General features: G+C 57.1%; 56 protein-coding genes (1 of these 56 only partly in view). 16 read left to right on the top strand and 40 right to left on the bottom strand.

From position 1 onward, the window contains the following. Nucleotides 1-701 carry the 5' end (the start) of a heavy metal translocating P-type ATPase gene (locus tag ACYASS_RS13745; RefSeq protein ID WP_463586532.1) on the bottom strand. Its footprint begins 1,561 nt before the window's first position, so the window shows 701 of its 2,262 coding nt (coding positions 1-701); the start codon lies at nt 699-701; the stop codon falls past the left edge of the window. Nucleotides 702-785: 84 nt separating this feature from the next. On the opposite strand from ACYASS_RS13745, the gene cadR reads away from it, so the two are divergent. Then, complete coding sequence (gene cadR / locus ACYASS_RS13740; RefSeq protein ID WP_463586531.1) at nt 786-1,232, top strand: Cd(II)/Pb(II)-responsive transcriptional regulator; 447 nt, start codon at nt 786-788, stop codon at nt 1,230-1,232. Nucleotides 1,233-1,383: 151 nt separating this feature from the next. On the opposite strand, the gene ACYASS_RS13735 is transcribed toward cadR, so the two are convergent. Both ACYASS_RS13735 and lgt read right to left on the bottom strand, forming a co-directional pair. After that, nucleotides 1,384-2,355 (bottom strand): thymidylate synthase, encoded by a 972-nt coding sequence (locus tag ACYASS_RS13735; RefSeq protein ID WP_463586530.1) that lies wholly within the window; start codon nt 2,353-2,355, stop codon nt 1,384-1,386. Nucleotides 2,356-2,407: 52 nt separating this feature from the next. Next, a complete protein-coding gene (gene lgt, locus ACYASS_RS13730; RefSeq protein ID WP_463586529.1) occupies nt 2,408-3,220 on the bottom strand; it encodes a prolipoprotein diacylglyceryl transferase in 813 nt (270 codons plus the stop codon). A gap of 202 nt (nt 3,221-3,422) precedes the next feature. Here lgt and ACYASS_RS13725 point away from each other — a divergent pair, with 202 nt between their 5' ends. After that, nucleotides 3,423-4,169 (top strand): NRDE family protein, encoded by a 747-nt coding sequence (locus ACYASS_RS13725; protein WP_463586528.1) that lies wholly within the window; start codon nt 3,423-3,425, stop codon nt 4,167-4,169. 365 nt (nt 4,170-4,534) lie between these two features. On the opposite strand, the gene ptsP is transcribed toward ACYASS_RS13725, so the two are convergent. Both ptsP and ACYASS_RS13715 read right to left on the bottom strand, forming a co-directional pair. Further along, nucleotides 4,535-6,814 carry a phosphoenolpyruvate--protein phosphotransferase gene (gene ptsP, locus ACYASS_RS13720; protein ID WP_243244170.1) on the bottom strand — a complete coding sequence of 760 codons (2,280 nt, stop codon included), beginning with the start codon at nt 6,812-6,814 and terminating at the stop codon, nt 4,535-4,537. Between the two features lie 21 nt (nt 6,815-6,835). Further along, on the bottom strand, nt 6,836-7,315 hold the full coding sequence (locus ACYASS_RS13715) for an RNA pyrophosphohydrolase (protein ID WP_027898512.1): 480 nt from the start codon (nt 7,313-7,315) through the stop codon (nt 6,836-6,838). A 142-nt stretch (nt 7,316-7,457) separates the two neighbouring features. On the opposite strand from ACYASS_RS13715, the gene ACYASS_RS13710 reads away from it, so the two are divergent. Beyond that, on the top strand, nt 7,458-8,114 hold the full coding sequence (locus ACYASS_RS13710) for a histidinol-phosphatase (protein ID WP_463586527.1): 657 nt from the start codon (nt 7,458-7,460) through the stop codon (nt 8,112-8,114). Nucleotides 8,115-8,221: 107 nt separating this feature from the next. On the opposite strand, the gene ACYASS_RS13705 is transcribed toward ACYASS_RS13710, so the two are convergent. Next, nucleotides 8,222-8,650: a DUF2269 family protein gene (locus tag ACYASS_RS13705; RefSeq protein ID WP_463586526.1), complete on the bottom strand. Its 429-nt coding sequence runs from the start codon at nt 8,648-8,650 to the stop codon at nt 8,222-8,224. Between the two features lie 114 nt (nt 8,651-8,764). Next, a complete protein-coding gene (gene ilvA, locus ACYASS_RS13700; protein WP_463586541.1) occupies nt 8,765-10,279 on the bottom strand; it encodes a threonine ammonia-lyase, biosynthetic in 1,515 nt (504 codons plus the stop codon). Nucleotides 10,280-10,517: 238 nt separating this feature from the next. Between ilvA and rpiA the strand changes: the two genes are divergently transcribed. After that, nucleotides 10,518-11,189 carry a ribose-5-phosphate isomerase RpiA gene (rpiA, locus tag ACYASS_RS13695; RefSeq protein WP_027900679.1) on the top strand — a complete coding sequence of 224 codons (672 nt, stop codon included), beginning with the start codon at nt 10,518-10,520 and terminating at the stop codon, nt 11,187-11,189. Nucleotides 11,190-11,322: 133 nt separating this feature from the next. On the opposite strand, the gene ACYASS_RS13690 is transcribed toward rpiA, so the two are convergent. From ACYASS_RS13690 to ACYASS_RS13675, 4 genes are all read right to left on the bottom strand, one after another. Further along, nucleotides 11,323-12,231, bottom strand: a complete 909-nt coding sequence (locus ACYASS_RS13690) for an SdiA-regulated domain-containing protein (RefSeq protein WP_243244166.1) — start codon at nt 12,229-12,231, stop codon at nt 11,323-11,325. Between the two features lie 186 nt (nt 12,232-12,417). After that, the gene (locus ACYASS_RS13685) at nt 12,418-13,338 is read right to left on the bottom strand and encodes an SdiA-regulated domain-containing protein (protein WP_463586525.1); all 921 of its coding nucleotides are present in this window, start codon (nt 13,336-13,338) and stop codon (nt 12,418-12,420) included. A gap of 175 nt (nt 13,339-13,513) precedes the next feature. Further along, the gene (locus tag ACYASS_RS13680) at nt 13,514-14,179 is read right to left on the bottom strand and encodes a fumarylacetoacetate hydrolase family protein (RefSeq protein ID WP_463586524.1); all 666 of its coding nucleotides are present in this window, start codon (nt 14,177-14,179) and stop codon (nt 13,514-13,516) included. A 50-nt stretch (nt 14,180-14,229) separates the two neighbouring features. Next, the gene (locus ACYASS_RS13675; protein WP_463586523.1) at nt 14,230-15,624 is read right to left on the bottom strand and encodes an FAD-binding oxidoreductase; all 1,395 of its coding nucleotides are present in this window, start codon (nt 15,622-15,624) and stop codon (nt 14,230-14,232) included. A 169-nt stretch (nt 15,625-15,793) separates the two neighbouring features. Here ACYASS_RS13675 and serA point away from each other — a divergent pair, with 169 nt between their 5' ends. Further along, nucleotides 15,794-17,023, top strand: a complete 1,230-nt coding sequence (gene serA / locus ACYASS_RS13670) for a phosphoglycerate dehydrogenase (protein WP_463586522.1) — start codon at nt 15,794-15,796, stop codon at nt 17,021-17,023. Nucleotides 17,024-17,264: 241 nt separating this feature from the next. On the opposite strand, the gene ACYASS_RS13665 is transcribed toward serA, so the two are convergent. Both ACYASS_RS13665 and ACYASS_RS13660 read right to left on the bottom strand, forming a co-directional pair. Beyond that, nucleotides 17,265-17,702, bottom strand: coding sequence for a DUF4399 domain-containing protein (locus tag ACYASS_RS13665; RefSeq protein WP_463586521.1), 438 nt, complete (start codon nt 17,700-17,702; stop codon nt 17,265-17,267). Nucleotides 17,703-17,949: 247 nt separating this feature from the next. Next, nucleotides 17,950-18,573, bottom strand: a complete 624-nt coding sequence (locus ACYASS_RS13660; protein ID WP_243244161.1) for a 2OG-Fe(II) oxygenase — start codon at nt 18,571-18,573, stop codon at nt 17,950-17,952. 149 nt (nt 18,574-18,722) lie between these two features. Here ACYASS_RS13660 and ACYASS_RS13655 point away from each other — a divergent pair, with 149 nt between their 5' ends. Beyond that, the gene (locus tag ACYASS_RS13655; protein WP_463586520.1) at nt 18,723-19,481 is read left to right on the top strand and encodes a DUF2059 domain-containing protein; all 759 of its coding nucleotides are present in this window, start codon (nt 18,723-18,725) and stop codon (nt 19,479-19,481) included. A gap of 3 nt (nt 19,482-19,484) precedes the next feature. Here ACYASS_RS13655 and bipL read toward each other — a convergent pair whose 3' ends face one another. Beyond that, nucleotides 19,485-20,441 carry a phospholipase BipL gene (gene bipL / locus ACYASS_RS13650; RefSeq protein WP_463586519.1) on the bottom strand — a complete coding sequence of 319 codons (957 nt, stop codon included), beginning with the start codon at nt 20,439-20,441 and terminating at the stop codon, nt 19,485-19,487. 92 nt (nt 20,442-20,533) lie between these two features. Between bipL and ACYASS_RS13645 the strand changes: the two genes are divergently transcribed. Both ACYASS_RS13645 and ACYASS_RS13640 read left to right on the top strand, forming a co-directional pair. Beyond that, on the top strand, nt 20,534-21,115 hold the full coding sequence (locus ACYASS_RS13645) for a DUF6436 domain-containing protein (protein WP_463586518.1): 582 nt from the start codon (nt 20,534-20,536) through the stop codon (nt 21,113-21,115). A 316-nt stretch (nt 21,116-21,431) separates the two neighbouring features. After that, entirely contained in the window at nt 21,432-23,819 is a 2,388-nt protein-coding gene (locus ACYASS_RS13640) for a penicillin acylase family protein (protein WP_463586517.1), read from the top strand. Nucleotides 23,820-24,095: 276 nt separating this feature from the next. On the opposite strand, the gene ACYASS_RS13635 is transcribed toward ACYASS_RS13640, so the two are convergent. The 8 genes from ACYASS_RS13635 to ACYASS_RS13600 form a co-directional block, all read right to left on the bottom strand. Next, on the bottom strand, nt 24,096-24,980 hold the full coding sequence (locus ACYASS_RS13635) for an ABC transporter permease subunit (protein WP_027900691.1): 885 nt from the start codon (nt 24,978-24,980) through the stop codon (nt 24,096-24,098). Continuing rightward, the gene (locus ACYASS_RS13630) at nt 24,977-25,858 is read right to left on the bottom strand and encodes an ABC transporter permease subunit (protein ID WP_162874644.1); all 882 of its coding nucleotides are present in this window, start codon (nt 25,856-25,858) and stop codon (nt 24,977-24,979) included. The genes ACYASS_RS13635 and ACYASS_RS13630 overlap by 4 nt, the downstream gene beginning before the upstream one ends. 35 nt (nt 25,859-25,893) lie before the next feature. Then, entirely contained in the window at nt 25,894-27,036 is a 1,143-nt protein-coding gene (potA, locus tag ACYASS_RS13625; protein ID WP_463586516.1) for a polyamine ABC transporter ATP-binding protein, read from the bottom strand. Between the two features lie 56 nt (nt 27,037-27,092). After that, entirely contained in the window at nt 27,093-28,187 is a 1,095-nt protein-coding gene (locus tag ACYASS_RS13620) for a polyamine ABC transporter substrate-binding protein (protein WP_463586515.1), read from the bottom strand. A gap of 251 nt (nt 28,188-28,438) precedes the next feature. Then, complete coding sequence (locus ACYASS_RS13615) at nt 28,439-29,533, bottom strand: polyamine ABC transporter substrate-binding protein (protein WP_463586514.1); 1,095 nt, start codon at nt 29,531-29,533, stop codon at nt 28,439-28,441. Between the two features lie 179 nt (nt 29,534-29,712). Next, the gene (locus ACYASS_RS13610; protein WP_463586513.1) at nt 29,713-31,077 is read right to left on the bottom strand and encodes an aspartate aminotransferase family protein; all 1,365 of its coding nucleotides are present in this window, start codon (nt 31,075-31,077) and stop codon (nt 29,713-29,715) included. A 193-nt stretch (nt 31,078-31,270) separates the two neighbouring features. Continuing rightward, a complete protein-coding gene (locus tag ACYASS_RS13605; protein ID WP_027900697.1) occupies nt 31,271-32,629 on the bottom strand; it encodes a glutamine synthetase family protein in 1,359 nt (452 codons plus the stop codon). Nucleotides 32,630-32,663: 34 nt separating this feature from the next. After that, on the bottom strand, nt 32,664-33,440 hold the full coding sequence (locus ACYASS_RS13600) for a gamma-glutamyl-gamma-aminobutyrate hydrolase family protein (protein WP_463586540.1): 777 nt from the start codon (nt 33,438-33,440) through the stop codon (nt 32,664-32,666). 278 nt (nt 33,441-33,718) lie between these two features. Between ACYASS_RS13600 and ACYASS_RS13595 the strand changes: the two genes are divergently transcribed. Together ACYASS_RS13595 and ACYASS_RS13590 are read left to right on the top strand one after the other, a co-directional pair. Next, complete coding sequence (locus tag ACYASS_RS13595; protein WP_463586512.1) at nt 33,719-35,095, top strand: glutamine synthetase family protein; 1,377 nt, start codon at nt 33,719-33,721, stop codon at nt 35,093-35,095. Between the two features lie 202 nt (nt 35,096-35,297). After that, entirely contained in the window at nt 35,298-35,942 is a 645-nt protein-coding gene (locus tag ACYASS_RS13590) for a TetR/AcrR family transcriptional regulator (RefSeq protein ID WP_463586511.1), read from the top strand. A 3-nt stretch (nt 35,943-35,945) separates the two neighbouring features. Here the strand turns inward: ACYASS_RS13590 and ACYASS_RS13585 are convergent, their stop codons facing one another. Continuing rightward, nucleotides 35,946-36,833 carry a LysR family transcriptional regulator gene (locus ACYASS_RS13585; protein ID WP_463586510.1) on the bottom strand — a complete coding sequence of 296 codons (888 nt, stop codon included), beginning with the start codon at nt 36,831-36,833 and terminating at the stop codon, nt 35,946-35,948. 230 nt (nt 36,834-37,063) lie between these two features. Here ACYASS_RS13585 and ACYASS_RS13580 point away from each other — a divergent pair, with 230 nt between their 5' ends. After that, nucleotides 37,064-37,909 (top strand): alpha/beta fold hydrolase, encoded by an 846-nt coding sequence (locus ACYASS_RS13580; protein ID WP_463586509.1) that lies wholly within the window; start codon nt 37,064-37,066, stop codon nt 37,907-37,909. Nucleotides 37,910-38,165: 256 nt separating this feature from the next. On the opposite strand, the gene ACYASS_RS13575 is transcribed toward ACYASS_RS13580, so the two are convergent. From ACYASS_RS13575 to ACYASS_RS13540, 8 genes are all read right to left on the bottom strand, one after another. Continuing rightward, the gene (locus ACYASS_RS13575) at nt 38,166-38,381 is read right to left on the bottom strand and encodes a TOBE domain-containing protein (RefSeq protein WP_020291765.1); all 216 of its coding nucleotides are present in this window, start codon (nt 38,379-38,381) and stop codon (nt 38,166-38,168) included. A 39-nt stretch (nt 38,382-38,420) separates the two neighbouring features. After that, entirely contained in the window at nt 38,421-39,236 is an 816-nt protein-coding gene (ssuB, locus tag ACYASS_RS13570) for an aliphatic sulfonates ABC transporter ATP-binding protein (RefSeq protein ID WP_027902266.1), read from the bottom strand. Further along, nucleotides 39,233-40,030 carry an aliphatic sulfonate ABC transporter permease SsuC gene (gene ssuC, locus ACYASS_RS13565; protein ID WP_463586508.1) on the bottom strand — a complete coding sequence of 266 codons (798 nt, stop codon included), beginning with the start codon at nt 40,028-40,030 and terminating at the stop codon, nt 39,233-39,235. Before ssuC ends, ssuB begins: the two co-directional genes overlap by 4 nt. Nucleotides 40,031-40,057: 27 nt before the next feature. Beyond that, nucleotides 40,058-41,023: a sulfonate ABC transporter substrate-binding protein gene (locus ACYASS_RS13560; protein WP_243244147.1), complete on the bottom strand. Its 966-nt coding sequence runs from the start codon at nt 41,021-41,023 to the stop codon at nt 40,058-40,060. Nucleotides 41,024-41,343: 320 nt separating this feature from the next. Next, nucleotides 41,344-41,982, bottom strand: a complete 639-nt coding sequence (locus ACYASS_RS13555; RefSeq protein ID WP_122664027.1) for a peroxiredoxin — start codon at nt 41,980-41,982, stop codon at nt 41,344-41,346. 168 nt (nt 41,983-42,150) lie between these two features. Next, the gene (locus ACYASS_RS13550; RefSeq protein ID WP_463586507.1) at nt 42,151-43,509 is read right to left on the bottom strand and encodes an OprD family porin; all 1,359 of its coding nucleotides are present in this window, start codon (nt 43,507-43,509) and stop codon (nt 42,151-42,153) included. A gap of 395 nt (nt 43,510-43,904) precedes the next feature. Further along, entirely contained in the window at nt 43,905-44,360 is a 456-nt protein-coding gene (locus ACYASS_RS13545) for a hypothetical protein (RefSeq protein WP_463586506.1), read from the bottom strand. Nucleotides 44,361-44,410: 50 nt separating this feature from the next. Continuing rightward, complete coding sequence (locus ACYASS_RS13540; protein WP_463586505.1) at nt 44,411-44,851, bottom strand: hypothetical protein; 441 nt, start codon at nt 44,849-44,851, stop codon at nt 44,411-44,413. Here ACYASS_RS13540 and trmL point away from each other — a divergent pair. After that, entirely contained in the window at nt 44,850-45,305 is a 456-nt protein-coding gene (trmL, locus tag ACYASS_RS13535; RefSeq protein ID WP_463586504.1) for a tRNA (uridine(34)/cytosine(34)/5-carboxymethylaminomethyluridine(34)-2'-O)-methyltransferase TrmL, read from the top strand. The two genes, ACYASS_RS13540 and trmL, sit on opposite strands and share 2 nt — an antisense overlap. A 130-nt stretch (nt 45,306-45,435) precedes the next feature. Here the strand turns inward: trmL and secB are convergent, their stop codons facing one another. Genes secB through ACYASS_RS13520 form a run of 3 tightly spaced genes read right to left on the bottom strand, consistent with a single transcriptional unit; the run spans nt 45,436 to nt 46,636 of the window. Continuing rightward, complete coding sequence (gene secB / locus ACYASS_RS13530; RefSeq protein ID WP_027898930.1) at nt 45,436-45,924, bottom strand: protein-export chaperone SecB; 489 nt, start codon at nt 45,922-45,924, stop codon at nt 45,436-45,438. Nucleotides 45,925-45,972: 48 nt separating this feature from the next. Beyond that, nucleotides 45,973-46,221 (bottom strand): glutaredoxin 3, encoded by a 249-nt coding sequence (gene grxC / locus ACYASS_RS13525; RefSeq protein WP_087265842.1) that lies wholly within the window; start codon nt 46,219-46,221, stop codon nt 45,973-45,975. A 1-nt stretch (nt 46,222) separates the two neighbouring features. Then, the gene (locus tag ACYASS_RS13520) at nt 46,223-46,636 is read right to left on the bottom strand and encodes a rhodanese-like domain-containing protein (RefSeq protein WP_243244141.1); all 414 of its coding nucleotides are present in this window, start codon (nt 46,634-46,636) and stop codon (nt 46,223-46,225) included. Nucleotides 46,637-46,842: 206 nt separating this feature from the next. Between ACYASS_RS13520 and gpmI the strand changes: the two genes are divergently transcribed. From gpmI to ACYASS_RS13500, 4 genes are all read left to right on the top strand, one after another. Next, complete coding sequence (gene gpmI / locus ACYASS_RS13515; RefSeq protein ID WP_463586503.1) at nt 46,843-48,375, top strand: 2,3-bisphosphoglycerate-independent phosphoglycerate mutase; 1,533 nt, start codon at nt 46,843-46,845, stop codon at nt 48,373-48,375. A gap of 142 nt (nt 48,376-48,517) precedes the next feature. After that, nucleotides 48,518-49,840, top strand: a complete 1,323-nt coding sequence (locus ACYASS_RS13510) for a murein hydrolase activator EnvC family protein (RefSeq protein ID WP_463586502.1) — start codon at nt 48,518-48,520, stop codon at nt 49,838-49,840. Nucleotides 49,841-49,870: 30 nt separating this feature from the next. Further along, nucleotides 49,871-51,193 (top strand): S41 family peptidase, encoded by a 1,323-nt coding sequence (locus ACYASS_RS13505; RefSeq protein ID WP_122664021.1) that lies wholly within the window; start codon nt 49,871-49,873, stop codon nt 51,191-51,193. A gap of 4 nt (nt 51,194-51,197) precedes the next feature. Beyond that, nucleotides 51,198-51,989, top strand: a complete 792-nt coding sequence (locus ACYASS_RS13500; protein WP_463586501.1) for a divergent polysaccharide deacetylase family protein — start codon at nt 51,198-51,200, stop codon at nt 51,987-51,989. A 162-nt stretch (nt 51,990-52,151) separates the two neighbouring features. On the opposite strand, the gene ACYASS_RS13495 is transcribed toward ACYASS_RS13500, so the two are convergent. The 6 genes from ACYASS_RS13495 to hisB all read right to left on the bottom strand — a co-directional run bounded on the left by ACYASS_RS13495 (nt 52,152) and on the right by hisB (nt 56,391). Then, nucleotides 52,152-52,928, bottom strand: coding sequence for a substrate-binding periplasmic protein (locus ACYASS_RS13495; RefSeq protein ID WP_463586500.1), 777 nt, complete (start codon nt 52,926-52,928; stop codon nt 52,152-52,154). Between the two features lie 218 nt (nt 52,929-53,146). Further along, nucleotides 53,147-53,917: an imidazole glycerol phosphate synthase subunit HisF gene (gene hisF / locus ACYASS_RS13490; protein WP_087265831.1), complete on the bottom strand. Its 771-nt coding sequence runs from the start codon at nt 53,915-53,917 to the stop codon at nt 53,147-53,149. A gap of 132 nt (nt 53,918-54,049) precedes the next feature. Beyond that, entirely contained in the window at nt 54,050-54,787 is a 738-nt protein-coding gene (gene hisA, locus ACYASS_RS13485; RefSeq protein ID WP_027898921.1) for a 1-(5-phosphoribosyl)-5-[(5-phosphoribosylamino)methylideneamino]imidazole-4-carboxamide isomerase, read from the bottom strand. Nucleotides 54,788-54,893: 106 nt separating this feature from the next. After that, a complete protein-coding gene (locus ACYASS_RS13480) occupies nt 54,894-55,154 on the bottom strand; it encodes a DUF2164 domain-containing protein (protein ID WP_463586499.1) in 261 nt (86 codons plus the stop codon). Nucleotides 55,155-55,159: 5 nt separating this feature from the next. Then, the gene (hisH, locus tag ACYASS_RS13475; RefSeq protein WP_027898919.1) at nt 55,160-55,798 is read right to left on the bottom strand and encodes an imidazole glycerol phosphate synthase subunit HisH; all 639 of its coding nucleotides are present in this window, start codon (nt 55,796-55,798) and stop codon (nt 55,160-55,162) included. Next, nucleotides 55,798-56,391: an imidazoleglycerol-phosphate dehydratase HisB gene (gene hisB / locus ACYASS_RS13470; protein WP_243244135.1), complete on the bottom strand. Its 594-nt coding sequence runs from the start codon at nt 56,389-56,391 to the stop codon at nt 55,798-55,800. The genes hisH and hisB overlap by 1 nt, the downstream gene beginning before the upstream one ends. Between the last annotated feature and the right edge of the window lie 249 nt (nt 56,392-56,640).

Here is a 56,640-nt window from a genome sequence, read left to right as displayed (position 1 = left end):
GATTTGGCTTCAATCAGCTCAGCCACGGTGAACAGGAACATCACCATCGCAGCTTCAGGCCACTGCCCAATCAGCACCGCACCGGTCACGGCAATGCTCATCAAGGCGTTGATGTTCAGGTTGAGGTTCTTGAGCGCGATCCAGCCTTTTTTGTAAGTACCCAGCCCGCCGCTGAGGATGGAAACCAGCGCCACGAAAGCCACAACCCAATCAGAGGCGAAGGAACCGAAATGGATAACTTCAGCGGCCAGCGCGGTGACGCCAGACAGCGCCAGTGGCCACCAGGCTTTTTTCACGACTGGAGCAGGTGTTGCCTCCGCGCCCTCTTCAACCGGCTCGGCCTGCATGCCCAGTGAGGCAATGGCGTCCCGAATGGGATCGGTGGACGGCAGTTCATGCCAGACGCCCAGCAGACGGTTGATCAGGTTGAATTCAAGCTTCTGCACGCCCGCCAGTTTGCCCAGCTTGTTCTGGATGAGCGTCTGCTCCGTAGGGCAATCCATCTGCTCGATACGGAAAGTGCTCAGTTGAGCGCCGGATGCAGGCGCATCGGTGAATGAAACCACCGCAGGCGCAGCCTTCGACGAACAGCAGCTGTGCGCGTGAGCGACATGATCATGGCTTTTGGCCTGATGATCGTGCTGTGAATGATCGTGCTCGGTGTGTTCGTGCTTGCCGTGAACGGGGGTCAACTGGCTCATGGTCCGGTCCTTTAACGTGCTTGTTGCCAAGTGAACACCCTGTAGCCACTATAGGGTCAAGCACTGAAAACAGGATCGACGACGATGAAGATTGGCGAGCTGGCAAAACTGACTGACGCGCAGGTGGAAACCATCCGTTATTACGAGCGCGAGGGGCTGCTGCCGGCACCGGCGCGCAGTGATAGCAATTATCGGCTGTACACCCAGGCCCATGTAGAGCGGCTGACGTTCATCCGCAATTGCCGCAGCCTGGACATGACCCTCGAAGAAATCCGCAGCCTGCTCAACTTGCGCGACAGCCCGCAAGATCAGTGCGTGAGTGTCAATGCGCTGATTGATGAGCATATCCAGCACGTCAATGACCGCATCGCCAGCCTGCAAGCCTTGCAGACGCAGCTACTGGACTTGCGCCAACGCTGCAGCGACGGTGCTCCGGATCATTGCGGGATTCTGGATCGACTGGAAGTCAGCGGCAGCGTGGTGACTGCAGATGTGGAGCACTCCCATGTGGGCAGGAGTCATGGGCATTGAGGCGATTGAACGGCCTCGCACATTCCCTGTGGGAGCAGAGCTTGGTCCGGGCGGCATTCCGACGATAAACGATAACGCGGTGTTTCTTCTGGCCACGTCTCATACATCGCGGGCAAGCCCGGCTCCCACATAAAAGCATCAAAGCAATGTTCTAAACCGCCATCGGCGCGGTCATCGCCGGGTGATGCTCGTAACCTTCCAGCGAGAAGTCTGAAGGTTCGATCTGCTCTAACCATTCCGGCTGATACTCACCAGTCTTGGCAAACTCGGGCACACGATCAGAAATCACCAGTTTGGGCATCGGATACGGCTCGCGCTTGAGCTGTTCGTTGAGCATGTCCAGATGGTTTTCGTAGACGTGGGCATCGCCGATGAAATACGTGAACCAGCGAGGCGTGTAGCCCGTCAGACGGCCGATCAGGCTCAGCAGCGCCGCACCTTCAGTCAGATTGAACGGCGTGCCGAGGCCCAGATCGTTGGAGCGGATGTACAGCGTCAGGGAAATTTCTTTGGTTTCTTGATTCGGGTGGAACTGATACAGCAGGTGGCAAGGCGGCAAAGCCATCTCGTCCAGCTGCGCGCAGTTCCAGCCGTGGAACAGAATACGGCGGCTGCCCGGGTCTTTGATGATGGTGTCCACGCACTGGCGAATCTGGTCGATGGCCTTGTACAGGACAACGTAAGCCTGACCGTCTTCCTCGGACTGGGCGATCTGCTGATAGCCCTGGCTGATCGCCAGTTCGATGGCTTTCGGATTGCTCAGGTCAATGCGCTTGTAGGCAGGCCACTTGCGCCATTGCACGCCGTAGATTTCGCCCAGATCGTCTTCACCCTTACGGAACGGATTGTCCAGCCATTGGGCGTTTTCGTTGGCGTTCTGGTCCCAGACCTTGCAGCCCAGTTCGCGAAACTCAGCCGCGTTGTTCACGCCGCGCAGGAAGCCAACCATTTCGCCAATGGCCGACTTGAAGGCCATACGCCGGGTTGTAATCGCCGGGAAGCCTTCCTTGAGGTCATAGCGCAGCATAGCGCCGGGAAAACTGATGGTTTTCACACCGGTGCGGTTGGCCTGCAAGGTGCCGTTCTTGATGACGTGGGCAACTAGATCCAGATATTGCTTCATAAATTACCTGCTTCGGTGAATCCGCCGGGCAGGCTCGCCCGGCGTTTCGGTGTTAAACCGCCGCGTTCTTGCCGGCGGGGGCGCGGTTGTAAGCCAGCCAGATCAGTACAGCACCCGCGATGATCATCGGCAGGCTGAGAATCTGCCCCATGGTGACCCAACCCCACGCCAGGTAACCCAATTGCGCGTCGGGCATGCGCACGAACTCGACAATGAACCGGAACAGCCCGTAGAACAGTGCGAACATGCCGGAAATAGCCATCGTCGGGCGGGGCTTGCGAGAAAACAGCCAGAGGATGATGAACAGCGCGACACCTTCGAGGGCGAACTGATACAGCTGCGAAGGATGACGCGGCAATTGCGCCGGATCGCTGAACGGAGGGAAGACCATTGCCCACGGCAAATCGGTCGGCTTGCCCCACAGCTCGGCATTGATGAAATTGCCGATACGGCCCGCACCCAGACCAATCGGCACCATTGGCGCGACGAAATCCATAAGTTCGAAGAACGACTTGCCATTGCGTCGGCCGAACCACCACGCAGCGACCATCACTCCGACGAAACCGCCGTGGAACGCCATGCCGCCCTTCCAGACCTCGAAGATCAACAGTGGATTGGCGATGTACGCAGGCAGATCGTAGAACAACACGTAACCCAGCCGCCCACCGACGATCACGCCCATGGCCAGCCAGAAAATCATGTCGGAGAGCTTTTCCTTGGTCCAGGTCGGATCAAAGCTGTTCAGGCGCCGCGATGCCAGCAGCCACGCGCCACCGATACCGACCAGGTACATCAAACCGTACCAGTGTATTTGCAGCGGGCCGATGGCCACCGCCACCGGGTCAATCTGCGGGTAAGGCAGCATTGCAACTCCTTAAATGGGAACGCTCTTGCGAGCACTTAACCAGACACACTAAAGCAGGAAATATAAACCCACGCTGAACAGCTATTTGGCGGGCATGACGAAAAGAGACCGGCATGTTACCGGAGCAACGCCCGACGCTCTAGCGGCGTGCGATGGATGCAAGCCTCTTGTGTGGGTAGAGTGACTGAAAAAGGAGTACTGCATGTGTCTGATCGTTTTCGCCTGGCGCCCTTCTCACGCACAGCCGCTGATCGTTGCCGCCAATCGTGACGAGTTCTACGCTCGCCCGACTCAACCCCTCACGCAATGGACCGATGCCCCACAAGTCTATGCAGGCCGCGATCTTGAAGCGGGCGGAACCTGGCTTGGCGTCACCGCAGACGGGCGTTTCGCTGCACTGACCAATATTCGCGACCCTGACTTGCCACTGGGACATCGATCACGAGGCGAACTGGTTGCTCAATTTTTGACCAGCGATATTTCGATTGAAGATTATCTTGCCGAGGTAGCCAACAGATCGGATGAATACGGCGGTTTCAATCTGCTGGTGGGCGATCGTCTGCAGTTGTACTACCTCAATGGCTCCAACCCTGAGCCGCGTCGGCTCAATGAGGGTGTTTATGGGCTTTCAAACGCGTCGCTGGATACGCCGTGGCCAAAAGTCGAGAAGGCCAAGGCTGCGTTGAGTACTCATCTGGATGAGCCGAACCCACTGGCGCTTATGGCCTTATTGAGCGACCCGACCGTTGCACCGACCGCAGACTTACCGGACACCGGCGTGAGCCTGGCCACCGAGAGCCTGCTGTCGAGCCTGTTCATCGCCAGCCCCAATTACGGGACCCGCGCCAGCACTGTGCTGATCGTCAATGCTGACGGCAGTCGACACTTCGTTGAACACAGTTTCGGGCCGTATGGCGGGAGATTGGGTGAGGTGGAGTTAAGGATCTGACACAGCTCAACAGATGGAATGCGATCTCCTGTGGGAGCCGGGCTTGCCCGCGATACAGATCACTCGGTATGCCTGATACACCAAGGTGCCTGAATCGCGGGCAAGCCCGGCTCCCACAGGGGATAAGCATTTCAAGCCAAGAACTGATGCACTCACTGCTCTCCGCTTGATCATCAATGCTGACGGCAGCCAACACTTCGTCGAACACAGTTTTGGGCCGTATGGCGGGAGATTGGGTGAGGTGGAGCTAACCGTTTGATGCCTGTTGGAGCGAGGCTTGCCCGCGAATCAAACACCTCGGTTTACCAGGCCTACCGTGTCATCGTTCTTCGCGGGCAAGCCACGCTCCAACAAATTGACCGCGATTAATGCCCTTTCACTGACCCCGGATTGATCATCCGCGACAGCCCCAGGTTTTTCAGCGCCAGTTGCAGCGAGCTGCTGATGACTTGCGGGTTGTCGTTGGTCATCAGTTGCGCGAGCAATTCCTTGGCCTTGCTCAGATGGATCTGACGCAGCATCCACTTCACTTTCGGCAAGTTAGTGGCGTTCATCGACAGGCTGTCGAAGCCCATCGCCATCAACAGCACCGCAGCAGCAGGATCACCGGCCATTTCGCCACAGATACTGACTGGCTTGCCTTCAGCATGAGCATCACGCACTACGTTCTGCAGGGCTTGCAGTACCGCCGGGTGCAAATAATCGTAAAGATCAGCAACCCGTGGGTTATTTCGATCCACGGCCAGCAGATATTGAGTCAAGTCGTTGGAGCCCACCGACAGGAAGTCCACCTGACGCGCCAGATCACGAGTCTGATACACCGCAGCCGGTACTTCGATCATCACGCCAACAGGCGGCATCGGTACATCGGTACCTTCGTCGCGCACTTCGCCCCACGCCCGGTGGATCAGGTGCAGCGCTTCTTCCACCTCGTGGGTGCTGGAAATCATCGGCAGCAGAATCCGCAGGTTGTTCAAGCCTTCGCTGGCCTTGAGCATGGCGCGGGTCTGCACCAGGAAGATTTCCGGGTGGTCGAGGGTGACGCGAATACCGCGCCAGCCCAGAAACGGGTTTTCTTCCTTGATCGGGAAGTAGGACAGCGCCTTGTCACCGCCGATATCAAGGCTGCGCATGGTGACCGGTAGCGGGTGGAAAGCCGCCAGTTGCTCGCGATAAATCGCCAGTTGTTCTTTCTCGCTCGGAAAGCGTTGCTGGATCATGAACGGTACTTCAGTACGGTACAGACCCACACCTTCCGCGCCGCGCTGTTGGGCGCGAGCCACGTCAGCCAGCAAACCGGTGTTGACCCACAGCGGCATGCGATGGCCATCCAGTGTTACGCAAGGCAGCTCGCGCAGCGCGTCCAGCCCTTGAGACAGCTGGCGCTCTTCTTCAACGACCTTGGCGAACTGCTTGCGCATGGCATCGCTGGGGTTGGTGAAGACTTCGCCGTGGTAGCCGTCGACAATCAGCTCGATGCCGTCAACCTTGGAATAGGGCAGGTCAACCACGCCCATGACCGTGGGAATACCCATGGCCCGGGCCAGGATCGCAACGTGGGAGTTGCCGGAGCCGAGTACAGAAATCAGACCCGCCAGCTTGCCTTCCGGAACTTCGCCCAGCATGGCGGCCGTCAGTTCTTCACTGACAAGGATCGTATTGTCCGGATACACCAGCGTCTGTTGCCGCGCCTCTTGCAAGTACGCGAGCAAGCGACGGCCGAGGTCTTTAACGTCAGAGGCACGCTCGCGCAGATAGGCGTCGTCCATCAATTCGAAACGTTTGACGTGCTCGTTGACCACCGAGCGCAATGCGCCCTGAGCCCACTGACCGGCCTTGATGACGTTGGTCACTTCGCTGCCCAGCGAGGCGTCGTCGAGCATCATCAGATAGACGTCAAACAGCGCTCTCTCTTCGGGGCGCAGCTGGTTTGCGAGCTTGGCAGACAGTGCGCGCATGTCGCTGCGCACGCCTTCCAGAGCCGTCTGGAACAACGCCAGCTCAGCCGCAATGTCTGTGACCGTCTTGTCAGGCACCACTTCAAGATCGGCGGGCGGCAGCATGACCACCGCAAAGCCCACCGCAGCACCGGGTGAACCGGCTACGCCTACGAATTTGGCTTCCTGAATACCTTTGCCCTGACGACCCAGACCACGGATTGAGCCAGTGGCTTCAGCGTGGGCGATAACCCCGGCGAGCTGCGCGCTCATGGTCACAAGGAAGGCTTCTTCACCTTCATCGAACTGACGACGCTCCTTCTGCTGGATAACCAGTACGCCCACCACACGACGATGGTGAATGATCGGCGCGCCCAAAAACGACGCATAGCGCTCTTCGCCGGTTTCGGCAAAGTAGCGATAACGCGGGTGATCAGCGGCGTTTTCGAGGTTCAGCGGTTCTTCACGGGTACCGACGAGGCCAACCAGACCTTCGTTCGGCGCCATGCTGACTTTGCCAATGGAGCGCTTGTTCAAGCCCTCGGTGGCCATCAGCACGAAGCGATTACTTTCGGGATCGAGCAAATAGACCGAGCAGACTTGGCTGCCCATGGCCTCTTTGACGCGTAACACAATAATCCCCAACGCCGCCTTGAGATCCTTGGCGGAGTTAACTTCCTGGACGATCTTGCGCAGCGTATTGAGCATGGCTCGGGGTCGAACTCCGTGTCAGTCGCGCGATAAAAGGCGCGGGGCAAGCTCTTTGAGTGCGCGTCGATACACCTCGCGCTTGAATGTCACCACCTGACCCAGCGGATACCAATAGCTGACCCAGCGCCAGCCATCGAACTCCGGTTTCCCGGTCAAATCCATCCGCACCCGCTGCTCGTTGGAGACCAGGCGCAGGAGAAACCATTTTTGCTTCTGGCCGATACACAGCGGTTGGCTGTGCGTCCTGACCAGTCGTTGCGGCAAACGATAGCGCAACCAACCCCGAGTACAGGCAAGAATCTGCACATCCTCAGGTTCAAGCCCGACTTCTTCGTTCAATTCACGATAAAGCGCGTCTTCCGGCGTCTCCTGAGGGTTGATACCACCCTGTGGAAACTGCCAGGCATCTTGGTTGATTCGCCGAGCCCATAGGACCTGGCCGGAGTCGTTTGTCAGAATTATCCCGACATTAGGACGGAAACCATCGGGGTCGATCACGGCAACAACCTCGCAAACGCATGTCACCGCATTGTTCCACAAAGCCGATCAAAGCAGCAACGAGGCTTAGCAGGTTATGTGAAGAGTTGTGAAAACCTCGTATTCTGGTGCTCTTTTTTCAGCAATTTCAGCGAGTAACCACATGCGCCTGGCTTTATTCGACCTCGACAACACACTTCTGGGTGGCGACAGCGACCACGCCTGGGGTGATTACCTGTGCGAACGCGGCATCCTGGATACCGCAACTTACAAAACTCGTAATGACGAGTTCTATCAGGATTACCTGGCTGGCACCCTGGACCTGACGGCGTATCTGAATTTCACACTGGAAATCCTCGGCCGTACCGAAATGGCCCAGCTAGACGAGTGGCATCGCGATTTCATGCGTGATTGCATTGAACCGATCATGCTGCCCAAAGCGCTGGAGCTGATTGCCAAGCATCGCGAAGCAGGCGACAAGCTGGTCGTCATCACCGCGACCAATCGCTTCGTTACCGCACCTATCGTGGCAAAACTGGGTATCGAAACGCTGCTGGCCACTGAGTGTGAGATCGTCGACGGTCGCTACACCGGACGCACCACCGATGTGCCGTGCTTCCGCGAAGGCAAAGTGACACGTCTGAACCGTTGGCTGGAAGAGAACCAGCTCGGCCTGGAAGACAGCTACTTTTACAGCGACTCGCTCAACGACCTGCCGCTGCTGGAAAAGGTTGCCAACCCGGTGGCCGTGGACCCGGACCCGAAATTGCGCGCCGAAGCTGAAAAGCGCGGCTGGCCGGTGATTACGCTGCGCAGTTGACGGAATTTGTTGGAGCGAGGCTTGCCCGCGAATCAGGCGCCTCGTTCCAACAGTTACTCCGCGTTATCGTTCTTCGCGGGCAAGCCTCGCTCCAACAAGCCTGAAACTCAAACCGGTTTGGCCCCCATCAACCCGGCAATGGCGATGAAACAGACGGCCGCAAAAATCGCCAACGCCAAGGTGAACTTCACACCACCTCTGGCAGGATCAATTCGCAGCTTGTTCAGGCGCACCACCAGCCACAGCCAGCTCAACGCGCCCAACGTGTAGAGCACGCTGCTTCCCAGCACCCAGATTTGTCCCAGCGGCCAGCCAACCAGGTGCGCCAGCCACCAGCCGCTAATCGGCATGGTCAGCAGGCAGAGCCCCATCAGAATCCACGCAAACAGGCGCGGCCGAAGCAACAGGCGGGTGTGGTTGGTGGTAAACCCTGCCCTGCGGCCCTTGATCAGCCAGATAGTCAAACCGAGGGCGCTGAGCAAAAACAGCACCGTCGCCGAGATGTGCAGGGTTTTCAGGGCGGTGAGGTGATCCATGTTCTATTCGCTCCGCAGTTGAATCGGTAGGAGCGAACTTGTTCGCGAGACGATGCACCTGTGTACGCAGGCTTATCCTCTCGCGAACAAGTTCGCTCCTACCGGATCATTGTATTAGCCCAGAAACAATTTATACGCCGGGTTCTTGCTTTCATCCCAATACGGATAGCCAATCTCGGCCAGTGCCGCCGGGACCAAATGCCTTTCGTCCTCTGGCACGACCAAACCCGCCACGACCCGACCATCCGCCGCGCCATGGTTGCGGTAGTGGAACATCGAAATCGTCCACTGCCCGCCCAGCTTGTTGAGGAAGTTGAACAGCGCGCCCGGACGTTCCGGGAATTCGAAGCGAAACACCACTTCGTCGCTGACCCGCTCGGCATGCCCGCCGACCATGTGCCGAATGTGCAGCTTGGCCAGCTCGTTGTCGGTCAGGTCAATCACCGGGAAACCCTGCTCGGTGAGGCTTGTGATCAGACCTTTACGTGGATCAGTGTCCGGATGCGTCTGCACACCGACGAAAATGTGCGCTTCACGGTCGGTGTGATAACGGTAGTTGAATTCGGTGATCTGGCGCTTGCCAATCGCTTCGCAGAAGGCCTTGAAGCTGCCCGGCTGCTCCGGGATGGTCACGGCGATGATCGCTTCGCGGCCCTCACCCAGCTCGGCACGCTCGGCAACGTGACGCAAGCGGTCGAAGTTGACGTTGGCACCTGAGTCGATGGCGACAAATGTCTGGCCGCTGACTGCTTCCTGCTCGACATACCTTTTGATCCCGGCCACAGCCAAAGCTCCTGCTGGCTCGGTGATCGAACGAGTGTCGTCGTAAATGTCCTTGATCGCCGCGCAGATTTCATCGGTGCTCACCGTGATCACTTCGTCGACGTAATGCCTGCAGATGTCGAAGGTGTACTCACCAATTTGCGCCACAGCCACGCCGTCGGCAAACAGACCGACCTGTTGCAGCACGACGCGCTCGCCGTAGGCCATGGCTTGTTGCAGGCAATTTGAATCATCCGGCTCGACACCGATGACCTTGATGTCCGGGCGCAGGTACTTCACGTAGGCCGCAATACCGGCAATCAAACCACCGCCACCCACCGGTACAAAAATCGCGTCCAGCGGGCCCTGATGCTGACGAAGAATTTCCATCGCCACGGTGCCTTGCCCGGCAATCGTGTCTGGATCGTCATAGGGATGGATGTAAACGAAGCCCATTTCATCCACCAGCTTTAGCGAATGCGCCAGCGCTTCAGGGAAGGAGTCGCCGTGCAGCACCACTTTGCCGCCCCGGGAACGCACGCCTTCCACCTTGATTTCCGGCGTAGTCTTGGGCATCACGATAGTGGCTTCGACGCCCAGGGTTTTCGCCGCCAGGGCCAGACCTTGCGCGTGGTTGCCTGCTGAGGCAGTGACGACGCCCCGGGCCAGCTCTTCCGGGCTTAGCTGCGCCAGCTTGTTGTACGCGCCACGAATCTTGAACGAGAACACCGGTTGCAAGTCTTCGCGCTTGAGCAGCACCTGATTGCCCAGCCGTTCGGACAACTGACGAGCGCCCTGCAACGGGGTTTCCACGGCCACGTCGTAGACGCGGGAGGTGAGGATTTTTTTGACGTACTGTTCAAGCATCACGGCGACATCACTGGCAAAAGGGCAAGGACAGGAAGTCTAACCCGCACTCCGATGCACGACCACACGAATCACGGGGCTTTGGCGCTGGCATGTCGCTATAATGCGCGCCCTTTTACACATTACCGGTAGGAGCGAACTTGTTCGCGAGACGTCGTGCCTGTGTACGCAGACCTGGCCCCTCGCGAACAAGTTCGCTCCTACCGTACGTGAACAACCCGGCACCCGTGGAGCCCGCATGAACCAGGATCAACTCAAACAAGCCGTGGCGCAGGCCGCCGTGGATTTCATCCTTCCGAAACTGGACGACAAAAGCATTGTCGGCGTCGGGACCGGCTCCACAGCCAACTGCTTCATTGATGCACTGGCCCAGCATAAAGGCGCATTCGACGGCGCAGTTGCCAGCTCCGAAGCCACTGCCGCACGTCTCAAGGGCCACGGCATTCCGGTTTACGAGCTCAATACCGTCAGCGATCTGGAGTTCTATATCGATGGCGCCGACGAAAGCGATGAGCACCTGAACCTGATCAAGGGCGGCGGCGCAGCTTTGACCCGCGAGAAAATCGTTGCGGCCGTGGCCAAGACTTTTATCTGCATCGCCGACGCCAGCAAGCTTGTACCCGTGCTGGGCGCGTTCCCGTTACCTGTTGAAGTGATCCCGATGGCGCGCAGTCACGTTGCCCGCCAACTGGTAAAACTGGGCGGCGACCCGGTTTACCGTGAAGGCGTGTTGACTGACAACGGCAACATCATTCTTGATGTACACAACATGAACATCACTAATCCTGCCGAACTGGAAAGCCAGATCAACGCAATCGTTGGCGTTGTGACCAATGGCCTGTTCGCGGCGCGTCCTGCGGATTTGCTGCTACTGGGAACTAGTGAAGGGGTTAAAACGCTGACGCGTTGATTGCCTGCGCCGCAGTGAATGGAGGACTGTAAGGGCGAGCTTGCTCGCGATTGCGGTCCTTTATTCAAACAAGTAATGCCAGGGAGTACGCCATCGCGAGCAAGCTCACTCCTACAGAACCGGCATAAAAGCCTCAGGGCTTTTTGAACACGTAAAACAGATTCGGCTCGCTCACCAGATACAGGTTACCTTCGTCATCCATGGCGATGCCCTCAGCCTGGGGCACGGTTTTGCGAAGCCCCATGGAGCCTTGGCTTAACGAGACATTGCCCACCGCTCGACCCTTGGTGTCGAGCTCTACGATTTGGCGGGACTCGTCCGACAACGCCAGCAAATGCCCGCTGCGTTCATCGAACTGCAGACTGGAAATGTCCCGCACAAACAGCCCCGCATCACGCTTGGCATCAGAAGACACCTCAATCATGCTCGGCGCATCGGCGTTCATATTGGGGAAGCCACGCACCTCGATGATCTGTGTAGGCCGCCGCTCTTTGGCGACAAAAAGGCGCTGCCCTTTGGTGTCGTATGCCAGCCCTTCATAACCGTTGTTGTTTCCGGCCCCTATGCCGAGCGTGAGTTGCTCAGCATCAGCGGCATCAAGAAAGGTCGTATCGTTATCTACATGGACCTTGATCAGCCGCTGCTTGCGCTCATCACTGATCACATAAATGCCAGGGCTGATGTATTCCACCGCCTCAGCGTCACCGAAGCCGGTCAGCGGAATACGCCGCAAGACCCGACCTTCAAGGCTCAGCTCAACCATTTCGGCATTTGAATTGGTGACGGTAAACAGACTCTTGCGATCCGGGTCGTAGCTCAGGGCCGAGACATCATCCTCCAGCCCGGCAATGACCTGGCCCTCAATAACCACCCGATAATCGCCCAGCCCCATGGCCTGCGCGTCCTTGTCTTGCCAAAACAGGTGCCAGTTGAACAAGGCACGTTCGGCGAAACGGTATTCACGGTTGGCAAAAAATAACAGCAACGCCAGCAGAATCAGGACCGCAACAACGATTTTTCGGAAAGAGAGAAGCTGGCGCATTCAGAAGGCTCAATGATGGGGCGGGCAGCATAAATAGCATGCGAATATGAATTGAAACTTAATGGCGCAGAGCCATCACACGCAATGATCCTGTAGGAGCTGCCGAAGGCTGCGAAGGCGTTTCATCTGATGCACCGCAGTTCGCAGCCTGCGGCAGCTCCTACAGGCAGCTCAACAGAACCCGACCTACTTCTTCTTAAACGAATAAAACAGATTCGGTTCGCTGACGATGTACAGATTGCCATCGTCGTCAAACGCCACGCCCTCGGCGCGGGGTATGGTGTCTTTCAATCCGTTGAAACCACCGAGCAACGTCATGAAACTGACCTGCTCGCCCTTTTCATCGAGCTCCAGCAGCATGTGCGAATCCGCGGACAGCGCCAGCGTGTGCCCGGTACGCGGCTCGACGGTCAACGAGGAAAGGTTACGCAGATCCAGCGACTTGTTGATGACCTTCTGCTTGTCACCGGTCAAAACATCACTGCCATTACTCGCCCAGATAAACATCGCTGCAGGGCGCTCCTCACCCAGCACCAGTTGCTGACGACGCGGATCCCAGGCGACCGACTCGAACGCTTTGTTCTGATTTTTGGAAGCACCCAGGTTGTAGCTAGGGAAATCGGCAAAATTCAGCGAATTGGTCTCCGGGCCGACCTTGATGATGCTCAACTGATGCTGACGCTCATCCGCGATTGCCATGAAGCCATTCTCCATGACGGCAACCGCCTCGGGATTGCTCCAGCCCAGCATAGGAATCTTGCGCAGGACATCGCCCTTGAGGGTCAACTCGACCAGGAACGGATTCTTGCCCATGACCGCAAAAAGCGTTTTAGTCACCGGGTTATAGGACACATCCGACGCCTCATCATCCTCCATACCCGGCAGCGCCTTGGCGTCGATATCGACGACATAGTCCGGCAGCCAGACGCTTGCATCGCGCTCGGTCGAGCTTTCGAAGCGTTCACCAAGCCAGAGCAGGCCACGATCATCCCAGTGCATTGCGTAAGCAACGCCGTAGCCAATCACAACAACCAGAAGCAGCAAACCGTACCAGCGCAGGCGAGATGGACGACGCGACGATTTTGCAGCCGATGAGGGGGTGGTCATGAGCGTTCCCGATTATGAATAACAGGCGATGGCACAGTGCCGCAGCGAAGGCTGCTGGAGGCCGGATTATCCAGATCAATTGTGAAAAAAACGCCAATTGTTCTATTTAAGCCCCATAAAACGCAAAAACCGCCTACGACACTTATCGCAGACGGTTTCGGTCACCGCGAAAAAATCAGCGAACGCTGCTTTCGAAGGGCTTCTGTCCTACCAGTTCCAGGACCAGCTCATCGCCAGCCACCAGCGGGCCAACGCCTGCCGGAGTGCCGGTCATGATCACGTCACCAGCCTGCAGCGAGAAGCAGGCGGCCATGTGCTGAATCACTGGCACGATAGGGTTAAGCATGTCGCGGCTGTTACCGTCCTGACGAACTTCGCCATTGATGGTCAGGCGAATGCCGATATCGGTCAGGTCAGAGAACGTTTCAGCAGGCACAAACGGAGCAATGACTGCAGCACCGTCGAACGACTTGGCTTCTTCCCATGGGTAGCCCTTGTCACGCAGCTTGGTTTGCACATCGCGCAGGGTGAGGTCCAGGCCAGGAGCAAAACCGGAAATCGCGTCCAGAACTTCTTCGCGGGTCGGGTTCTTGGTCAGCGGCTTGCCGATCAGCACGACAATTTCCGCTTCGTAGTGCACCGAGCCACGATCAGCCGGGATGGTGAAACCACCTTCCAGCGCAACAACCGCGCTGCCTGGCTTGATGAACAGCAGCGGCTCGGTAGGCACCGCGTTGTTCAGTTCCTTGGCATGCTCGGCGTAGTTACGACCCACGCACACGGCCTTGCCCATGGGAAAGTGGATGCTCGTTCCGTCGACATACTTGTGCTGATAACTCATGGCGGCTCCTTGGTCTCGTTGTGGTCACGCCACTATAAAGTGACGGCCCATTAAACAGCGAAGATTTTTCCGGGGTTCATAATGCCGTTCGGATCGAATGCAGCCTTGATGGCTTTCATATACTCGATTTCTACCGGAGAACGGCTATACGTCAGGTAATCACGCTTGGTCATGCCTACACCGTGCTCGGCAGAAATCGAGCCGTTGTATTTCTGCACAGTTTCGAACACCCATTTGTTGACCCTGGCGCACTTGACGAAGAACTCTTCCTTGTCGAGCGCCTCAGGCTTGAGGATGTTCAGGTGCAGGTTGCCATCACCAATATGGCCGTACCAGAGCACCTCGAAATCGGGATAGTGCTCGGCAACGATCGCATCAATTTCACTGAGGAACGCCGGCACCTTTGAAACAGTCACCGAGATGTCGTTCTTGTAAGGCGTGAAGTGGGAGATGGTTTCGGAGATGTACTCGCGCAGCTTCCACAGGTTTTTCAGCTGCTGTTCGCTCTGGCTCATCACGCCATCCAGTACCCAGCCCTGTTCGACACAATGCTCAAAGGTAGCCAATGCTTCATTGGCCAGATCTTCGGTGGTGGCCTCGAATTCCAGCAGCACATAGAACGGGCATGGCGTATCGAATGGCGAAGGCACGTCGCCGCGCGCCATGACGCGGGCAAACGACTTGTCAGAGAAAAACTCGAACGCCGTGAGGTCCAGCTTGCCGTGAAAGGCGTGCAGCACCGGCATGATCGAGTTGAAATCGGTAGTGCCCAGCACCATCGCCGTCAGGTTCTTGGGGGCGCGATCAAGGCGCATGGTGGCTTCGACGACAAAGCCCAGCGTGCCTTCAGCCCCGATGAACAACTGACGCATGTCGTAGCCAGTCGCGTTTTTGATCAAATCCTTGTTCAGCTCAAGGATATCGCCCTTACCGGTGACAACCTTCAGGCCTGCGACCCAGTTGCGGGTCATGCCGTAGCGAATGACCTTGATTCCGCCAGCATTGGTGCCGATATTGCCGCCAATCTGACTGGAACCTGAGGACGCGAAGTCCACCGGATAATAAAGGCCGTTTTCTTCCGCAAGGCTCTGCAGTTGCTTGGTGATTACGCCTGGCTGGACGCGAACCGTACGCTCGGTGACGTTCAGCTCCAGCACCTGATTCATGTAATCGAACGAAACCACCACTTCGCCATTGGCCGCCACAGCGGCCGCAGAAAGCCCGGTTCGGCCGCCCGACGGGACCAGCGCGACCTTGTGTTCATTGGCCCACAGGACGATGGCCTGAACCTGCTCGATGGTCTTGGGAAAGACGATGGCAACGGGCGCGGGCGTGAATTGCTTGGTCCAGTCCTTGCCGTAAGCCTCAAGGGATGCGGCATCGGTGAGCACTTTTCCAGGCTCAACCAGGGTCTTCAGTTCATCTACCAGCGCAGAATGGATCATCGACGGAACTCTCGAACAATTCATGGTCATCCTGAGAACGCTTCACGTCCAGGAATGGGGTTTCGCGGGGTGCATATGCTAGCATACGCCCCCCGCCAATCGAGCTGACGGCCCGATTCGCGACCGCTTCACTTACTGCCAAATTTCTCCGGGACACAGGTTAAAGCAGATGAGCAAGACTTCCCTCGACAAGAGCAAGATCAAGTTCCTTCTTCTCGAAGGCGTCCATCAATCCGCTGTGGATGTCCTCAAGGCAGCCGGTTATACCAGCATCGAGTACCACACCAAGTCTCTGCCGGAAGCCGAACTGAAAGAAAAGATCGCCGACGCTCACTTCATCGGCATCCGCTCCCGCACCCAGTTGACTGAAGAGATGTTCGATCACGCGAAGAAACTCGTCGCGGTCGGCTGTTTCTGCATCGGTACCAACCAGGTTGATCTGGGCGCAGCCCGCGAGCGCGGTATTGCGGTGTTCAACGCGCCGTACTCCAACACTCGCTCGGTAGCCGAACTGGTGCTGGCCGAAGCCATCCTGCTGCTGCGCGGCATCCCGGAGAAGAACGCATCCTGCCACCGTGGCGGCTGGATCAAAAGCGCAGCCAACTCTTTCGAGATCCGTGGCAAGAAACTAGGCATCGTCGGCTACGGCTCGATCGGTACTCAGCTGTCTGTTCTGGCTGAAAGCCTCGGGATGCAGGTGTTCTTCTTCGACCCGCTGACCAAGCTGCCATTGGGCAATGCCACTCAGGTACCAAGCCTGACCGAACTGCTGGGCATGGCCGACATCGTGTCTCTGCATGTGCCTGAATTGCCGTCCACCCAAATGATGATTGGCGAGAAAGAAATCCGCGCCATGAAAAAGGGCGCCATCCTGATCAACGCCGCTCGCGGCACGGTCGTGGACCTCGACGCATTGGCTGACGCGATCAAGGACAAGCACCTGATCGGTGCGGCTATCGACGTATTCCCGGTTGAGCCTCGCTCGAACGACGACATCTTCGAAAGCCCGCTGCGTGGCCTGGACAACGTGATCCTGACTCCGCACATCGGTGGTTCGACCGCCGAAGCGCAAGCGAACATCGGTCTGGAAGTGGCGGAGAAGCTGGTCAAGTACAGCGACAACGGTACGTCGGTGTCTTCGGTCAACTTCCCTGAAGTGGCCCTGCCTGCTCACCCTGGCAAGCACCGCCTGCTGCACATCCACGAGAACATCCCGGGCGTGCTGATGGAGATCAACAAGGTCTTCGCCGAAAACGGTATCAACATCTCCGGTCAGTTCCTGCAGACCAACGAGAAAGTCGGTTATGTGGTCATCGACGTCGATGCCGAGTATTCCGATCTGGCTCAGGAAAAGCTGCAGCACATCAAAGGCACCATCCGCAGCCGCGTATTGTTCTAATCCTTGGTGGCTGGATAAAAAAGGAGACCTTCGGGTCTCCTTTTTTGTGGGTGATTTTCGGTGCCAACGTGTGACCTGTAGGAGTGAGCTTGCTCGCGATAGCAATCTGACAATTACAAAGCCTCGCCAGATGAAATGCTATCGCGAGCAAGCTCACTCCTACAGGTCCAATGTTTACTGCGCGAAATTGCGGAGCCATTGAACCCGAGGCAAGCCCTGGAGGGATTATTGCCAGCCCAGACTATTGCACATTCACCCTGATCATCTTCGATTCAACCGACGGGTTCAGCGGAATGTGGCTCTTGTCGCCCACCAGCAACTGCAAAGTGTGAGGGCCGGGCGGCAGGGTAACTTCGGTTTCGGTCTGGCCCTTGCCGAAATGGCGAATGTTATCGGTCATCGGCAGCGGCGCATTGAGGTCTGGCTGGTCTTTGACGTCGATCAACAGGTGATGATGGCCGGTCTCGGGGATATCTACACCGGCAGGCGCAACGCCCATGCCTTTGAGGCCAAACTGGACCTTGAATGTGCCCGGCACTGTCGCGCCGTCTTTAGGCGAAATGATGTAGACCTCAGCCCCGGCAGGTGATGGCGTGCGCGGGACATCGGCAGCACTGGCCATAAGCGACACCCCGAACAGCAGGCCTGCGAGAGCAGTTTTTGCAAAAAGGATTTTCATGGTTTCTCCAGTCAGCCCTTGAATGGCGTACCTGTAACCATAGCGCGGCACTGGCTTAACGTTCTGAAGAAGCGGGCTTTATGACAAAGATTTCATGCAAACCAGAAACCGGTAGGAGCGAATTCATTCGCGAAGAGGCCGGTACATTCAGAGCATCTGTGCCGTCAGGAACTCCGCCTTCCCGGATGAATCCGGTCCCACGAGATCAGCGTAAACCTCAGGTTAAGCGTAGCCCGACCCTGAACATCTAAAACACCCCATCCCCACGCCGACGAAACCAGCCGGTGAGGGAAAGCCGGTCACGACCGGCAGGCATCACTTCGTGGGGAATATCGCCAGACATGAACACCACCAGACAACCACCGGTCGGCTGTACGTCATATTCCACGCCTTCGTCGAGAAACATGCGCAATTGCCCGCCATGCTCGGGCAACCAGGCATTGTTGAGATAAACCACGGCAGAGACCATCCGCCGGTCATCGTCACGGAAACGGTCCACATGCTTGAGATAAAACGCACCGGGTGGATAAAGCGCAAAGTGGCTTTCGAAGTCTTCCAGCCCTAGAAACAGACCGCGATTGAGCGCCTGACGCAGGCTGTCCATCAAACCCAGATAACGATCACAAGGCTCTGACTGACCGGGCTCCAGCCACTGGATATGATCGCCACGAATGCCCTCGCGAATCTCTTGCAATGGCCCGCGTCCGACAGCGGCAGGCGCGAGTTCGCCCTCGGCTGCGCGCGTGCGACACTCGTCGGCAAGCTCAAGCGTCAGGCTTTCGGGCAGGAAAATATTCTGCTGCGACCAGCCGCGTGCGGCGAGGTCGTCGACTATTCGAAGCAGCAGCGGATGATCAGAGGCGATTTGCATGGCGCATAGTATCCAGCCGCCCGAGAATCGGGAAGCTCCAGCACTCGGCAGATTGCCAAGTGCATGAAATTTCATAGCGCAGGCGAAGTCATAACTCGACAAAGCCCCGCAACCACCGGGACAATAGCGGCCTGCCGACAGGAGTCCCTATGCGCCGTTTGTTTGTTGTGTTGTTGATGTTCTGCACGATGCCCGCCTGGGCAGACAGCTATGACCAGTTGTACAAGGTCGCGGGCTGGCCAGAACAACGCGCGCATTTCAACGACGCCCTCAACGCCGCGCAACAACGCTACCGCAACAGCCTGCCACCGGCGGTGTTTCAAGCGCTGGTCAACAACAGCAATCAGCGCTTCGCCCCACAGGCCATGGATCAACGCGCAGAAAAGCGCCTGCGCGAAAGTCTTCGTGACCCCAAGCCTGCGCTGCAATTCTTTCAGTCACCGCTCGGGCGCAAGATCGTCAACGCCGAACTGACCGCCACCCGCCCTGACCAATTGGCAAAAAATGCCAAAGGCCTGCCACAGATTCAGGCCGACGCTACCCGTCAATTGCTCATAGGTCACCTGGCGCAAGCACTGCCCGCCAAACAGGCTGGCGCCGAAGTCAGCCTCGCGATTGCCGGTGTTGCCGCCGACAGCCTGAGCCAGATGATTCCAGGGCTGCTGGGCGGCGGTCAGGCCCAAGGCATGCTCGATGGTCAGCGCGAACGGCTGATGGCGCAGATCGAAGCCGACATGAACAACACGCTGCTCTACGTTTACCGCGACCTTACCGATCCGGAGCTGGAGGAGTTCTCTACCTTCGCCGAGTCTGCCGATGGCAAGGCTTACTACCAGGCCGCACTGGCTGCGATTCGCGCCGGGCTGGCCGTTGGGCAAAGCTCGTCGAGCCTGGCGCCAGCGCAGTAACGCTTAGTTCGCCAGCACCAAACGCATCTTCTGCTCAACAAAGCTCAAATACTGCGCCCGCAGCTCCGGTATCTCGTTGGCCAGATGATGCCGCGCTTCGCTGAGCATCAGTATCCGGGGCTCGGTGAATTTCTCGTTGAGCACCTTCAGGTTATGACGCCAGTCAACGGTCATGTCCGCTTCACCCTGAATAATGATCGGGTTGCGCGGGCTTGAAGGGGCTGATTCTATACGCTTGATCCAGCGCGCCAGCGCACCCACCCACGCGGTCGGCAAACGGCGGGGTTGCAATGGATCAGCCAGCAGGAACGGCAGGAAGGCCGGGGCGTTGGAGTTCTCGCTGAAGCGTCGGGCAATGCCTGTGACGAAAGGGTTGAGCAGGTAATAGCTAAACTTTGACCAACCCCAGGCACGAGGCCTGACCAGCGGCGCGAGCAGGATGACCTGACCTTGAGCGGGGCTTTCCACACCATGGTGGAGCAGATGATCGATCAGAATTGCACCGCCGGTGCTTTGTCCGCAAAGATGCCATGGCTTGGGCAATTGCAAGGCGCTTGCTTCTTCAAACAAGCGCCGCAGGACCGCCTGATACTCAGCGAAGTCATTGATGCTGGCCCGCGAACCGCTGGACAGACCGTGACCCGGCAAGTCGCAGGAAATCACCGCGAAACTCATACTCAGCGCCCATTCGATCAAATGCCGAAACAGGCCCATGTGGTCATAGAAACCATGCATCAGGAACAACGTCGCTACCGGCTTATCCGGTATCCAGACTTGCCCGACAATTTCGTAGCCGTCCACATCCATCCTGCCCAGCCAGGTACGCAGTGGACGCTCCAGCCCCAACCTGTCGAGTACGTAAAAGCGCTGGTACGCCAGCCCCTCGATAGAGTGCGGCTGAGCAGCGCTCAGCGGTTGCAGGCTGTGGCGCAGTGCATCGGGGTTGAACGTGGCAGACATGGAGTTTCCGGCGGGACGATAGACTGTGCAGCGATATTCAGCTGTATCCCCGAGCATGGCAAGCCAGGCGTCCTCAAACAGATGCGACTGAAATGAAGACCCTACGCCGTAGCACGCTCGTTGCAGGGCTCATCACAGTTATCTGTGCGGCGCTTTTATGGACCGGTTATGACTGGTTTCAGGGTCGCTACTTGCGACCGTTCAGTAATGAGCCCGTGTTTTTCGCGGGAGACGCTCTCGGCCTTCCCGTTGAAGTAGCGGGCCCCGGGCGAATTCGGCTGGTGCACTTCTGGGATCCAGCCTGCCCCTGCAACGTTGGAAACCAGCAACACCTTGCCGAATTGATCGAGCATTTCGCTGGGCAGGGTGGTGTGGACTTCTACGCGGTGCAGAAGCCCGGTAGCCAAGGTCAGTTACCCTCCACGCTGAGCGCAATCAAGCCCATTGCCTACTTGCCGGGCGCAGAACACATCAGCGCCAGCCCTGCCGTGGCAATCTGGGATCGCGACGGCAGGCTTGCCTACTTCGGGCCATACAGCGAAGGGCTCACCTGCAATTCAAGCAACAGCTTTATCGAACCGATCTTGCAGGCGCTGACTGCGGGACGAGCTGTGGACGCTACGCACACAATGGCAGTGGGTTGTTATTGCAGATGGAACGCAGGCCCCTTGTAGGAGTGAGCTTGCTCGCGATTCGATTTCCCGGTCGACGAATTTATCGTCTGAACTGACGCTATCGCGAGCAAGCTCACTCCTACAGGGCCAATGTTTGCTGCGCGACAGCGTGGTGTCAGGGACATCCCCCGGGAAGGCGGGTACATCCGCCAGATCATAGTCGTCAGAAATATCGCCTTCCCGGCTAAAGCCGGTCCCACGACACTGCACCACTTCCCCAGGATTGTATTTCAAATGTGAATCGATGCGTCTGGCCGTCCAACATGCCTTCCAATATGCCTACAATCGCGCCTTGTCGCCTTATCTGAGAAGCCGGATGAAACGCAGCCTTTCTATTCTTGTATTCATCATTGCCCTGGTCGTCGGCGCGGGTGCCTGGTATCTGCACAGCAAGCAACCGCAGCGTGACGGCGAAATCGCCCTTGCTCACCTTCAGGCGCCGGTCAGCGTGCGTTATGACGAGCGAGGCGTGCCGCATATCCGCGCCGAAAACGAAGCTGATCTGTATCGCGCACTGGGCTATGTGCAGGCTCAGGACCGACTGTTCCAGATGGAAATGGTCCGTCGTCTGGCACGAGGTGAACTGGCTGAAGTACTGGGGCCCAAACTGGTGGCGACGGACAAACTGTTCCGCAGCCTGCGTATTCGTGAACACGCCGACGATTACGTCGCCCGCCACGACAAGGACACGCCTACCTGGAAGGCCCTGCAAGCCTACCTCGACGGTATTAATCAGTATCAGGACAGCCACGCCAAACCACTGGAGTTCGACGTGCTAGGCATCCCCAAGCGACCGTTCACTGCCGAAGACACGTTGAGTGTGGGCGGCTACATGGCCTACAGCTTTGCCGCAGCCTTTCGCACCGAGCCTTTGCTGACCTACGTTCGTGACGAACTGGGTGCTGATTACCTGAAAGTCTTTGACCTGGACTGGCAGCCCCAAGGCGTTCTCGATCAACCAGCCAAACTCTCGACAGCCGACTGGAGGAGCCTCAACCAGCTCGCTTATTTGAGCAATGAGGCGCTTGAGCAGGCAGGCCTGCCGCAGTTTGAAGGCAGCAATGCATGGGCTGTTTCCGGCAGCCGCACCAAAAACGGCAAGCCGTTACTGGCAGGCGATCCGCATATCCGCTTCTCGGTGCCAGCGGTGTGGTACGAAGCGCATCTGTCCGCGCCGGGCTTTGAGCTGTACGGCCATCATCAGGCGCTCAACCCGTTCGCATCCTTGGGCCACAACATGGATTTCGGCTGGAGCCTGACCATGTTCCAGAACGATGACCTGGACCTGATCGCCGAGAAAACCAACCCGCAGAACCCCAATCAAGTCTGGTATCACGGGGAGTGGGTCGACATGACCACCACTGAACAACAGATTGCGGTCAAAGGCGAAGCACCGGTCACGCTGACACTGCGCAGGTCGCCTCACGGCCCTATCGTCAACGACGTAATGGGCGTCACCGCGAGCACCACGCCGGTTGCCATGTGGTGGTCATTCCTGGAGTCGGAGAACCCGATCCTGGAAGGTTTCTATGAAGCCAACCGCGCCGATACGCTGGATAAGATGCGCGCCGCTGCCGAGAAAATTCAGGCACCGGGATTGAATATCGTCTGGGCCAATGCCAAAGGCGACATTGGTTGGTGGGCGGCGGCGCAGTTGCCGATTCGTCCCGAAGGCGTGAACCCTAACTACATTCTTGATGGCAGCACTGAGCAAGCCGACAAACTGGGCTTCTACCCCTTCAGCGCCAACCCGCAGGAAGAAAACCCTGCGCGCGGCTACATCGTCTCAGCCAATTTCCAGCCCCTCTCGCCCACCGGCATGCAGATCCCTGGTTACTACAATCTGGCTGATCGCGGTCAGCAGTTGAATCGGCAACTGAGTGATCCATCGGTCAAGTGGGATCTGGATAACAGCAAGGCGCTGCAACTGGGTACGCAGACCGATTATGCCAACCGGGTTCTACAGCCGCTGCTTCCCGTGCTCCGCGATGTCATCAGCGATCCGGAAGAGAAGGCGCTGGTAGAACGGCTGGCCAACTGGAAGGGCGACTACGCGGTTGATTCGGTGGGTGCCACGCTGTTTAACCAGTTCCTCTTCGACCTGAGCGAAGAGGTCTTCCACGATGAACTGGGCGATGGTCTCTTCGAAACGCTGCTATCAACAAGGGTCATCGATGCCGCCCTGCCCCGCGTGGCCGGCGACGCCAGTTCGCCGTGGTGGAACAATCGTAATTCGCCGTTTGAAGAAAACCGGGCGCAGACGGTCAAGATCGCTTGGCACGCCACAGTCTCGCACCTGAAATCCACATACGGGCTCAACGCAGACGAATGGCGCTGGGGCAAAGCCCACACCCTGACCCACGCGCATCCGCTGGGCACGCAAAAGCCGCTGGATCAGCTTTTAAACGTCGGGCCGTTCGCAGCACCGGGCACGCATGAAGTGCCAAACAATCTTTCGTCTCGAATCGGGCCTGCACCCTGGCCGGTGAGCTACGGCCCCTCAACCCGCCGCCTGATCGACTTCGCCGACCCGGCCCATGCGCTCGGCATCAACCCCGTCGGACAGAGCGGTGTGCTGTTCAATAAACACTATTCGGATCAGGCACAGACCTACATCAACGGCGAATACGTGCCGCAGCATTTGAGCGAAGAGGATGTGGCGAAGAACGCCAAGGGGACGTTGCGGTTGGTGCCAAGTGGGTAATACCCAGGCCTGGTAGGAGCGAACTTGTTCGCGAGGCGATTACCATGCCTAAACATTTACACCGCCTCGCGAACAAGTTCGCTCCTACCGGAAGTCACCTGACGCTTTAAACCGGCGCAGACCTACATCAGCGGCGAATACGTGCCGCAGCATTTGAGTGAATAGGATGCCGGGGGATGATGCCGGGTCCGGTAGGAGCGAACTTGTTCGCGAGGCGATTAGCCTGCCTAAACAGTCACACCGCCTCGCGAACAAGTTCGCTCCTACCGAGACGCTTCAAACCGGCGCAGCGGCGCGGCGTGGGTCGGGTTGTTTGTAGCTATCCGCGGCGCTTTCTTCGATGGCTTGCTGGATGGCTTTCTTGCGCTGTTGCTCGGCACGGCGACTGAAGAACCAGACCAGGAAGGTCGCGCATGAAACAGCCAGCAGGATCAGGCTCGCCACGGCGTTGATTTCCGGCTTCACACCCAGCCGAACAGCGGAGAACACTTCCATCGGAAGCGTCGTCGAGCCCGGACCGGAAACGAAGCTGGCCAATACCAGGTCGTCCAGCGACAGCGCAAAAGACATCATGGCACCCGCCGCCAGCGAAGGCGCGATCATCGGGATGGTGATCAGGAAGAACACCTTCCACGGCCGCGCCCCAAGGTCCATCGCCGCTTCTTCAATGGAAAGATCCAGCTCACGCAACCGTGCCGAAACCACTACCGCTACATAAGCGGCGCAGAACGTGGTGTGGGCGATCCAGATGGTGACGATGCCGCGTTCCTGCGGCCAGCCGATCAACTGGGCCATGGCCACAAACAGCAGCAACAGCGACAGACCGGTAATCACTTCAGGCATCACCAGCGGCGCTGTCACAAGCCCACCGAAAAACGTGCGGCCTTTGAATCGTGTGATGCGGGTCAACACGAACGCTGCCATGGTACCCAGCGCTACCGCCGCAATCGCCGTATACGTGGCAATTTCCAGCGAGCGCATCACCGAGCCCATCAGTTGCGAGTTGTCCAGCAGCCCGACATACCAGTGCACCGACCAGCCACCCCAGACCGTAACCAGTTTGGAAGCGTTGAACGAGTAGATGACCAGAATCACCATCGGCGCGTAGATGAACAGCAGGCCCAGGACCAGCATCATGTTCGAGAATCGAAAGCCTCTCATGCCCTGCCCTCCAGCTCTTTGGCCTGACTGCGGTTGAAGAGAATGATCGGCACGATCAGGATCAACAGCATGATCACCGCCAACGCAGAAGCCACCGGCCAGTCGCGGTTATTGAAGAACTCTTGCCACAGCACGCGGCCAATCATCAGGGTTTCCGGGCCGCCCAGCAGTTCAGGAATAACAAACTCGCCGACCACTGGAATGAACACCAGCATGCAGCCGGCAATCACCCCGTTTTTAGACAACGGCACGGTGATTTTCCAGAAACTGTTGAAAGTGCTCGACCCAAGGTCAGACGCGGCTTCGAGCAGACTTGAGTCATGTTTGACCAGGTTGGCGTACAGCGGCAGGATCATGAACGGCAGGTACGAATACACAACGCCGATATATACCGCGAGGTTGGTATTGAGTATCTGCAACGGCTCGTCGATCAGGCCGAGCCACATCAAGAATGCATTGAGCAGCCCGTTGTTACTGAGGATGCCCATCCACGCGTAAACCCGGATCAGAATCGCGGTCCAGGTCGGCATCATGATCAGCAGCAACAGCACGGTTTGCAGTTCCTTGCGCGCAGTCGCAATGGCATAGGCCATCGGAAAGCCGATTAGCAGGCACAGCAAGGTGCTGAAAAACGCCATTTTCAGCGAACCGAGATAGGCCGAAATGTACAGGTCATCGCCTGTCAGCAGCGCATAGTTGGCGAAGTTGAGGATGATCTCGAACTTCTGCTCGGCGTAGCTGAAGATTTCCGTATAGGGCGGGATCGCCACGTCAGCTTCAGCGAAGCTGATCTTGATGACAATCAGAAACGGCAAGGCAAAGAACAGGAACAGCCAGAGAAACGGCGCTCCAATGACCAGTTGCCGACCGTTGGGTATAACCCGGTTCAGGGCACGCTTGATTTTGCGTATCTTCATGAGCGCAATACCACGCCGCTGTCGTCTTCCCACCAGACAAACACTTCATCGCCCCAGGTGGGCCGGGTGCCCTGACGCTCAGCGTTAGCCACAAACGACTGAACCAGCTTTCCGCACGGCAGTTGCACGTAGAACACCGAGTGGCCGCCCAGATACGCGATGTCGTGAACCTTGCCACGCGACCAGTTGTATTCGAAAGACGGCTGCTCGGTGGTGACCAGCAGTTTCTCCGGACGCAACGCGTAAGTGATGTGCTTGTCTTCCACCGACGTCGTTACGCCGTGACCGACATAGATATTGCGCTCCAGCTCGGGGCTGCGAATCAGGGCATGACCTTCCATGTCCTCGATCACTTCGCCTTCGAACAGGTTGACGTTACCAATGAATTCGCAGACCAGACGGCTGGTCGGCGTTTCGTAAATATCGATAGGGCTGCCGATCTGAGCAATCCAGCCCAGGTGCATGATCGCGATGCGTTCAGCCATGGTCATGGCTTCTTCCTGGTCGTGCGTCACCATTACGCAGGTCACGCCAACCCGCTCGATGATCTCCACCAGTTCCAGCTGCATCTGCGAACGCAGTTTCTTGTCCAGCGCGCCCATCGGCTCGTCGAGCAACAACAGCTTGGGCTTCTTCGCCAGGGAACGAGCCAGCGCCACACGCTGACGTTGACCGCCAGACAGCTGATGAGGCTTGCGTCGTGCGTACTGGGTCATCTGCACCAGCTTGAGCATTTCGGCCACGCGCTCGGTGATCTCAGCTTTCGGCAGTTTGTCCTGTTGCAGACCGAACGCGATGTTCTGTTCCACGGTCATGTGCGGGAACAACGCGTAGGACTGAAACATCATGTTGATCGGACGGTCGTACGGCGGCATGTCCGTGATGTCGACGCCGTCGAGGTAGATCCGGCCTTCCGTCGGCCGTTCGAAACCGGCCAGCATCCGCAGCAACGTTGATTTGCCGGAACCAGAGCCACCCAGCAAGGCGAAAATCTCGCCCTTGTTGATTTGCAGGGACACGTCGTCCACGGCAATCGTCTCGTCGAATTTCTTCGTGACCCGATCGATCTTGACCAGCACCTGCTTGGGTTGCTGATCGCCTTCGAGTGATTTCTTGTAGGCGCCGGAGGCAACTGCCATGGGTGAAACTCCCAACTGGTTTGCAGCCCGGCCTGCATGGCCGGGCGCGGGGTCTTTTATTTACCGGATTTGATTCGGGTCCAGCTGCGTGTCATGACACGCTGAATCTTCGGCGGCAGCTCGGAATTGACGTACAGGCGCTCCTGCACTTCCTTGGACGGATAGACCGCCTCGTCTGCACGGATGTCTTTGTCCATGAACTCGTCGGAAGCCGGATTCGGGTTGGCATAGCCGACCTCATCGCTGACTTCGGCGATGACCTTGGGCTCAAGCATGTAGTTGATGAACGCGTGAGCCTGCTTGGTATTTTTCGAGTCCGCAGGGATCGCCAGCATGTCGAACCACAGGTTGCCGCCCTCTTTCGGGATGCTATAGGCAATGTTCACGCCTTTGCCTGCTTCCTCTGCCCTGGCCTTGGCCTGGAAAACGTCGCCCGAGAAGCCTGCCGCAACGCAGATGTCGCCATTGGCCAGATCGGTGATGTATTTCGAAGAGTGGAAATAGGTCACGTAAGGACGAATTTCCATGAGCTTGGCTTCGGCCTTTTTATAGTCGGCCTCGTTCGTGCTGTTGGGATTCAGCCCAAGATAATTGAGCATTGCCGGAAGCATTTCATCGGCAGAGTCGAGCATGGCTACGCCACAGCTCTGCAGCTTCTTGATGTTTTCGGGTTCGAACAGCACTGACCAGGAGTCGATTTTATCGACGCCCAGCGCAGCTTTGACTTTTTCTACGTTGTAACCGATACCGTTGGTGCCCCACAGATACGGCACGGCGTACTGGTTACCCGGATCGTTTTTTTCCAGACGCTTGAGCAGCGCCGGGTCGAGATTCTTGTAGTTCGGCAGTTGGCTCTTGTCGAGTTTCTGGAAAGCGCCAGCCTTGATTTGCTTACCCAAAAAGTGATTCGACGGCACAACCACGTCATAGCCCGTTCGGCCCGCGAGCAGCTTGGCTTCCAGGGTTTCGTTGGAGTCGAACACGTCGTACATCGGCTTGATGCCGGTGGTCTTCTCGAAGTCTTCGAGGGTGCTTTTACCGATGTAATCGGACCAGTTATAAATATGCACGGTGGGTGCGGCATGCGCTGCGACGGTAGCTGTCAGCGTAGCGGCGGCGAGCATGGATTTGGCAAATAAAGAAATAGACACGTGAACAATCCTTTTTGAGGTGGGGTCTGGTGCCCGTGTCGGAAAGTTGAGCAGATCAGGTCGGAAAAATCCGGGGGCGCAACTTACCGTTGTTGACCGCGTATCGCAAAAAAACTTTATGTGACAGAAGCCTGCGCTGGATCGGTAGGAGCGAACTTGTTCGCGAAGGCGTCGGCACATTCAACACATTAGCGCCTGACATACCGCCTCGCGAACAAGTTCACTCCTACAAGGATCTGCGCTAGCCCGGGTTATTTACCCGACTTAATCTTGGTCCAGCTACGGGTCATGATCCGCTGTGTGGCGGCTGGCAAATCAGCGATGGCGTAAAGCTTGGCCAGCACGTCAGCAGGTGGGTAAACACCCGGGTCGCTAGTGATGTCTTTGTCGACCAGGGCTGTTGCTGCCGAGTTACCGTTCGGGAAGCGCACTTCGTTGGTGATCTCGGCCATGATTTCCGGCTGCATCAGGAAGTTCATGAACTTGTAGGCACCTTCAACGTTTTCCGCGTCTTTAGGGATTGCCACCATGTCGTAGAAGCTACCTGCACCTTCTTTCGGAATGTTGTAGCTGACCTTGACCTTGCCACCGGCTTCTTCAGCACGGGACTTGGCCTGATAGATATCGCCCGAGTAACCGACCGCTACGCAGATGTTGCCGTTGGCCAGGTCGGAAATGTATTTCGACGAGTGGAAGTAACCAATCGAAGGACGGATTTTCAGGAACAGCGCCTCGGCCTCAGCCAGTTGCTTCTTGTCCTGGCTGTCAGTCGGGTAGCCCAGGTAATGCAGGGCAATCGGCAGCATTTCAGTTGGCGAATCGAGGAAGCTGATACCGCACGACTTCAGCTTGGCTGCATTCTCAGGCTTGAACAGCAGGTCCCAGGAGTTGACCGGAGCGTCGGCACCCAGGGCGGCTTTGACTTTGTCCGGGTTGATGCCGATACCGATCGAACCCCACATGTACGGGAAGGCGTGCTTGTTGTCGGGGTCGCTGACCGATACGGCTTTGAGCAGGTCCGTATTCAGGTTTTTGTAGTTAGTCAGCTTGGACTTGTCCAGTGGCTGATAAACCCCGGCTTTGATCTGCTTGGCCAGGAAGTTGTTCGACGGCACGACCACGTCGTAACCGGACTTGCCTGCGAGCAACTTGGCTTCAAGGGTTTCGTTGCTGTCGAACACGTCGTAGACGACTTTGATGCCCGACTCTTTTTCGAATTTGGCGATGGTGTCCGGCGCAATATAGTCGGACCAGTTGTACACGTGCAGCACTTTGTCATCGGCCTGCGCGGCCGCTACGACGCCCAATAGGGACAAAGCTAGGAGGGTCTTGCCAAATTTCTTCATGTGTACAGCTCCAGTGTTATTAGGTGGCGGCTTCTAGCCATTAGTCTGGCAATTTCGTGACCCGAGTGACAAGTCTGATGCACCGGTAGGAGCGAACTTGTTCGCGAGGCGTTCAGACCCAGACCCATCAGCGCCTGACACATCGCCTCGCCAACAAGTTGCCTCCTACCGATTCGCGCCTAACCTTGCAGCTCAGCCAACGTCAGATCCAGGCACTTGCGGGCTTTCTCGACCAACTCATCAATTTCCGCAAAGCTGATCACCAACGGTGGCGCGATGATCATGGTGTCGCCTACAGCCCGCATAATCAGGCCGTTATTGAAGCAGAAGGTTCGACAAATCATCCCCGCGCCCTTACCGGTGTAACGCTCACGGGTTGCCTTGTCCTTGACCAGCTCAATAGCCCCCAACAGGCCCACACCTCGGACTTCACCCACCAGCGGATGATCGCTCAGCTCACGCAGACGTTTCTGCAAATATGGTGCCGCTTGCGCATTGACGCGTTCGACGATTTTCTCTTCGCGCAGGATGCGAATGTTCTCCAGCGCCACGGCCGCAGCCACCGGGTGACCCGAGTAAGTAAAGCCGTGATTGAAATCGCCGCCATCATTAAGTACCGCGACCACTTCGTCGCGCACGATCAGACCGCCCATGGGGATGTAACCCGAGGTCAGGCCTTTGGCGATGGTCATCATGTCCGGTTTGAGGCCGTAGAAATCACTACCGAACCACTCACCGGTGCGGCCAAAACCACAAATCACTTCGTCAGCCACGAACAGGATGTCGTACTTGTCGAGGATCTCCTTGATCTTCGGCCAGTAAGTATCGGGTGGCACGATAACGCCACCCGCGCCCTGGATCGGCTCGGCAATAAACGCACCGACGTTGTCCACGCCCAGTTCGAGAATCTTCTTCTCCAGTTGCTCGGCAGCCCAGATACCGAACTCATCAGGCGTCATGTCACCGCCTTCACCAAACCAGTACGGCTGCGGGATGTGCACGATGCCCGGGATCGGCAAGTCACCCTGCTCGTGCATGTAGGTCATCCCGCCCAGGCTTGCGCCCGCCACCGTCGAGCCGTGATAACCGTTGACCCGGCTGATGATGATTTTCTTGTTCGGCTGGCCCTTGATCGCCCAGTAGTGGCGAACCATGCGCAGCATGGTGTCGTTGCCTTCAGAGCCTGAACCGGTGAAGAACACGTGGTTCATGCCCTCAGGGGCGATTTCGGAAATGACTTTGGCCAACTCCAGCACCGGCGGGTGGGCCGTCATGAAGAACAGGTTGTAGTACGGCAGTTCGCGCATCTGTTTGGCGGCAGCGTCGGCCAGTTCTTCACGGCCATAGCCGATGGCGACACACCACAGGCCGGACATGCCATCGAGGATCTTGTTGCCCTCGCTGTCCCACAGATAAACCCCGCTTGAGCGGGTGATGATCCGCGGGCCAACCTCTTTGAGTTGCTTGTAATCGCTGAACGGGGCCAGGTGATGCTCACTGCTCAAGGCCTGCCATTCGAGGGTTTGCGGGTTCTTGGAACTCATAAACAACTCCATATGCTTTTAGCTCGTGGTGCTTAAAAGTGCATTCAAGCTGAAATGCGGTTTTTATGTGGGAGCTGGGCTGGCCCGCGATAAGGCTGGACGCGGTTCACTTTGGATCGCGTCCAGCCTTATCGCGAGCAAGCTCAGCTCCCACAGGGGCACAGCATTCACAGCAGCACTACAGCGCCTACCGTCAAACAGCAAACAGCAAAAACTCACGCTCCCACGAACTGATCACGCGTTTGAAATTCTCGTGCTCGGCACGTTTGACCGCGACATACCCCTTGATGAATTTCTCACCCAGATACTTCTCGACGGTCTTGCTGTTTTCCATGCGCTCCAATGCATCTTCAATGGTCAGTGGCAGACGCAGGTTGCGCCGCTCGTAACCACGGCCGACGACAGGAGCGCTCGGGTTGATGTGTTCAACCATGCCAATGAAGCCACACAACAGGCTCGCGGCAATCGCCAGATAAGGGTTGGCGTCAGCGCCGGGCAAGCGGTTCTCCACACGACGGTTCTGCGGACCGGCATCCGGGACGCGCAAGCCAACCGTACGGTTCTCCTCGCCCCACTCGACGTTTACCGGGGCCGAAGTATCCGGCAAGAAGCGACGGAACGAGTTGACGTTCGGCGCGAACAGCGGCAACAGCTCGGGGATCAGCTTCTGCAGGCCACCGATGTGCTGCAGAAACAGCTCGCTCATGGTCCCGTCTTCGTTGGAGAAGATGTTCTTGCCGGTTTTGATGTCGATGATGCTCTGGTGCAAATGCATGGCGCTGCCAGGCTCGCCGGTCATGGGTTTAGCCATAAACGTCGCGGCGACATCGTGCTTGAGCGCCGCTTCACGCATGGTGCGCTTGAATACCAGAATCTGGTCGGCCAACGACAAAGCGTCACCGTGACGGAAGTTGATTTCCATCTGCGCCGTGCCGTCTTCGTGGATCAGGGTATCCAGGTCGAGGTTTTGCAGTTCGCACCAGTCATAGACGTCTTCGAACAGCGGATCAAACTCGTTGGCAGCTTCGATGGAGAACGATTGACGCCCGGTCTCCGGACGCCCGGAGCGCCCGACAGGCGGCTGCAACGGGTAGTCGGGATCATCGCTGCGTTTGGTGAGGTAAAACTCCATCTCCGGCGCAACAATAGGCTGCCAGCCCTGATCGGCGTAAAGTTTGAGCACTTTCTTCAAGACGTTACGCGGCGATAGCTCAATAGGGTTGCCTTGCTTGTCGTAGGTGTCGTGGATCACCTGCGCGGTAGGTTCGATGGCCCACGGCACGACATACACCGCGTTGGCATCCGGACGGCAGAACATATCGATGTCCGCCGGGTCCAGCAATTCGTAGTAAATGTCGTCTTCGACGTAGTCACCGGTCACTGTCTGCAGCAGTACGCTCTCCGGCAAGCGCATGCCCTTCTCGGCAATGAATTTGTTGGTGGGGGAAATCTTGCCGCGAGTGATCCCTGTCAAGTCGGCAATCATGCATTCGACTTCGGTGATCTTGTGTTCTTTCAACCAATCTGTGAGCTGGTCGAGGTTGGTACTCATAAATACCTCAGGTGGTCAGAGTCCTGATCGCGAATCAGGCGTTATTTGACGCATCGGCGTCGCGTTGTAGTGCTCGTTTACGGCAGGCATCGCCAAACGCCTGGAAGATGACAAGGTAATCAGGGTTCGCTGTAACTTGCCACTCGGGATGCCACTGCACCCCCAGCGTAAAGCCCGGACTATCCTGAACCGAGACCGCTTCGATCAAGCCATCAGGCGCGATGGCCTCCACGCGCAGGCCCGGCGCCAGACGCTCGATACCTTGCCCGTGGATAGAATTGACGCGAATTTCGCTCGCCAGCCCCAGTGCCTCCAGCACACCGCCCGGCTGGACGCGCATTGGGTGGCTTGGCGCATATTGAACTTCAACGGGTTCGTTTTCGGGTTCACGATGATCCATGAAACCTTCTGTTTCATGTATACGCTGATGCAGGCTGCCGCCAAACGCTACATTCATCTCCTGAAAACCACGGCAAATGCCTAAAACCGGCACACCGGCTGCCACGGCAGCCCGAATTAGCGGTAAGGTGGTCGCGTCGCGTTCGGGATCATGAGCAGTACCCGGCGCACTGGCTGGGCCACTATAGTGGTAGGGTTCGACATTGGAAGGCGAACCGGTAAACAGCAGTCCATCGAGACTGGAAAGAATGTCGGCGGGGTCTAGCAAGGGACCAAGTGAAGGCAGAATCAACGGCATGCCCTCGGCAGCCACTGCTACCGCACGGACATATTTGTCGCCAGAAACATGATAAGCATGAAGACCGATCTGCTTGGTGCAGGCGGTAATGCCGATCAAGGGCAGGCGTGACATGGGACCCCCGTATTGTTGTTGCTGGTCTGGGTTGCGATCGAGCTTAGCCTTGTTCGTTTTTTTACACAACAGCCCTGTAAAAATCGAACAGGCGACTTGAAAGCCCCGGAATCCGTAGCCTTCCGCTGTTAAATACTTGCCCTGAATTGCGGCAAAAACGGCCTTTTTGCGCCCTTTCAGGGCAACGGAAGGCTCTATTGACTTCATCATGGCTTTCGGATTGACTGAAACCCGTAAAGCTCGATGATTGATATTTTTAACAACAAAGGTGTTGCATCATGTCGGTACCCCCGCGTGCCGTTCAGCTTAACGAAGCGAACGCGTTCCTTAAGGAACATCCTGAGGTTCTGTACGTTGACCTTCTGATTGCAGATATGAATGGTGTGGTGCGCGGCAAGCGCATTGAACGCACCAGCCTCCATAAGGTTTACGAGAAGGGCATTAACCTGCCTGCCTCTTTATTTGCCCTGGATATCAATGGCTCGACGGTAGAAAGTACCGGCCTGGGTCTGGACATCGGTGATGCTGACCGAATCTGCTATCCAATCCCTGACACCCTGTGCAATGAGCCTTGGCAGAAGCGCCCGACCGCGCAATTGCTGATGACCATGCACGAACTTGAAGGTGACCCGTTTTTCGCTGACCCGCGCGAAGTGTTGCGCCAGGTCGTGACCAAGTTCGACGAAATGGGCCTGACGATTTGCGCCGCTTTCGAGCTGGAGTTTTACCTGATCGATCAGGAAAACGTGAACGGCCGTCCTCAACCGCCCCGCTCCCCGATTTCCGGCAAACGCCCGCACTCGACACAGGTTTACCTGATCGACGACCTCGACGAATACGTCGACTGCCTCCAGGACATTCTGGAAGGTGCCAAAGAGCAAGGCATTCCTGCTGACGCCATCGTCAAGGAAAGTGCTCCGGCCCAGTTTGAAGTCAACCTGCATCACGTTGCCGACCCGATCAAAGCGTGCGACTACGCGGTATTGCTCAAGCGCCTGATCAAGAACATCGCCTACGACCATGAGATGGACACCACCTTCATGGCCAAGCCTTACCCGGGCCAGGCAGGTAACGGTTTGCATGTACACATCTCGATCCTGGATCGCGATGGCAAGAATATCTTCACCAGCGAGGATCCCGAGCAGAACGCCGCGTTACGTCATGCCATCGGCGGTGTGCTCGAGACCCTACCGGCACAGATGGCGTTCCTTTGCCCGAACGTCAATTCGTATCGCCGGTTTGGTGCTCAGTTCTATGTGCCCAACTCCCCGAGCTGGGGCCTGGATAACCGTACCGTGGCCGTACGAGTACCAACCGGCACTGCCGACGCGGTACGTATCGAGCACCGTGTTGCGGGTGCCGACGCCAACCCTTATCTGTTGATGGCTTCTGTTCTGGCGGGAGTGCATCACGGCCTGACCAACAAGATCGAGCCAAACGCACCGGTGTCGGGCAACTCTTACGAGCAGAACGAACAAAGCCTGCCCAACAACCTGCGCGATGCATTGCGTGAGTTGGACGACAGTGAGGTGATGGCCAAGTACATCGATCCTAAATACATCGATATCTTCGTTGCCTGTAAGGAAAGTGAGCTGGAAGAGTTCGAACACTCCATCTCCGACCTTGAGTACAACTGGTACCTGCATACCGTTTAAATGATGGTATGAAGCATAAAAAACGCCGCAGAGCCGTGAGGTTGTGCGGCGTTTTTTTGTGTCATGTATCTGTTGGAGCGAGGCTTGCCCACGACTCAGGCACCGGGGTTTGTCAGGTGAATCAGGTTGTGTTCATCACGGGCAAGCCTCGCTCCAACAATTAGATACAATACTTGCGCAGCCCCGCCCAAGAGATCGCCCCATGACCCGCCCCGTCACCACCCGCAAACCCCGCGCAGCAAGTCAGGCCCGGATCGGCTCGATCCTCGATGCCGCACGCGAGTTGCTGGCGGCTGAAGGTGTCGCCAGTCTGTCGATCTATAGCGTGGCCGAGCGGGCACAGATTCCGCCGTCATCCGTTTACCACTTTTTTGCCAGTGTTCCTGCCCTGCTCGAAGCGCTGACGGCAGACATCCACGCAGCCTTTCGCGCCAGCCTGCAAGCGCCCATCGAACATGACTCGCTGGCAACCTGGCGTGATTTGTCACGGATAGTCGAGCAACGCATGCTGGATATCTACAACGCCGACGCGGCTGCGCGCCAGTTGATTCTGGCCCAGCATGGACTGACTGAAATCACTCAAGCGGATCGTCAGCACGATATCGAACTGGGGCACTTGATGCTGGAGGTATTCGACCGACACTTCTTGCTGCCAGTCTTACCAGACGATGTAGACGTGTTCGCTCTGGCCATGGAGCTGGGCGATCGGGTTTACGCGCGATCCATGCAACTGCATGACGAAATCACCCCGCGCATGGCAGAGGAAGGCATGCGCGTGTTTGATGCCTATGTAGGGCTGTACCTGCCGTCTTACCTGCCTAAAAGACAACGCCCCCTGACGCATTAATCCTCAAGCCGGGCTGGGTAACTCTTCCTTAACCCGCGTCAGCGCCTGTACCAGCATTTGCTGCAGTGCCTGCAACACCGGCTCGTGCTTGCGCTGACTGTAACGCAACACGTTGACCACTTCAGGCAGTGGCATACGCTGCTCGAAAGAACGACTTACCTCGACGCGTCTGTCGACATTACTGGCTGTCACGACGCCTATGCCCAGGCCTGCAGAAATGGCCGACAGTACACCTTCTGTAGACGGACACTGCACCGCCACTTTGCAGCGGATACCGGCCGCCTGAAGCCGATCCTGCGCCAGATTGCCGTAGAAACAGCCAGGTCCGTAACTGACAAGAGCAACTGGGGAGTCAACGGTATATTCCCAGCCAGCCGGGACGCACCAGTTCAGGCGCTCAGCCCATAACAAATGGTCCTCGGCGCTCAGTCCGTGGGCGAAATCCTGATGCAAAGCCAGATCCAGCGTGCCATTGGCCAACGACTCGCGCAGCGCCTGACTTTGCTCAACCACGACCCGAACGTCGACATTGCCATGCTGGCGCGAGAACTTCGCCAGTATCGGTGCCAGCTGGGTGAGAGATGCCTGCTCGGTTACCCCGAGCCGCACAGTGCCTTCGAGGGTGGAAGGTGCGAACAGAGCCAGCGCCTCGTCATGCGAGTTGAGAATGCGCCGGGCATGAATCAGCAACTCGGCACCGTCGCTAGTGGCGATCAAGCGCTGACCTTCACGGCGAATCAGATCGCGCCCCAGTTGTTTCTCCAGGCGCTTGATCTTCCAGCTGACCGCCGATTGCGTGAGGTTCAGGCTGTCAGCCGCACGGGTCACACTGCCCAGCTCGACAATGCTGAGCAGAGCCCGGAGGACGTCGATGGGGAGGCGTTGGTTCATGTTTTCTTGTGGTTACCCAAGTGTGTGGGAGCAGAGCTTGCTCGCGATGCAGCCGATGCGGTGTGGCATCTAAACCGGGTTGTCCTCATCGCGGGCAAGCCCGGCTCCCACAGAGAATGCGGGATATCAGCATGACAAAAATCGAATTCCAGCAGCATAAGTTGTCATTGGCGTCATGAAAACCCCTTCGATACGCTGAAGGTGTCATCAACGTTTCGGAGACCACACCCATGGACAATCCACTGCTCAATCAACAGGTGATTATTAACGGGCGACGTATCGCTACAGGCTGCCATGGCGAAGGGCTGCCGGTTGTCCTACTGCACGGCACGCCTGCGCATTCGATCATCTGGCGCAACGTCGTACCCGTGCTGGTAGCCGCTGGGCTTAAAGTGCATCTGTTCGATTTGCTGGGCTTTGGCGCCTCGGAATTCCCGCAGAATCAAGACACCTCCGTAGCAGCGCAGCGCTTATTGCTGGAAAGCCTGCTGGACCATTGGGGCCTGGAACGCACACACATGATTGCTCATGACATTGGCGGAGGCGTTGCGCTGCGGTTGGCGATACAAGCACCTGAACGTTTCTTGTCCCTGACCATTGCCGATATCGTCAGCTATGACTCTTGGCCATCTGCAAGCTGGCAGCACATCCGCACCCACTATGCAGAACATGCCGTAATGGACGCAGACGAACATCGGCAACTCATGATCCGCCAGCTGCGTATGGCGGTTTTCAATAAAAGCATCATGGAGGGCGAGGTGTTTGAAGCTTACCTGGCGCCGATTACCGGTCTCATCGGCCAGCAAGGCTTTTACAAGAATCAGGTCGCGCATTACGACTCGCGCTACACCGAAGACTTCGCGCAACGCCTGCCCGAGTTGAACATTCCGGTGCAGATCCTTTGGGGTGCCGAAGATGAATGGCAGCCATCAAGTTACGCCCACCGTCTGCACGGCGATATTCCCGGCTCGTCGTTGCAGCTCATCGACAATGCGGGGCATTTCCTGATGGAAGATCAACCATTGATGTTCGCCGAGAAGGCCAGTGCGTTTATCCACAAACACAATCTCCTGTAGCAGCTCGTGGACTATCATCAATAACCATCTGAGTTTTAGACGATTTTCTGTAGGAGTGAGCTTGCTCGCGATAGCGTCAGGTCAGATGACATCTTCTTAACAGATCTAACGCTATCGCGAGCAAGCTCACTCCTACAGACTCCTTTTTAGCAGGGCGACAGCGCTGTCTGTATGAAGGGAGGGCTCCTACAGCCATGCGCTCCAACAAAAAACCCCGGAGGGTCTTCACCTTCCGGGGTTATTTTTTGCGCATCAGTTACAGCTTGGCGATGGAAACCTCGGTGGACTTCACAAACGCGATTACTTCACTGCCCACCACCAGTTCCAGCTCTTTTACCGAGCGGGTGGTGATCACGGAAGTCACGATGCCCGACGCAGTCTGGACGTCGATTTCCGACAGTACGTCGCCTTCGACGATTTCCTTGATGGTGCCTTTGAATTGGTTACGAACGTTGATGGCTTTAATAGTCATGGTGATCTTCCTGTATGGGGACGGATGTCTAACGGTCGGTTAATTGGCCCAACGCAATTGCGTGGGCAGCGGTGAAACGGGATCAGGTTCAGGGGGCGAGCCGGGCAACGACAGCACTCGTTCAAGCACTTGCGCTTCCAGGTTGGCCAGACGATGCGAGCCTCTGGCGCGAGGGCGCGGCAGGTCGACCAGCAAGTCCAGGCCGATACGCCCCTCTTCGATAAGAATCACTCGATCAGCAATCGCGACGGCTTCGCTGACGTCATGGGTCACCAACAACACGGTGAAGCCATGTTTACGCCAGAGGTTTTCAATCAGTTGCTGCATCTCGATACGGGTCAAGGCATCCAGCGCACCCAGTGGCTCATCGAGCAACAGCAGGCGCGGCTGGTGAATCAGTGCACGAGCCAAAGCCACACGCTGTTTTTGACCGCCGGATAACGCAGCAGGCCACTCCTCGGCACGTTCGGCCAGGCCGACGGCTTCGAGGGCCTCCAGCGCTTTGCCGCGCCAGTCGCCACTGAGACCAAGACCGACGTTGTCGATGATCTTTTTCCAAGGCAACAAACGTGCTTCCTGAAACATGAGGCGCGTGTCTTCACGGGCGTCAGCCAATGCACCAGACCCCGCCAACAGTTGCCCGGCAGTTGGCTTGTCGAGCCCGGCCAGCAAACGCAGCAAGGTACTTTTGCCACACCCGCTGCGGCCGACCACGGCAACGAACTGCCCGGCCGGAATGTGCAGATCAATGTTCTTGAGCACTTCACGGCTGCCGAAGGCTTTCTTCAGCTGTTGCACCGCCAGAGGAATACCACGCAGCAGATGCGCAGGCTGTTGCTGTTTCAAGCTGCTCATGCGGCACCGCCTTTAGTCACTTGATAGGCCGGGTGCCAACGCAGGCAAACCCGCTCCAGACCGCGCGCGGCCAGGTCGGCCAGCTTGCCCAATATTGCGTACAGCACGATGGCGAGTACTACGACGTCGGTTTGCAGGAATTCCCGGGCATTCATTGCCAGATAACCGATACCGGAGCTGGCAGAAATGGTTTCCGCGACGATCAACGTCAGCCACATGAAGCCCAGCGCGAAACGCACACCTACAAGAATCGAAGGCATCGCACCCGGCAGGATCACATGCCAGAACAATGCGAAGCCGGACAGGCCGTAGCTGCGGGACATCTCGACCAACGCAGGATCAATGTTGCGAATCCCGTGGTAAGTGTTCAGGTAAATCGGGAACAGGGTGCCCAGCGCGACCAGAAAGATCTTGGCGGTTTCATCGATCCCGAACCACAGAATCACCAGCGGGATCAGCGCCAGATGGGGAATGTTGCGGATCATCTGTACCGAGCTGTCCAGCAGGCGTTCGCCCCATTTCGACAGGCCGGTGATAAAACCCAGAGCCAGGCCGATGCCGCCACCGATAGCGAAGCCCAGACCGGCACGCCAGCCACTGATCGCCAGATGGGTCCAGATTTCACCACTGGAAACCAGATTGACACCCGCTTCAATGACCGCGCTCGGCGCAGGCAGAATGCGGGTGGACAGCCAGCCAGCGCTGACCGACAGCTGCCAGATAGCCAGCAGCAGAATCGGCAGCACCCAAGGCGCGAGGCGCTGGATTGTTCGTTGCGAAGCATTAGAGCTCATGGAGTTGTCTCCTCATGGTCCGGCTGATTACGGCGCTTTCGCGACTGCGGCGGGCGGCGTCCAGACCACATCCGCGATGTTCAGCGGTTTAGGAATCAACTTGAGCTGATAGAACGTATCAGCGATTTTTTGCTGCGAGGCCACAACTTGCGGGGTCAGGAACAACGCTCCGTAGCCCTGACGTTTAACCGAAGTCAGCGTGATATCCGCAGGCAAGCCGAGCAACGGCGCGACCTGTTTGGTCACCTCTTCCGGGTGAGCCTTGGACCACTCACCGACCGAGCGAACTTCTTCAATCAGCGCCTGAATCACTTTCGGATTTTTCTGAGCGTAAGGCTTGGTTGCCAGATAGAACTGGTGGTTATCCACAATCCCGGTGCCATCGCGCAGGGTTTTCGCTTGCAGTTGCTGCTCGGCGGCTGACTGGTACGGATCCCAGATAACCCAGGCATCGACGCTGCCACGCTCGAACGCAGCACGGGCATCGGCCGGAGGCAGGAAAACGGTCTGGATATCGGTGTATTTCAAACCCGCATCTTCAAGGGCTTTTACCAACAGGTAATGCACGTTGGAGCCTTTGTTGAGGACGACTTTCTTGCCTTTGAGCTCTTTGACGGAGGTGATCGGTGAATCCTTGGGTACCAGGATCGCTTCACTGGTCGGCGCAGGCGGCTCGTAGGCGACGTACACCAGATCAGCGCCAGCGGCCTGAGCAAACACCGGCGGCGTTTCGCCCGTCACACCGAAATCAATGGAGCCGACGTTCAGACCTTCAAGCAACTGCGGACCACCAGGGAACTCGGTCCATTGCACTTGCACGCCCTGCTCGGCGAGGCGCTTTTCAAGGGAGCCTTTGGCTTTCAGCAGCACCAGCGTGCCGTACTTTTGATAACCGATACGCAAGGTCTCGGCCTGAGCCTGGGTAACAGCGCCGAAGGCGACCGCTGCGGCAAACAGAGCGACCAAACCTTGACGCAAAATAGCTGTGCGCATGGCGCGCTCCTTTGCTAATTCAGTGGCACCTGCTGGCCCGTTGGCGGACGAGTAAGGTGTGAGGGTTTTGTTGAATTGCAGTGACCATATCAGTGATTTTTTATATCCATAAATCTTATTTTTTCATTTGGTTATTCTTTAAATGCATATGAAGAAAGTTATCGGGATTCTCTGTAGGAGCTGCCGAAGGCTGCGAAGGCAATTTTCCTGAAGCACCGCTATCGCAGCCTTCGGCAGCTCCTACAGAAAGTCGGATTTCACGCATAAAAAAGGGCCGACGAATCGGCCCAAGCTAACCCCATCTGTCGTGGAAGGGTGATTCAGCGATTAGGCTGTGGCGTCAGACGCAGGTATGGTTTGACGGCCCTGTAGCCTTTTGGAAAGCGTTGCTTGATCTCATCTTCATCCTTGAGCGACGGCACGATCACTACTTCATCACCATCCACCCAGTTAGCAGGGGTTGCGACTTTGTAGTTGTCGGTCAGTTGCAAGGAATCGATGACCCGCAAAATCTCGTTGAAGTTGCGCCCGGTACTGGCCGGATAAGTGATAGTCAGCCGGACCTTCTTGTTCGGATCGATCACAAACAGAGAGCGTACGGTCAGGGTTTCACTGGCGTTCGGGTGGATCAGGTCGTACAGCTCGGACACTTTGCGGTCAGCATCGGCCAGGATCGGGAAGTTGACGGTGGTGTTCTGTGTTTCGTTGATGTCGCCGATCCACTTGATGTGGGAATCAACCGGGTCCACTGACAGCGCAATGGCTTTTACACCACGCTTGGCGAACTCGTCTTTGAGCTTGGCGGTGAATCCCAGTTCGGTGGTGCACACCGGGGTGAAGTCAGCAGGGTGGGAAAACAACACGCCCCAGCTATTACCCAGCCATTCGTGAAACTGAATACGACCTTCGCTGGAGTCCTGTTCAAAATCAGGGGCGATATCGCCAAGTCGCAAGCTCATGGATGTAGCTCCTTGTTGTGATGTTTGCTAATTCATTGAAGCCACTTTGCGCTCCTTCGTTAGAAATTAAAAAGAATAGATAACGCTTTGAATATAGCTTTTGGAGATATGAAATTTCAGGCAAAAAGAACCCCGCACGAGGCGGGGTTCCTTTTCAACTGACCAGGCTTATTTGAAAGCGTAGGTGTAGTTGAAGATCACACGGGTTTGATCTTGGTTGGTCGAGTTGTTCAGGTCGGCGTCGCCGCGGTACGAACCGTGACGAACAGTAGTGCCGAAACCTTTCAACGGACCGCTCTGGATCACGTAGTCAACACGCATGTCGCGTTCCCACTCGGAGAACTCGCGATCGCGGGTAGCCAGAGTGTTGCCACGGATGTCTTCAGCGTGGATGTAGGCGATCGATGCCTTCAGACCTGGGATACCGGCACGAGCGAAGTCGTACGAGTACTGGCCGAAAGTAGAGTTTTCACCAGCACGGGTGAAGTTGTTGATCATGGCATCAGTGAACAGGTAAACGCTGGAACCGCCGTTACCTTCTGGACGACCGCGACCATCAACAACGTTACCCTGGTTCAGGAAAACCATGCCGCCGTCATCACTAACTTGCTGGTGGCCAACCATGACTGCGTGGCCGCCCAAAGAGTAGGTGAACATCGCGGACCAAGTTTGGTTATCAACCTCGCCAGTATTTTTGGCATAACCGTTGTTGTTGTTGAAACGGTAGCCTACATCGCCATTCTTGCCGTCGGAGCTGCTGTCGAAGTAACGCAGATCGGTTTTGAACGACTGGTCTTCAGAGATCGGGAATACGTGTACCAGACCCAGGAAGTGTTGCTTGTAGAAGTCTTGCAGGTTGGCGTAGTAGTACTGCAGCGTCAGGTCTTTGGTAACTTTCCAGTCACCACCAGCGAAACGGAACTGGTTGCTGGCTTCAGTCGCGCCGCCAACAGACAGGTCAGTCCAGTTGCTCGACGCACGGCCGATCGACTGAGTCAGTTGACCGCCTGTCAGAGTGAGGTTGTTGATTTCTTTAGAAGTCACAACACCGCCTTGGTAGGCAGCAGGCAACAAACGACCATCGTTGGAAACGAGGATTGGCAGGTTTGGTGCCAAAGCGTTACCCAGACGCAGTTCAGTTTTGGAGAAGCGCGCCTTGGCATTACCACCCAGACGGGACCATTGATCTACAGAAGAGCCATCGGTGTCGGTAGGAGTGATGCCGCCAGCTGCTGCGTGGTGCCCTTTGCCGCCGTCGAGGTGAACGCCAACCAGTGCTTGTACGTCCAGACCAAAACCAACAGTGCCCTCAGTGAAACCCGACAGGTAATCAAACTTCAGACCTGTTGCAGTTTCTTTGTTGCGGGTGCGGTTAGCAGTAGTGTCCCGACCTTCGCGTGCATCACCATCAAAGTAGAGGGTACGCGAGCTAAGAGTCGCTTTGCTGTCTTCCAGAAAACCTGCTGCACTAGCCTGCTGAGCCAAAACGCCGAAGGCTACAGCCAGGGCCAGAGTGGACTTCTTCATGAATCGCTCCTCGTGAATCTTAATTTTTTATAATTTCTGGTGCCGAGGCCCGTGGGGCGCTCTGACCCAAAAATTTACGGTTAGCGCCAAACCCGACCGAAGCCAATGGTTAACCGACGCCTCAAGACCAATGACCCACCGATGAATCGGTGGTCGCAGGGTAGTGAACAATCAACAAATCGAAAAAGAATTATTACTAAGCTTTTAAGACCTGTCGGTTATATGTCCAGCACCTTGTCGGATCCTTCCGTCCTTGAGTGTATCGAGCTGTTTCACTAATTCCTAAATAATATTTCACTGCCATTCGTCAGATCATTCTGACTGGTACCTCGGACAGCAAAAAGCAGGCCACCTGCTCCCGGGAATCAGCACAACTGAAAACTCTCAATGAACACTCAAGCCCCCGAAATCATTGAGGCGCACAGGGTATAGTGGCAATTGTTACAGTTGTCATCACTTGCCTCTATGCACCTGAAATTTATCTCGAAAAAACTTTGAAACGGTCGTTTCAAGACCTTCTGTCGGACGATTTTGGGTCCCATTCCGAGACCACTCCCGGGAATGAGGCGAACAAAACTCGAAAAACGTTGTCGCTGCGCCCCCTCAGAAAAAGTCGTTAAACCGTGCATCATCAGAATTTTTTGCACCATAACGACGCGCGATTCACACACAGCAAATCGTCCTGCGGAAAATCTCAGGGGGGCTGAATGGGCGCTGAACGTGATGGCGATAAATTTATGAAACAGCCAGAAAGCCCGCAGATTGGGGCTTTCGAGGTGGGGAACACAACGAGAAGACTTTTTAAAACAAGAAATTTCAAAAACTGGCACGCCGTCTGCAATAGGTTCCATATCACCAGTTTTGGGGACCTTGGTACAGGCAGGCCGGGGATTCCCCTCTTTTATTCCTCTCGGAGACTGACCTCCAGTCTCCAGCGCCCGTCCAGCTTCTCACCGTGCAAGTCACCGTGAAGCGGGCGGGCCGCCAGCAGAGTCAGCAGCAAATCCCTCTTGTCTCGCTCCAGCCTCCAGCGCACATCCTTCCCGTTGATCTTCAGTTGCCCACGCCATGGCTGACCCTTTGCCGTAAACCTCAGGGCAAATGTGCCATCCACATGCTCAGGCAAAACCTCCGGATCACGGTTGAACCACAAAACGAGGCCGGTAGCTCGCTCTTCGATTTGTAAAAGTTCAAGCGGAGCAGGCTCGGTCAGGCGGCCGATCATCAAGCCGATCATAAGCCCGACAATTGCCAGCGAACCCAAAACCTTTGGCCATAGCTTCGGCCGTGGATCCTCTTCAAGGGTAGAATGCTCGCCATTCTTCAGCTCGGAGCCGTGCATGTTTCACGTCATCCTTTTTCAACCAGAAATTCCGCCGAATACCGGCAATGTCATCAGGCTGTGCGCCAATACGGGCAGCACCCTGCATTTGATCGAGCCTTTGGGCTTCGAACTGGACGACAAACGCCTGCGCCGTGCCGGGCTCGATTATCACGAGTTCGCCACGTTGCAGACCCATCCCGACCTTGCCAGTTGCCTGGAAAGTATCGGTCATCCGCGGTTGTTTGCTTTTACCACAAAAGGCTCACGCCCCTTCCACGATGCCAGCTTTCAGGAGGGCGATGCCTTCCTGTTCGGCCCTGAGAGCCGTGGTCTTCCTGCTGAAGTCCTGGACGCCCTGGCCTCCGATCAACGCCTGCGCCTGCCGATGCGCGAGGGTTGCCGCAGCCTGAACCTGTCCAACACCGTTGCCGTGGCAGTGTATGAAGGCTGGCGGCAGTTGGGGTTTGCCTGACGACGCATAGCTTTTGTAGGAGCTGGCTTACAACGCTGTGCAAGGACACAAAGCGCCCCATTGAAACCTAGTCACCCAACACCCACAAAAAAGCGCCTCAAAAGGCGCTTTTTTAGTCCAGCCAAACCACTTACTGAACAGTAGGTGTTTCGCCAGCAGCCTGCATGCGTTGCAGTTCTTGCGCGTACAGGGCGTCGAAGTTCACCGGGGACAGCATCAGCGCCGGGAACGAACCACGGACTACCAGGCTGTCGATGGTTTCGCGAGCATACGGGAACAAAATGTTCGGGCAGAAAGCACCCAGCGTATGGCTCATCGAACCCTGGTCCAGGCCTTTGATCAGGAAGATACCGGCTTGCTGGACTTCAACGATGAAAGCAACTTCGTCACCGTTGTTAACGGTAACCGACAAGGTCAGAACCACTTCGTAGAAATCACCTTCCAGCGGCTTCTGACGAGTGTTCAGGTCGAGGCTGACAGTCGGCGTCCATTCCTGACGGAAGATCGCAGGGCTTTTTGGCGCTTCGAACGACAGGTCACGAACGTAAATACGCTGCAGCGAAAATTGCGGTGCGTCTTCTTCGTTGGTAGCGGTGCCGTTGGTCGGTTGATCGGTCATCTCGGGTCCTTTTAACGTTTAAGTTCTGGAAGGGGGTTGGAGTCTGGCTTAGAGCAGCTCATCGAGCTTGCCGGCGCGCTCCAGGGCGAAAAGGTCGTCGCAGCCGCCCACATGGGTCGAGCCGATCCATATCTGCGGAACAGAGGTGCGGCCGGACTTTTTCACCATTTCGGCGCGAACTTGCGGCTTGCCATCGACTCTGATCTCTTCGAAAGACACATGCTTGTTCTGCAACAATTGCTTGGCGCGAGTGCAGTAAGGGCAATAATCGCTGGAATAGACGATGACTTCAGCCATTTCACTTCACCAATGGCAGGTTGTCTGCACGCCAGGTGGATACGCCGCCGGACAACTTGGCAGCCGTGAAGCCGGATTTAAGCAGCTCACGTGCGACCGAACCAGCCTGCTGGCCCATGGCGTCGACGATGATCAGGGTTTTGGCCTTGTGCTTTTCCAGCTCGCTGGTGCGGGTCAGGACTTTGTCATTCGGGAAGTTCAGGGCACCCACAATGTGGCCTGCCGCGTAATCCTTGGTGGAGCGAATGTCGATGACCACGGCCTGATCCTTGTTGACCAGCGCAGTCAGTTCGCCCGTGCTCAGGCTGCGACCGCCCTTGCTCAATTCGTAGGCGATCAGCATCCCCAGCAGGATGATGAAAGCGCCAGTGATCAAATAGTGGTTGGTAGCAAAAGCAAGCAGGTGCTGAAGCATCAGTAGGTTCCAGGGCGTTAAAATGTCGGCCAGTATACACAGCAGCCAAGGTCGGCCAAAGTCCGTCAGACAATGAGGTCAATCAAGTTCAGACGACATCGCGCCAGAACCGATAACTCCGGCATCGTGGCTCGCAATTGAAGATCAACAGCCCCTAAAATGCCGGTCTGTTTTCCAACTTACTTTTTTAGCCACGAGTGGGTTCTATGACTACCACGCCAAAACCTTTGGTCCTGATCATTCTGGACGGCTTCGGACACAGCGAGAGCCATGAGGGCAACGCCATCCTGGCAGCCAAAATGCCGGTCATGGACCGCCTGTACAAGTCTATGCCCAACGGCCTGATATCGGGTTCCGGGATGGACGTCGGCCTGCCGGACGGTCAGATGGGCAACTCCGAAGTCGGCCACATGAACCTGGGCGCCGGACGCGTGGTTTATCAGGATTTCACCCGGGTCACAAAAGCCATTCGTGATGGCGAGTTCTTTCAGAACCCGACTATTTGCAGCGCGGTAGATAAAGCCGTCGGCGCAGGCAAGGCCGTGCATATCCTTGGCCTGCTGTCGGACGGCGGCGTTCATAGCCACCAGGATCATCTGGTTGCAATGGCTGAACTGGCCGCCCAGCGTGGTGCAGAAAAGATCTACCTGCATGCCTTCCTCGACGGTCGCGACACACCACCACGTAGCGCCCAGAAATCACTCGAACTGCTGGACGCAACCTTTACCCGTCTGGGCAAAGGCCGCATCGCCAGCATCATCGGCCGTTACTTCGCTATGGACCGCGACAACCGTTGGGACCGCGTAGCAGCGGCCTACAACCTGATTGTCGACGGCTCCTCGGAATTCAACGCCGCCAGCAGCGTGGCGGGCCTGGAAGCTGCTTACGAACGCGGCGAAAACGATGAGTTCGTTAAAGCCACCACCATTGGTGAAAAGGTCACCGTTGAAGACGGCGACGCAGTGGTGTTCATGAACTTCCGCGCCGACCGTGCCCGGGAAATCACCCGTGTATTCGTCGAAGACGACTTCAAGGACTTCGAGCGCGCCCGTCAGCCGAAGGTCAACTATGTGATGTTGACCCAATACGCAGCCAGCATTCCTGCACCTTCGGCGTTTGCCGCAGGCAGCCTGAAGAACGTGCTGGGTGAATATCTCGCCGCCAACGGCAAGACTCAGCTGCGCATCGCTGAAACCGAGAAATACGCTCACGTGACCTTCTTCTTCTCGGGCGGCCGCGAAGAAGAGTTTCCGGGCGAAGAGCGCATCCTGATTCCCTCGCCGAAAGTTGCGACCTATGACCTGCAGCCAGAAATGAGCGCGCCGGAAGTCACCGATAAAATCGTCGATGCCATCGAGCATCAACGTTATGACGTCATCGTCGTCAACTACGCCAACGGCGACATGGTTGGCCATAGCGGCATCATGGAAGCGGCCATTAAAGCCGTCGAATGCCTGGACGTGTGTGTCGGCCGTATCACTGCCGCGCTGGAAAAGGTCGGCGGCGAAGCCTTGCTGACTGCTGACCATGGCAACGTCGAGCAAATGACCGACGACCATACAGGTCAGGCACACACAGCGCACACTTCCGAGCCGGTGCCTTTCGTTTATATAGGCAAGCGTAATTTGAAAGTCCGCGAAGGCGGGGTTCTGGCTGATGTAGCGCCCACCATGCTGAAACTCATGGGCCTGGAAAAGCCGGAAGAAATGACCGGCCACTCGATCCTGATTGACGCGTAAAAGGCTCCATACCGGCATGTCGCATAGCCACATGCCGGTTTTTTCTATGAATGGCCTCAAGCGAGGCGTTTTTTTTGCAGCGTGTGCCGGGCATACTAAGCCTGACACTTTTTTTCACAATTCCTCGGTATCGCCCACCCTCATGCTTCGCGCCTTGATCACCCTTGCTTTGATCTGCCTGCTCAATCCGGCGTTTGCCGACGATCAGCGGGCGCTCACCCAGAAACAGATTGACGCTGCGCGTCAGGATGTCGCCGAGCTGCAAAAAGCCCTGGGCGATTTACAGAAAGAGAAAGCCGGAGTCCAAAAGGACCTGCGCGGTACCGAAACCGACATGGGTAAGCTGGAAAAGCAGGTCGAGGTCCTGCAAAAGGAACTAAAAAAGACCGAAGCCGAGCTCAATCGGCTCAACCAGGAAAAAAGCAAACTCCAGAGCGCACGCGTTGAACAGCAACGCCTGATCGCCATTCAGGCCCGCGCTGCTTATCAAAGCGGCCGGCAGGAATACCTGAAGCTGCTGCTCAATCAACAGCATCCTGAAAAATTCGCCCGGACGCTGACCTACTACGATTACATGAGCCAGGCTCGCCTGACTCAGTTGCGCACCTTCAACGAAACACTGCGCCAGTTGGCGGGTGTCGAAAAAGATATCGACCTGCAACAGGCACAACTGCTGGTGCAGAAGAGCACGCTGGAAACTCAGCACGAAGAGCTGGACAAGGTTCGCCAGGAGCGCCAGCAGGCGCTTGCCAAGCTCAATCAGGACTACAAGTCACGGGATCAAAAGCTCCAGGCGCGACAACAGGAACAGGCTGAACTTGGCAAAGTCCTGAAAACCATTGAAGAAACGTTGGCGCGGCAGGCCCGAGAAGCCGAAGAAGCCCGACAGAAAGCATTGGTTGCGGAGCGCGAGGCTGAAGAAAAACGTCAGCGTGAAGCTCAGGCACAAGCCAGCAGCGGTAGTAAAAACAGCAGCAAAACCGACAGCGATGACGCACCACGACGCCCTGCAAAAGCACCCGGTGCCATGGTTTCCAGCGCTGGCGCTTCATACGGCGGCGCATTCTCTGCAGCCAAAGGCAAACTTCCATGGCCAGTTGATGGTCGATTACTGGCACGCTACGGTGAAGCTCGTGGTGATGACGCTCGCTCCACGTGGGACGGCGTGATGATCAGCGCATCGGCTGGTAGTCAGGTACATGCTGTACACGGCGGTCGGGTGGTCTTCGCAGACTGGTTGCGCGGCGCCGGGCTTCTGGTCATTCTCGACCATGGCAACGGTTACTTGAGTCTGTATGGGCACAACCAGACTTTGCTCAAGGCAGCCGGGGACATTGTTAAAGCCGGTGAAGCTATCTCCACTGTAGGCAACAGTGGTGGACAGGACACACCGGCGTTGTATTTCGCTATTCGTCAGCAGGGTCGCCCTAGTGATCCGGCCCAATGGTGCCGCACTCAAGGATAAGTCGGTTCCACCTTCAGGAGTTCGTTAGACATGCCGTATCTGTCCCGCCTCACCTCGCTGGCCCTGGCTATTGCCGTCGTTATCGGCGCTCCACTGGCTCAGGCTGCGGAAGTCAAAGCAGCGCCAGCCGCTATTCCGCCTGCGGCAACTACCGCCAAGGCGCCGCTGCCGCTCGATGAGCTGCGCACTTTTGCCGAGGTCATGGATCGGGTCAAAGCCGCTTATGTCGAGCCGGTTGACGACAAGACCCTGCTGGAAAACGCCATCAAAGGCATGCTCAGCAACCTCGATCCGCACTCGGCCTACCTGGGCCCTGAAGACTTTCAGGAGCTGCAGGAAAGCACCAGTGGTGAGTTTGGCGGGCTGGGCATCGAAGTTGGTGTTGAAGACGGCTTCGTAAAAGTTGTCTCCCCGATCGACGACACGCCAGCCTCCAAGGCTGGCATCGAAGCCGGTGACCTGATCGTCAAGATCAACGGCGCACCGACGCAAGGTCAGACCATGCAGGAAGCGGTCGACAAGATGCGCGGCAAGATCGGCGAGAAGATCACCCTGACGCTGGTCCGCGACGGTGGTAACCCGTTCGACGTGACGCTGGCACGCGCGACCATTCAGGTCAAAAGCGTCAAAGCGCAGATGCTGGAAAATGGCTACGGCTATATCCGCATTACCCAGTTCCAGGTCAAGACCGGTGACGAAGTCGGCAAAGCGCTGGCCAAGTTCCGTAAAGACAACGGCAAGAAAATGAGCGGGTTGATTCTTGACCTGCGTAATAACCCTGGCGGCGTCCTGCAATCGGCCGTTGAAGTGGCTGACCACTTCCTGACCAAGGGCCTGATCGTTTACACCAAGGGCCGTATTGCCAACTCCGAGCTGCGCTTCTCGGCTGACCCGGCGGATGCCAGCGAAGGCGTACCGCTTGTGGTGCTGATCAACGGTGGCAGTGCCTCAGCTTCGGAGATTGTCGCGGGCGCCTTGCAAGACCAGAAGCGCGGCATCCTCATGGGTACTGACAGCTTCGGTAAAGGCTCGGTGCAAACCGTGCTGCCACTGAATAATGACCGCGCCTTGAAGATCACCACGGCGCTGTATTACACGCCTAACGGTCGTTCGATTCAGGCGCAGGGCATCAACCCTGACATCGTGGTGCGTCGCGCTAAAGTCACCAACGAAGCTGACGGCGAAGCCTACAAGGAAGCCGATCTGCTCGGTCACCTGGGCAACGGCAACGGCGGTGCGGACAAGCCAACGGTCAAAGGCGGCGCCGCCAAGGCCCGTCCGCAGGATGATGACTTCCAGCTTAGCCAGGCTCTGAGCCTGCTTAAGGGCCTGAGTATCACGCGCGGCAACTAAGGCCATGCGTGTATTCCTGTCGGGTTGGCTGCTCGCCACCCTATGCGTCCTGACTGGCGTTGCTTGCGCAGCGCCAGCCGCGCAGGCCGGCAAGCCTCATACGGCGTTTCTGACATTGATCATCGATGACCTGGGCCAGAATCCGGCCCGGGATCAGCGCGTACTTGCCCTGCCCGGTCCTGTCACGCTGGCGATCATGCCGGATACCCCTCACGCCACCGAGTTCGCCCGCCAAGGCCATCGTGCTGGCAAGATCGTCATACTGCACATGCCTATGGACCCGGCCACGGGCCCGTATGCCTGGCATCCCGAGCTCCCCCTTGCCGAACTGGAAAGCAGGCTAAACGCCGCTCTCCTGAAAGTCCCGTACGCCGCTGGGATCAATAACCACATGGGCAGCCGCATGACCGCCGAGCCTGTAGCCATGGGGTGGTTGATGGCCGAACTGCAACGCCGTCATCTTTTGTTCGTCGACAGCCGCACGAGTGCGAAAACCGTTGCGGCAGCCGAGGCACAAAAGATCGGGTTGGCCAGCGTCTCCCGCGATGTCTTTCTCGATGATGAGCGCACGCCGCAAGCCATCACCCGGCAACTGAATATTGCCATTGAGCTCGCCCGCAAACAGGGTTCGGCGGTGATGATTGGTCATCCTTATCCGGTGACGCTCGACGTGCTTGAACGCGAGCTACCGCGCCTGAAAGCCCAGGGCATCGAGTGGATCGACCTACGGCAGATGATCAGCGTGCGGGGCAATCAGGCGATGGCCGGCCACGGCAAGAATGGGATTTATCGCTAACGACCGGCATCAACGGTAGGATGCGAACTTGTTCGCGAGGCGATGTTCCAGGCAGAACCTCATCGCGGCCTTGCGGTGGCGGGGCTGAAAACCGTGCCATCGTTCATCGCGAGCAAGCTCGGCTCCTACAATTGACCGCGCTCCCGCATTCAAAATGCGGTATTACCGGTACCGGGACAGGATCTTATCCACAACGCCCTCCGCACGTAGCTGGTCGAGCGACGTCTGCAGCTTGTTCACCACCTCATCCGGTGTGGCCTTGTTCAAAGCCAGATACAGATCAGCGTGATGGAAACGCAACACGGTTTTGAGACCGGTCACGCCTTCAATTCTGGCCAGATATGGTCCGGTCGGATCGCCCGCCGCCCACAGGTCGATCTGCCCGTTGACCAGTTTTTTTGCGTTGTCCTGATCGCGCAGCAGCAGGATCGGGTTCAGCCCTTGGGCCAGCAACCGTTCACCGATGGCGTCACCTTTGTAGGCACCGATACGGTAAGCCTTGGCCTGCTCCAGGCTGGTCAGCTTGATTGGACTGTCGGCCTTGGCCAGCATGATCCAGTCATAGGAACCTACTGGCCCAACCCATTTGAAGAGGTTTTCCCGCTCGGGCAAACGCGCGGTGGAAAACACTGCGTAGCCAGGCTTTTCCAGAGCAAGCTTGTAGATCCGCTCCCAGGGAAAGCGCAACGTCATGCTGTAACCAATCCCGGCGCGCTTGAAGGTCTCACGCACCACTTCGGCGGCGATGCCTTCAATGTTACTTTCCTGAGCGAAATTCTTGCCGTCGATTGCCATGTTGTAGGGCGGCAGGTTTTCGGTCATCAGCACAATGGAGTCGCGTCCCGGTGCCTCAATGGCGTCATCGGCCAGTGCAGCCTCAGTGGCGCTAAAAACCAGAGCGCTGAAGGCCGTTAGGGCAATAAAACGAGATTTGAACATTGGCGCTCTCCATACGCTGACGGCAGACAGAGTGCAGCGCTCAAAAGCGCTTGTCCAGCAGACATGGCGTATTGCCCACATAAGCGAGATTAAGCTTAGAGGCGACATGAACTGTAGGAGTGAGCTTGCTCGCGATAGCGTCAGGTCAGACGATAATTTCTCAACCGATCTACTGCTATCGCGAGCAAGCTCACTCCTACAGTGTGGGGAAGCGAATTCTAGCGAACCACAATCCCGCGCGCGGCCATATAGGCCTTCGCTTCCGGTACGGTGTATTCGCCGAAGTGGAAGATACTCGCCGCCAATACCGCGCTGGCGTGACCTTCGATCACACCGTCAGCCAGATGCTGAAGGTTGCCAACGCCGCCCGAGGCGATGACAGGAATCCCCAGCGCGTCACTGATTGCGCGGGTTACCCCCAGATCGAAGCCGTTCTTCATACCGTCCTGATCCATGCTGGTCAGCAGGATCTCACCGGCGCCCAGATCCTCCATCTTCTTCGCCCACAACACAGCGTCCAGCCCAGTAGGCTTGCGACCACCGTGGGTGAAGATTTCCCAGCGCGGGGTTTCACCCGGCAGCGAGACCTTCTTGGCGTCGATGGCGACAACGATGCATTGCGATCCGAAATGCTGGGCGGCTTCGGCGACAAACTCAGGGTTGAACACCGCAGCCGTGTTGATCGATACCTTGTCGGCACCCGCGTTAAGCAGATTGCGGATGTCCTGCACGGTACGCACGCCACCGCCCACGGTCAGCGGGATAAACACCTGGCTGGCCATGCGTTCGACGGTATGCAACGTGGTATCACGGCCATCAACACTGGCTGTGATGTCCAGAAAGGTGATTTCATCAGCGCCCTGCTCATCGTACAGACGGGCAATTTCAACCGGATCGCCAGCGTCACGGATGTTCTCGAACTTGACGCCCTTGACCACACGACCGTTGTCGACGTCCAGGCAAGGGATGATGCGTTTGGCCAGGGCCATTGGGTTAATCTCCGATTTCTATCCTGCCGGGATCCCGGTAGGAGCGAACTTGTTCGCGAGGCGTTTAGACAGGCATCCATGATGCTGAATGCCCCGACCTCTCGCGAACAAGTTCGCTCCTACCGAAACTGCTTAGCGCTGGTAGCTGTCACACAGCGCCTGAGCTTCAGCCACATCCAGCGTGCCTTCGTAAATCGCCCGGCCGGTGATTGCGCCGATGATTCCTGGAGCCTTGGCATCCAGCAATGCGCGGATATCGCCCAGGTTGTGGATACCGCCGGAAGCAATCACCGGGATCCGCGTAGCAGCAGCCAGCGCAGCCGTGAACGGAATATTGCAGCCCTGCATCATGCCGTCTTTGGCGATGTCGGTATAAACGATGGCCGAAACACCGTCAGCTTCGAAACGCTTGGCCAGATCAATGACCTGCACAGTGCTGACTTCGGCCCAACCGTCGGTGGCCACAAAACCGTCTTTGGCATCAAGGCCGACGATCACTTTGCCAGGGAACGCACGGCACGCCTCAGCAACAAACTCGGGCTCTTTGACGGCCTTGGTGCCGATGATCACGTAGCTCACGCCCGCTTTCACGTAGTGCTCGATGGTCTCCAGCGAGCGAATACCGCCACCGATCTGAATCGGCAGGGTCGGATAACGCTTGGCAATGGCAGTGACCACGTCGCCGTTGACCGGCTGACCTTCGAACGCGCCGTTCAGATCAACCAGATGCAGACGACGGCAACCGCCCTCGACCCACTTGGCAGCCATGGCAACCGGGTCATCGGAAAATACGGTGGAATCTTCCATCCGGCCCTGGCGCAGACGCACACAGGCACCGTCTTTGAGATCGATAGCGGGGATGATCAGCATGCTTTTTCCTTCGTCAAAAGAGCCGCAAGCTGCAAGCCATAAGCTGCAAGTGTGCGTACCCACCAATTCTTGCGGCTTGAAGCTTGTCGCTTGAAGCTGCTTCTATTCAGTTTTTCTCGAGCGCCCACAGGTCGCTTTCGAGGCTTTCAAACCGCTCCTTGAGCAATTGCTGCACATCGAAAACGGCTCGGTTGTAATAGTGCGGGGCAATCTCGCTGGTAAAAAACTCAAGCACCTCGGCGACTTCGAACGAACCCAGGTCCAGTTCGAAACGCTGAGAGAACAGCCGCTTTAACTTGTCGATGGCCTGCTGCTCGTGCTCGGCACTCAGCGTCAGGATCGGCGGCTTGTTTTTACCTTTGGCCATAACGATTACCAGCGACCATCCCACGCGGCGAAGTTCTGCAGCAACTGCAGGCCATGGGTATGGCTCTTCTCCGGGTGAAACTGCACGGCAAAGCGCGAACCGTCAGCCAGCGCAGCGGCGAAGTCGACGCCGTAGTGACCGCGCCCCACAACCTGACGCTGATTAGCCGCGTCAATGTAGAAGCTGTGCACAAAATAGAAACGCGCCATGTCCGGAATGCTGTGCCACAGCGGGTGATCCACCGCCTGCGCAACTTCGTTCCAGCCCATGTGCGGCACTTTCAAGTGCGCGCCATCTTCATGCAGATCCTTGCCGAAGAACTTCACCTGGCCGGGGAACATGCCGATGCAATCCACTCCGCCATTCTCTTCACTGCTGTCGAGCAACGCCTGCATGCCAACGCAAATACCGAGAAACGGGCGATCCTGGCTGACTTCACGCACCAGCGAGTCGAAACCCAAGCGACGGATCTCAGCCATGCAGTCGCGAATCGCGCCTACACCGGGAAACACCACGCGGTCGGCTTCACGAATCACGTTGGCGTCGCTGGTGATGTGCACCCGGCCAGCGCCAACGTGCTCAAGCGCCTTGGCAACCGAGTGCAGGTTGCCCATGCCGTAATCGATGACCGCGACTGTCTGCATCAGAGCACACCCTTGGTCGAAGGCATTTGCCCGGCCATACGCTCGTCCAGCTCAACCGCCATGCGCAGTGCGCGACCGAATGCCTTGAAGACGGTTTCGATCTGGTGGTGAGTGTTGGTGCCACGCAGGTTGTCGATGTGCAGGGTCACATTGGCGTGGTTGACGAAGCCCTGGAAAAACTCCTGGAACAAGTCCACGTCAAAACCGCCAACAACAGCGCGGGTGTACGGCACATGCATTTGCAGGCCCGGACGACCCGAGAAGTCGATGACCACACGCGACAGCGCTTCATCCAGCGGCACGTAGGCATGACCGTAGCGACGGATGCCTTTCTTGTCGCCAATAGCCTTGTTGAAGGCTTGACCTAAAGTGATACCGACATCTTCCACCGTATGGTGATCGTCGATCTCAAGGTCGCCCTTACAGTTGATATCCAGATCGATCAGCCCGTGACGGGCAATCTGGTCGAGCATGTGCTCAAGAAAAGGCACGCCGATATCGAATCGGGCCTTTCCGGTGCCATCCAGGTTGATCGAAGCGTTGATCTGGGTTTCCAGAGTATTACGCTCGACGTACGCCTTACGTTCGGCCATCACCAGCTCCGCAAAATCATTGGGCGAAAAAGGCGAGCATTATAGGCCCAGAACCGGCTGGCATGAAGCAAACAGAAGAAGGGAAAGGGAGAAGACGACGAATTACGGAGGGGTGCTGCTTTTTGGTGCAAATAATTCAAGGAACTGTAGGAGTGGGGGGGGTGGGGGGGGGGGGCCGGGGGGCGGGGGCGGTGGGGCGGGGGGTGGGGGGGGGGGCCGCCCCGCGGCCAGCCCACACGCGCGGCGGTG

It is taken from the genome of Pseudomonas sp. HP_14 (assembly GCF_055283875.1).
The sequence above is the reverse complement of the archived record's forward strand: the minus strand, read 5'-3'. Positions and strand labels throughout refer to the sequence as shown.

Coding starts and splice junctions, on each gene's coding strand:
- ACYASS_RS13610 (WP_463586513.1), bottom strand. CDS start 31,077: ATGAGTTCCAAGAACCCGCAAACCCTCGAATGGCAGGCCTTGAGCAGT.
- ACYASS_RS13585 (WP_463586510.1), bottom strand. CDS start 36,833: ATGAACCAACGCCTCCCCATCGACGTCCTCCGGGCTCTGCTCAGCATT.
- ACYASS_RS13640 (WP_463586517.1), top strand. CDS start 21,432: ATGAAACGCAGCCTTTCTATTCTTGTATTCATCATTGCCCTGGTCGTC.
- ACYASS_RS13590 (WP_463586511.1), top strand. CDS start 35,298: ATGACCCGCCCCGTCACCACCCGCAAACCCCGCGCAGCAAGTCAGGCC.
- hisB (WP_243244135.1), bottom strand. CDS start 56,391: ATGGCCGAACGTAAGGCGTACGTCGAGCGTAATACTCTGGAAACCCAG.
- ACYASS_RS13480 (WP_463586499.1), bottom strand. CDS start 55,154: ATGGCCAAAGGTAAAAACAAGCCGCCGATCCTGACGCTGAGTGCCGAG.
- ACYASS_RS13540 (WP_463586505.1), bottom strand. CDS start 44,851: ATGCACGGCTCCGAGCTGAAGAATGGCGAGCATTCTACCCTTGAAGAG.
- ACYASS_RS13735 (WP_463586530.1), bottom strand. CDS start 2,355: ATGAAGCAATATCTGGATCTAGTTGCCCACGTCATCAAGAACGGCACC.
- ACYASS_RS13680 (WP_463586524.1), bottom strand. CDS start 14,179: ATGAGTTATCAGCACAAGTATGTCGACGGAACGAGCATCCACTTTCCC.
- ACYASS_RS13580 (WP_463586509.1), top strand. CDS start 37,064: ATGGACAATCCACTGCTCAATCAACAGGTGATTATTAACGGGCGACGT.
- ACYASS_RS13545 (WP_463586506.1), bottom strand. CDS start 44,360: ATGGAACCTATTGCAGACGGCGTGCCAGTTTTTGAAATTTCTTGTTTT.
- hisF (WP_087265831.1), bottom strand. CDS start 53,917: ATGGCCCTGGCCAAACGCATCATCCCTTGCCTGGACGTCGACAACGGT.
- ACYASS_RS13555 (WP_122664027.1), bottom strand. CDS start 41,982: ATGAGCTTGCGACTTGGCGATATCGCCCCTGATTTTGAACAGGACTCC.
- grxC (WP_087265842.1), bottom strand. CDS start 46,221: ATGGCTGAAGTCATCGTCTATTCCAGCGATTATTGCCCTTACTGCACT.
- ACYASS_RS13510 (WP_463586502.1), top strand. CDS start 48,518: ATGCTTCGCGCCTTGATCACCCTTGCTTTGATCTGCCTGCTCAATCCG.
- cadR (WP_463586531.1), top strand. CDS start 786: ATGAAGATTGGCGAGCTGGCAAAACTGACTGACGCGCAGGTGGAAACC.
- bipL (WP_463586519.1), bottom strand. CDS start 20,441: ATGTCTGCCACGTTCAACCCCGATGCACTGCGCCACAGCCTGCAACCG.
- ACYASS_RS13500 (WP_463586501.1), top strand. CDS start 51,198: ATGCGTGTATTCCTGTCGGGTTGGCTGCTCGCCACCCTATGCGTCCTG.
- lgt (WP_463586529.1), bottom strand. CDS start 3,220: ATGCTGCCTTACCCGCAGATTGACCCGGTGGCGGTGGCCATCGGCCCG.
- hisA (WP_027898921.1), bottom strand. CDS start 54,787: ATGCTGATCATCCCCGCTATCGATCTCAAAGACGGTGCCTGTGTGCGT.
- ACYASS_RS13575 (WP_020291765.1), bottom strand. CDS start 38,381: ATGACTATTAAAGCCATCAACGTTCGTAACCAATTCAAAGGCACCATC.
- secB (WP_027898930.1), bottom strand. CDS start 45,924: ATGACCGATCAACCGACCAACGGCACCGCTACCAACGAAGAAGACGCA.
- ACYASS_RS13505 (WP_122664021.1), top strand. CDS start 49,871: ATGCCGTATCTGTCCCGCCTCACCTCGCTGGCCCTGGCTATTGCCGTC.
- ACYASS_RS13495 (WP_463586500.1), bottom strand. CDS start 52,928: ATGTTCAAATCTCGTTTTATTGCCCTAACGGCCTTCAGCGCTCTGGTT.
- ACYASS_RS13660 (WP_243244161.1), bottom strand. CDS start 18,573: ATGCAAATCGCCTCTGATCATCCGCTGCTGCTTCGAATAGTCGACGAC.
- ilvA (WP_463586541.1), bottom strand. CDS start 10,279: ATGCTTGAACAGTACGTCAAAAAAATCCTCACCTCCCGCGTCTACGAC.
- ACYASS_RS13615 (WP_463586514.1), bottom strand. CDS start 29,533: ATGAAGAAATTTGGCAAGACCCTCCTAGCTTTGTCCCTATTGGGCGTC.
- ACYASS_RS13550 (WP_463586507.1), bottom strand. CDS start 43,509: ATGAAGAAGTCCACTCTGGCCCTGGCTGTAGCCTTCGGCGTTTTGGCT.
- ACYASS_RS13600 (WP_463586540.1), bottom strand. CDS start 33,440: ATGTCACGCCTGCCCTTGATCGGCATTACCGCCTGCACCAAGCAGATC.
- ACYASS_RS13675 (WP_463586523.1), bottom strand. CDS start 15,624: ATGATCCATTCTGCGCTGGTAGATGAACTGAAGACCCTGGTTGAGCCT.
- serA (WP_463586522.1), top strand. CDS start 15,794: ATGAGCAAGACTTCCCTCGACAAGAGCAAGATCAAGTTCCTTCTTCTC.
- ACYASS_RS13520 (WP_243244141.1), bottom strand. CDS start 46,636: ATGCTTCAGCACCTGCTTGCTTTTGCTACCAACCACTATTTGATCACT.
- ssuC (WP_463586508.1), bottom strand. CDS start 40,030: ATGAGCTCTAATGCTTCGCAACGAACAATCCAGCGCCTCGCGCCTTGG.
- ACYASS_RS13645 (WP_463586518.1), top strand. CDS start 20,534: ATGAAGACCCTACGCCGTAGCACGCTCGTTGCAGGGCTCATCACAGTT.
- potA (WP_463586516.1), bottom strand. CDS start 27,036: ATGGCAGTTGCCTCCGGCGCCTACAAGAAATCACTCGAAGGCGATCAG.
- gpmI (WP_463586503.1), top strand. CDS start 46,843: ATGACTACCACGCCAAAACCTTTGGTCCTGATCATTCTGGACGGCTTC.
- ptsP (WP_243244170.1), bottom strand. CDS start 6,814: ATGCTCAATACGCTGCGCAAGATCGTCCAGGAAGTTAACTCCGCCAAG.
- ACYASS_RS13665 (WP_463586521.1), bottom strand. CDS start 17,702: ATGAAAATCCTTTTTGCAAAAACTGCTCTCGCAGGCCTGCTGTTCGGG.
- ACYASS_RS13710 (WP_463586527.1), top strand. CDS start 7,458: ATGCGCCTGGCTTTATTCGACCTCGACAACACACTTCTGGGTGGCGAC.
- hisH (WP_027898919.1), bottom strand. CDS start 55,798: ATGCAGACAGTCGCGGTCATCGATTACGGCATGGGCAACCTGCACTCG.
- ACYASS_RS13725 (WP_463586528.1), top strand. CDS start 3,423: ATGTGTCTGATCGTTTTCGCCTGGCGCCCTTCTCACGCACAGCCGCTG.
- ACYASS_RS13560 (WP_243244147.1), bottom strand. CDS start 41,023: ATGCGCACAGCTATTTTGCGTCAAGGTTTGGTCGCTCTGTTTGCCGCA.
- ACYASS_RS13595 (WP_463586512.1), top strand. CDS start 33,719: ATGTCGGTACCCCCGCGTGCCGTTCAGCTTAACGAAGCGAACGCGTTC.
- ssuB (WP_027902266.1), bottom strand. CDS start 39,236: ATGAGCAGCTTGAAACAGCAACAGCCTGCGCATCTGCTGCGTGGTATT.
- trmL (WP_463586504.1), top strand. CDS start 44,850: ATGTTTCACGTCATCCTTTTTCAACCAGAAATTCCGCCGAATACCGGC.
- ACYASS_RS13705 (WP_463586526.1), bottom strand. CDS start 8,650: ATGGATCACCTCACCGCCCTGAAAACCCTGCACATCTCGGCGACGGTG.
- rpiA (WP_027900679.1), top strand. CDS start 10,518: ATGAACCAGGATCAACTCAAACAAGCCGTGGCGCAGGCCGCCGTGGAT.
- ACYASS_RS13635 (WP_027900691.1), bottom strand. CDS start 24,980: ATGAGAGGCTTTCGATTCTCGAACATGATGCTGGTCCTGGGCCTGCTG.
- ACYASS_RS13690 (WP_243244166.1), bottom strand. CDS start 12,231: ATGCGCCAGCTTCTCTCTTTCCGAAAAATCGTTGTTGCGGTCCTGATT.
- ACYASS_RS13605 (WP_027900697.1), bottom strand. CDS start 32,629: ATGAGTACCAACCTCGACCAGCTCACAGATTGGTTGAAAGAACACAAG.
- ACYASS_RS13685 (WP_463586525.1), bottom strand. CDS start 13,338: ATGACCACCCCCTCATCGGCTGCAAAATCGTCGCGTCGTCCATCTCGC.
- ACYASS_RS13655 (WP_463586520.1), top strand. CDS start 18,723: ATGCGCCGTTTGTTTGTTGTGTTGTTGATGTTCTGCACGATGCCCGCC.